The organism is Paenibacillus sp. 2KB_20 (assembly GCF_052115765.1).
Classification (GTDB): Bacteria; Bacillota; Bacilli; order Paenibacillales; family Paenibacillaceae; genus Paenibacillus_AQ.
Map to the genome: position 1 here is coordinate 1 of NZ_JBFRHH010000014.1, position 57,671 is coordinate 57,671.

Sequence of the window (57,671 nt, forward strand, 5' to 3'; positions counted from 1 at the left end):
GCGGAAGGGTTCCACGCGTTCCCATACCGAACACGACCGTTAAGCCTTCCAGCGCCGATGGTACTTGGACCGAAGGGTCCCGGGAGAGTAGGACGTCGCCAAGCGAACAACCATAAAGACCGTTATCGAGTAATCGATAGCGGTCTTTTTTGTTATCCCCCGCACGAACTCGTGAAAAGAATCATGAAGCATCAGAAAGAAGGGCACCTGCTATTGGGCGCCCTTCTTTTCTTTACCTTAATATCTTTTTTTATCTTAAATATCTTTATCTTAGTATCTTTCCAATATCAGCTGTGTCTTCAAGCCATCCATAGGAAGAAGCCAACCGTTAGACTCCAGGGTGTCCATTAGCTCTGATCGGAGTTGGGAAGCAACCGAGACATCGGACGTTTTAAAAGAGATTTCGATCAGATTCTCGGTTCCTGTGCCGTCTGCATTGCGGATCGGCCAAACTTCGAGGCTCATTTTCTGGCCTTTCCATGATCCTTCATAGCGGTAGAACGTCAGCGGTCCATGAATACGGGACTGTGAGAGCTTTTGTTGACCCCAATTCGGAGAGGACCATTTTTTGAGCTTACCTGGGAGTTTGTCCAGCAGCAAAGCCAAAGCGTCTTGTTCGGATGGGAGCGCTGTGCCGGTTGTATTCGTACTTACCTTCTTGGTGTTGGAGAAACTAAGTGTTTGTTTGCCATAGCCCCAATCAATCTCGGCCTCGTAATTGTCATCCGAAGCATCAAAGCCTTCCTGGTTTGCCAAGCTGAGCGCCGCGTTAATATCTCCATTCACAATGGGATACCGTTTCTTATAGGTAAGCTCGTAGTTATCTTTATCCTCTTTTTTGCGAAAACGGACATTCCAGCCTTCGGCATCCAGTTCCAGGTTGTTTGTATCATAATAAGCAACACCGATCGCTTGGGGAACAGAGGCTATTCCGAATGCTTGAATGACTTCGCTCCGCAGGCTCCCACTGGATTCCAGCACGGTTTCGGGTTTGGCAAGGAACTTCACTTCATACGAAGGCACGGCATTGGCGGCGGCCGAAACCTCCGACTGGAGACCGGTTAGTCCACTTCCTAGAGTCGCGAAACCTACCATGAAAGACAACGTCAGCTGTTTCCATTTTCTCAACACAATCACTCCCATAAGCTGGATTTAGGTACACAGCTTACTTTAAACGCTGAATAATTGTGAGTTGTTAACGGGGGAGGGCGATTGTATCAAATGTTTATAGAATTATTGAATAGCAGCATACATTTTTTGTTAATCCATCCACATAGCTTACAGAATATACTCACCTAGATCACAGGACCTGCTCCAATTGTTTGCCCACTTCACGCAAAACCTCTTGAAAACGCTGAATTTGGACGGAAGGAAGACGGTCCTTATTATGGACGCTGAATATGTGCCGGGATGCTCGATGGCCGGGAATCCGCATAATGTGCAGTAAACCTTGCTGCTGCTCCCGTTGTACCGCCATCCGTGACATAAAGGAAACATGGTCCCCCAGCAACACAAGTTGCTTGATCGCTTCCAGCGAGTCGAGCTCTACCGGACTCCTCATATGCAAACCATGCTGCTCCAGCCACAGGTCCGTCAGCTGCCTTGTGCTGGATTCGGTTCCATGCAAGGCGAAGGGAGTCCGAATGATCTGCTCGGGCTGCAGCGAATCCGTTTTGGCTAGCGGATGGTCAGGCGAACATATTAGGGCCAGATCATCTTTGCACAAGGACTTGGCCTGCAGACTGGACCCCGTAAAGGGTTCGGATGAAATAATGCCCAGATCAATCTGGTGCCGCGCTAGCATCTCACGGATAACCGGAGAAGGCTTGACGGATAAGGAGATCCGTATGCCGGGAAACTCACGGGCAAAGGTATTCAATATCGCGGGCAGCAGATAGGTGGCAGGGACATAACTGGCTCCAATGTGCAGCGTTCCCCGATATAAGCTGTCGTATTCGCGGACGACCCGCTCCGACTCCTTGGCAAGCGCGTTTATTTTTACCGCATAATGCAGGAGAGCTTGTCCAGCCTCGGTGAGAAATGTTTTTCCGCTTCTGGACTCAAACAGCCGGACTTGCAGTTCTTCTTCTAGTGACTTCATATGAAAAGTAACTGTTGGCTGCTTAATGCCAAGTATTTCTGCCACGCTGGTCATATGATGATGGCGGTCGATCAGCTCCACAATTTGCAGCTTCATCAGATTCATTCGTATATCTCTCCCTTGATGATTTCTTATTTATGCTCTCTATATAGATTTAATCTATGAGTATCAACAGAATTCAAACAAAAAGTTAATTCTGAGTTTACATTAGTCTAATACAACGCTTAAACGTAACCCTTACACTGGAAATAGCTTAAGAAGACAGGTTGGGATCGAAAGTGGATATTGAAATCAGGGGCATTCAAAAATCGTTTCAAGGTACACCCGCGTTACTTCCTACCGATTTAAAACTGCGTCATGGTCAATTCACCACATTGCTCGGGCCGTCAGGCTGCGGCAAAACGACACTGCTGCGGATGATCGCCGGGCTGGAACAGCCGGACGGAGGAGAAATCTATGCGGAAGACCGGTGTATCTACTCCGTGCACAAGAAGATTGACGTTCCGGCGCACAAACGCAACTTCGGGATGGTATTTCAGGATTTTGCCCTCTGGCCGCATATGACGGTATACGAGAACGTTGCTTTCGGATTAAAAGCGGCCAAGCTTAAGACGGATCTCAGGCAAAAAGTAACCGAAGCGTTGGCTATGGTCCGTTTAGAAGGAATGGAAGACCGTTATCCGCATCAGCTGTCCGGTGGACAACAGCAGCGGGTTGCATTTGCCAGAGCAGTAGTGATCCGTCCGGCTCTAGTACTGTTCGATGAGCCTCTGAGTGCGCTGGATGCGGTGCTTAGGGAGGAAATGCGGATCGAAATGATGTCGCTTGTGAAGGATATGGGGTTGACTGCCCTTTATGTCACACACGATCAGGTGGAAGCCATGTCGATGTCGGATGAAATTGTGGTCATGCGTAAAGGGGAAGTCCTGCAGCGTGGAACCCCGGAGATGATATATGAAACACCCAGTCATCCCTTTGTGGCTTCGTTTATCGGCAAGTCCAATTGGTTGACGGTCGATCACTCCATGGTGAGGCCGGAGCATGTGAGCTGGAGCAGGACAAGCACGGAGGATGTATGCTATCAGGCAACCGTGCTAAGCGTGAGCTATGTAGGAGAGGGATACGAAATTCGCTTACAGGTGGATGGTTTGGACAAGTGGACCGCTTACCTGGACAAGAGAATTCCGGTCGGAGAACGCGTGAATCTGTACGTGTCTCCGCATACGATCTGCCAGATGGGTGAAGGAGCAAGTCATGATAAGAACGTGAGCATGCAACAGAATATAGCAAAACGCACACCTGCTGCTGCAGGCTAAGATGAAGGGGAGTTGGGGAGAAATGAGTCAATTGAAGTTCCGGAAAAAAAGCGCGGTACTGTTGTTGGCATCGGTTATGAGCCTAAGTCTGTTTGGATGCGGCAGTACGCCGAATGGGGATTCAGCTACTAAGCCGGCACAGGATACAGGCAAGCAAACTGCATCGGGGAGTGCGCAAGCCGGAGGTAAGCTCGTCCTTTACAGCGCTGGCCCTCAAAAGCTTGCTGACAATATCGTGAGCGGTTTTGAAGCTAAGACCGGAGTGAAGGTAGAGATGTTCCAAGGGACAACGGGCAAAATTTTGGCACGGATGGAAGCGGAAAAATCGAATCCGGTCGCGGATGTTGTCATTCTGGCCTCCCTCCCATCCGCACAGGCGCTCAAGGCGGATGGTCTGACATTGCCTTATCCTGAAGCTGCCAATGCGGACAAGCTGAATAAGGATTGGTCCGACGCGGAAGGAAATTATTTCAGCACAAGCGCATCGGCGCTCGGGATTGTATACAACACCAATCTGGTCTCTGCGCCGCCTCAAAGCTGGGCGGACTTAGGCTTGCCAGAGTGGAAGGATGCGGTCAATATTCCGGATCCGACGCTGTCGGGATCGGCGCTGGATTTTATCACGGGCTATTTGAGTGTGAAGGGCGACGCAGGCTGGAAACTGTTCGAGGATTATAAAGCCAATGGGACTGCTATGGCAGGAGCGAACCAGGAAGCGCTGGACCCTGTGATCACCGGTGCCAAGAGTTTGGTTGCTGCAGGCGTGGATTATATGGCTTATTCGGCTAAAGCCAAAGGCGAGCCGCTTGACATTGTATACCCGGAGGAAGGAACTGTCGTGAGTCCGAGACCGGCTGCGATTTTGAAATCCAGTCCGAACGTAGATAATGCCAAGGCTTTCATCGACTACTTGCTGTCTGACGAAGCGCAGAAACTGGTGGCGGATGCCTATCTGATTCCGGGTCGTGAGGATGTGGAGGCCGAAGGCCGGACCAATCTGAAAGATATTCCGGTGTTTAAAGTGGATTGGGCTTGGATGAATGACCATGGGGACGAGACGGCAGCACGTTTTTCCGAAGTATTCAAGTAAGTGCATAAGAGTGCGTGTTCAAAAAGGTCGGTTTTCAGCACCGAAGCTTATGCTTCCGATGTGCGTTTTTACAAAACGCCTTAGTTGGATGAAGCTAGGGAGTGAGGAGCGGAGCGTACGTAGTTTGTACGTGAGCACCGGAAGGCCCGGATGAATTCAAGATTCGATGCCGAGTTGCTTCTTGATTCACTTCGTGTTAGATATAGAATTTATTAGTTATCAGCGGAGGCTGATGAAATTCTATATCGCAAGAAAACCTACCTATCACCGCGGTCGCTCATCCTTGAAGTGGCATCGATTAGGTTTTCTTATCAAAATCGGACTTTTTGAACAACCTCTAGGAGCGAACCACAGGAAGGCAATGTGAGGTGAACCGCAGTGAGACCTGTCATCATGGACAGTCAGCGATTTTTACGGAAAATGGGCGTTATTCTCGCCCTTTTTCTTCTTATTATAAGCATCGGTGTGCCATTGCTGCTTATTTTTTGGCAAAGTGTATACCCGGATCAGCACTTCGATTGGCTGGCACCGATACGAACGATAGCCGGTCATGAGCTGTCCGGTATTTTGCTGCAAACCATCTGGCTAGGGGTATGCGTGGTGGCAGGATCGACACTGTTTGCGCTGCCGCTTGCCTGGATGATGGCCAAAACCCGGTTGGGACAGCATCGGTGGGTGGACGTGATTTTGATGATTCCGTTCATGACCCCGCCGTATATCGGTTCGATGGGCTGGATTCTATTTATGCAAAAGGGCGGATATTTACAGCAGTGGCTGCCGGGAGCAGCGAGGTGGAGCGATTCCTTCTTCAGCTTCGGAGGCATGGTGCTGATCATGAGTCTGCACTTGTTCCCGTTTCTCTACCTGCTGCTGCGGGACGCTCTGATCCGCATCGGCGGTAATCTTGAGGAGGCCGGAGCGGTTCATGGCGCAAGCGCAGGATACCGGTTTAGAAGAATCATAATGCCGCTGCTGTTATCCTCTTACGGCATGGGTGCGATGCTGGTGTTCGTAAAAACCATTGCGGAATTCGGCACGCCGGCAACGTTTGGTCGCCGCATCGGCTATTATGTGATGACCTCGGAAATCCACAAATATATTTCTAGCTGGCCCATCGATTTCGGTAAAGCGACCTCGCTGGCATCAGTCCTGCTGTCGGTTTGTCTGGTGATGTGGTACATGCAGTCTACGATCAGCCGGAGGTTTACCTACCGTCTTGTCGGCGGCAAAGGTCAGCGCTCCAAAAGATATTCGCTGGGCGGCAGCAAAGGCGCCGTCTGCGCTTTATACATCGGTTTGCTGCTGATATTGTCCGTCGGCATTCCTTATTTTTCAATCATTGCGGCATCCCTGATGAAGCTCCGCGGAGCCGGATTGTCCTTAGATAATCTGACGCTTGATCATTACAAGGAATTGCTGTCCTGGGGATCGGTCAGCCAGAAAGCGATTAGTAACAGTCTGGGTCTGTCGCTTGCAGCATCTACGGTTGCTGTTCTACTCGGTACCGGTTTTGCCCTAACGATCGGTAAGTCCCAGGCACGGATGCAGCGGGTCATCGATCTGTTAAGTCTTTTGCCGAATACGGTCCCCGGCATTGTGATGGTGGTCGGTTTGATCCTGCTCTGGAATGCGCCATGGATGCCGGTTACGCTCTACAATACCTATGGGATGGTGGTGCTGACGTACGTCGTGCTGTTCCTCCCATACACGGTGCAATATGTGAAGGCCAGCTTTACGCAGATTGACGGTACCCTGTTTCAGGCGGGGCAGGTATTTGGAGGCGGTCCTCTGCTTATATTGCGGCGGATTCTGCTGCCGCTGATTATGCCCGGCATGCTGGCAGGATGGATCATGACCTTCACGATTGCGTCACGGGAGCTGGTCGGGTCACTGCTCATTTTGCCTCCATCGATGCAGACATCAGCTACATATATCTTTGCGCAGTTTGAGCAGGGACAGGTGTCTCTCGGGATGGCGATGGCCGTCGTCTCCGTCGGTATGACGGTGCTGCTGTTACTGCTGGTCGAAGCTATGAATTCTAAAAGAAAGTGGAATGCATCATGATGAAACTGACGGTGTGGGGCGGTGCAGGCGAGCATGGCCGTTCCGCCTATTTACTAAGTGGCAGCCAGGTTCATTTACTCCTGGATTGTGGCGTCAAGAAGGAAGGATCGGGAGACTATCCCATGATCCAGCAAGAACAGGTGCCGAAGCTGGATGCCGTGTTTCTGTCGCATGCCCATGAGGATCACTCGGTGGCGATTCCGCTCCTGTACCGGCTTGGCTATCAAGGAGAGGTGTGGACCACCCGTGAGACGGCAGCGCAGTTAACGACCTACTTTGCCTCTTGGAGAGAGTACACGGCAAGGGCAGGCGTAGAGCTTCCTTATATGGAGGAGGATCAGCTGGCGATCCGCTACCGGTACCTGGAGGAAGAGGCTGAGAAGTTGACATGGTTTGAAGCGCATCCCGGCGTAGAGGTCATGTGGGGGCGAAGCGGACATATGGTGGGGGCTGTCTGGTTTTTGGTACAGGCTGAAGGAAAACGGATCTTTTATTCAGGAGACTATACATCCGAATCGCTGCTGCTTGAGGATGACAGCCCTGCGCTGGTAGACAAGCCTTCTTCCATGCTGCTGGATCTGGCTATAGTGGATGCGGCTTACGGGACCGACGCTAATTCACAGGCCGATAAACTGAAGCAATTGGAACAAAAGATTGAGAGCACGCTGCAAACCGGCGGGAAGGTATTATTACCGGTGCCGGCTGCCGGCCGAGGGCAGGAAATGATCCTATGGGCATACAGGAACTGGGGAAACGTGCCGATCGTGATCGAAGCGCCGCTGATCGAGGGGATGAAGCGACTGCTCGAGCGTTCGGAGTGGCTTCGCAGCCAGGAATCGGATCAAGGAATGAGAGATCAGCTGGAGTTATTACTGAATCGGAACGATTGGATCATACCGGCTAGCAAGGTGGAACGCGAGTCCTTGCTCCAGAAGCACGGGGCATCGCTATGGTTCGTAACCGATGGGATGATGCAGTCGAATCTTGCGCAGTGGTATTATAGCCAGATGTCCAGCGATACCCGGAATCTGGTCCTGCTCACGGGTCATGTTTCCCAGGGGACTTTTGGACATCGTCTCCTTCAACATCCGGCGTCATACGGTGCCTGCTCAGTCACAAAAATCAGGTATAAGGTACACCAGGGCCTGACGGACGTGCGCCAGATGATAACCGGCGTTCCAGCACTGCATACCGTACTCGTCCATGCAGACAAACGAGAAACGGACCGATTACGAGCCCGTCTGACAGAGGAAGCACCGAACCTTCACATTTATTCCATGTCGGTCGGTGAGGAAGTCTATTTCTAGTCGTGCTTAGAGAACCTTTATCGCTTTCGCGATAAAGGTTTTTTTGTGGAATGGCTGTTATGTGTTTAGATGTAGGTGATGTTGGTGAAGGCTGTAATGAACATATATAAAAATAAATTAGTACCAAGTACTAGTACTTGGTGATATAATAGCTATAAACTTGGAGGTGTGAATGATGAGCCAATCAAAGTCAAGAATTACGGCAATCGGGACCTATGTTCCTGAACGGATATTAACCAATACGGATTTAGAGAAGATGGTTGAAACGAGTGATGAGTGGATTGTCCAGCGAACAGGCATGCGGGAACGCCGGATTGCCGCCCCGCACGAGTACGTGTCGGATCTTGCCATTAAAGCTGTGGAGGATATGGTTGATCGGTACGGCGTTACCGTGCAGGATGCGGATATGATTCTTGTGGCTACAAGCACTCCGGAGTATTCTTTTCCAAGTACAGCCTCCCGGGTGCAATCGAAGCTGGGCATTGCGAGCACGGGTGCGCTGGATCTGAATGCCGCCTGTGCGGGATTTGTATATGCGCTCCAGATGGCTGACGGATTAATATCCGGGGGAGCCTACCGTAAGATCCTGGTTATCGGGGCGGAAACCTTATCGAAGATTACGGATTACACCGACCGGACGACATGCGTATTGTTTGGGGACGGCGCCGGTGCCGTATTGCTGGAGAAAGATGAGGATTCGCCAAGTGTCATAGCGTCTGTATCGGGAACCTTTGGCGAAGGCGGCATTCATCTGTATAAAACAGCGCTCTCCGAGCAAATGGACGGCACGGAATTAAAGAGCGGCTGCCTTGTTCAAAATGGCCGGGAAATTTATAAGTGGGCCATTCGGAACATTCCGGACGGCGTTCGCGCTCTTTTGGCTAAAGGGGGCATGACCCCAGCCGAAGTGGATTGGTTTGTCCCGCATAGCGCCAATCTTCGCATGATCGAAGCGATTAACGAGCGGGGGCCATTTACAATGGACCGCACCTTAACCAGCGTCGAGTACCGCGGGAATACGTCGGCAGCCTCCATTCCGCTTGCACTTCAGCTGGCGGTGGATGAAGGACGGCTAAAAGCGGGAGACCACGTCTTACTCTACGGGTTTGGCGGGGGAATGACCTATGCCGGCTCCATCGTAAAATGGACGATATAAATTCGTTACATGAAAACGATGGAACATCATGAAATCTATAAGACCGCTATCGACATTCGATATGCGGTTTTTTTGTGCTGCGATTTTTGGATAAACGAACCTGAATCGTAATAAATTCAACTCAAATTCGAAAGTTTACCACCTCAAAATTTGGCGCCGCTTTCATTAGACTAAAGAAGAAAAATACGTTTCATGGAAGAGGGGTAGAACGATGAAAAGGTTTAAGTCATGGAGCATGCTGCTCCTGAGTATCATCATGGTGTTCACGCTTGCCGCATGTGGAGGTGGAGGCGGAAACGGAAGCAGTACGGCTGAATCTCCGGGGGGAGGCAGCAGCAACGAAGAGACGGACAATATCAAAGAAGGAACCGAGTCCACAGAGAAAATCGAGCTCTCCTTCTGGTCGCTGGGAACGACCAACTATGAGGAACTGGCGAAGGAATATACGAAAGAGCATCCGAACATTACGTTCAAATTCCAGAATACGTCGGACCAAACCGCACATCACAACAATCTGACGACAGCGTTGTCCGCAGGTTCGGGTGCGCCTGACATTTTCCAATTAGAAATCGCCTTTATGGAGCGTTTTATCAACAACCAGGATAAATTCTACAATCTGTACGATCTTGGCGTCAAAGACTTAGAAGGCAACTACCTGGAGTGGAAATGGAAGCAGGCCACATCGGTTGACGGCTCCTTCCAACTCGGTCTGCCTACAGACATCGGTCCTACGGTTGTATATTACCGTACGGATCTGGCTGAGCAAGCCGGATTGCCAACGGATCCGGACGGGTTTAGCGCAGCGATTGATTCATGGGATAAATTCGCCAGCGTAGCCAAGGACTTCACAAGCAAAACAGGAAAACCGTTCGCGGACTTGACGGACCTGGTATATAACGGGGTGCGCGACCAGTCTCCGGATCAAATCTACTTCAACAAAGAGGACGGCTCCTTTATCGGAGATACGAATCCGCAAGTGAGAAAAGCTTACGACTTTACGGTAAAAGGAATTCAGGAAGGCTGGATCGGCAACTGGATTCTGTGGTCTCCTGAATGGCAAAAAGCGATCAATGATGGAGACTTTGGCGTCATGCTCGGCCCGGCTTGGATTGCCGGCACGATCCGCAATGCCAAGGATACCGCCGGCAAATGGCAGATTGCCCAGCTTCCTGAAGGAGCAGGCAACTGGGGCGGTTCGTTCCTGACCTTGCCGAAGGAAGGCAAGCATTCTAAGGAAGCCTACGAATTTATCTCGTGGGTGCTCAACAAGGAGAATCAGCTAAAATCGTTCAAGGACAGCGGCTTGTTCCCATCTATCCCGGCGGTTTACAGCGAGCCTTCATTCACGGAGGAGAAGGATGAATTCTTCGGCGGCCAGGTCATTTCCGAAGCATATGCCAAATCGGCGGAACGCATCAAGCCGGTTTACTACGGACCGCTTCACGACCAGACCGACACGATTATCAAGAACGCGCTCAAAAACGTGCTGGAGAAAAAGGCCGACCCGCAAAAAGAATGGGAAAGCGCAATGAAACAAATCAAGACGCTGGTTGATCGCAGTTAGGAAAAGGATCATTCCTCGCTAGCCCGTTCAGCCCGTAATCCGTCCGAATCCGAGTAGGGAGGAAGCTCTCTTCGCTCGGATTCGGATTTATCCTTACCTACCTGGAGGTGCATTCATGGCAGACACAGCTACAGCAGAGTCACCGCAACCGGTGCCCCCGAGGCGGCGTTTGTTGACGGAGACCGTGCGAAGCCGGTTTACGGCGTATACGTTCATATCGCCTTTCTTCATCTTGTTCGCAATTTTTGGACTGTATCCGATTCTTTTTACCATCTATTTGTCCTTCTTCAAATGGGACGCGCTCGGACCGATGAAATACGTCGGCTTCAAGAACTACGAGTTGATTACAAGCGACCCGACCTTCTGGATCGCGTTTAGCAACACACTCATTATGGCTTTGATGGGTACCGTGCCGCAGCTGATTGTGGCATTATTTGTTGCGGTTATGCTGAACTCGGCCTTGAACAAATTCAAGAACACATTCCGCATTCTGTATTTCATGCCGAACATCACCTCCATCGTTGCCGTGACGCTGGTGTTCAGTACGATGTTTGGGAACAACGGGATGGTTAACTGGATGCTGAACACCTTCGGCGCGGAAAGTGTACCGTTCAACTCCGGCTGGTGGGGTGTTAAAATCGCGATTTCGACCATGGTGATGTGGCGGTGGATGGGCTATAACGCCATTATTTTTCTGTCCGGTCTGCAGAGCATTCCGACCGATATTTATGAAGCGGCCAAAATCGACGGTGCCACCCGAGGTCAGCAGCTGCTCTATATCACGCTGCCGCTTCTTCGGCCATTCATTCTGTTTGTGACCTTGGTATCGACGATCGGCGCGCTCCAATTGTTTACGGAGCCATATGTATTCCTCGGTCAGTCCGGCACGGGCTCTACGCGTCAGGAAGGGGTAACGATGGTCACTTATCTGTATAATGAAGCATTTAAGAACGGATTTTTCGGTACGGCTGCGGCAACGGCGGTACTCTTGTTTATCGCCACCATTCTGTTCTCGGTATTGAATATGATGGTGGGCCGCGAAGGTAAAGATACGGGAGGTAAAAAAGCATGAGCACAGTCGCCATAAGCCGAAAAAAACCGGATGAACCCGGTGTTGTCGCCAAATTCTTCTTCTACCTCTTCATGATCCTTGGCGCGCTGGTCTCGATCTTCCCGTTCTACTGGATGTTTGTCGTAGCTACGAATGACAAGGATGCGGCATTTCATATCCCGCCGCTGCTTACACCCGGAACGGAGTTTCTGGATAACTTCTCGCGCGTGCTGGAGCGAACGGATTTTTTCAGGGCGTTGATGAACTCGGTCGTTGTGTCTTCAGCCGTTACATTGTCCGTTGTGTTCCTCTGTACGCTGGCGGGTTATGCCTTTGCCAAGTATGAGTTCCCTTTGAAGAAGACGCTGTTTGTTTTTGTCATTGCCACGATGCTTGTGCCTGCACAGCTGGGCGTGCTTCCACAGTACGTCATCATGGCCAAGTTGCACTGGATCGACAGCTACAAAGCGCTGATCGTGCCCGCCATGGTCAATGCCTTCGGCATCTTCTGGATGCGGCAGTACATTGCTTCTGCCGTTCATACCGAGCTGATCGAAGCGGGGCGGATTGATGGCGGCGGACATTTCCGGATTTTCTGGAACATAGCCATTCCTGTCGTAACACCGGCGATGGCTACACTGGGGATTCTGAATTTCATGAATGTGTGGAATGATTTCTTCTGGCCGCTCGTCGTATTGAAAAACAGAGAGAATTACACCATTCAAATTGCGCTGCAGCAATTGTTCACCAATAAAGACGGCCTTGATTTCGGAATGATCATGTCGGCCACCTTCACGGCGACGCTGCCGCTTCTCATTGTGTTTCTATTGTTCAGCCGCTATGTCATCGCGGGTCTGACATCAGGCGCGATAAAAAGTTAACATGCGGGGTGATGTCTTACAAGGAATGCGGACTGTCATGAAGAATAATAGACATAGTAGAGTGGAGGGAGGAAGGATCCATGAAACTCCGCCGAAAGATATTGCTCGCTATTATTCTTCTGGTCTTCATTCCGGTCATCGCGCTGGGCGGGGTATCCTATTACAGCTTTTCAGAAGCGATGGAGAAGAAGTCGAATGATTTCTACTGGATTTCGCTTCTGGAAACGGATCGGAAGCTGAAGTTCGCCTTGAATGAAATCACGACGATATCGAACTCGGCGATCACCCAGCAGTCGGTTCAGCAGATGTTGAAACAGCCGGAATACGCGGTTACCTACGAGCAGCGTCAGGAGATCAACAATTTGATCAATCATCCGATGATTGCGTCGTTTGCCTTTTATTCCAACGACCAATTGCTTTATCATACGAATGGCGGAATGGAGCTTCAGGAGCTGAGACAACAGGAATGGTATGAAGCGGTGGAGGAGGCGGAAGGGCGCCCTGTATGGGTCGGTCCCGGCGAGAACGGCTCTGCGGCATCCGGTTCTCCCGTTTTGATCCAATCCAGAGTCATTAAGGATTATTACTCGCTGGAGGATATTGGGACTGTCGTGATTTATGTGAAGCCGGATCTGCTCGATCAGGTATTCTGGGAGGCGGCAACGCTGAAGCAGGGAGATATTTTGCTGGTCAATAAGCAGGGTCGGATCGTATTCAGCAAGTCGGGCGGACATATCGGGGAGCGGACGGCGTTCCCGTTTCTGTCGGATGGCTATACGAATGGAAAAGGCTATTATATCGATCAATATGCCGATGAAAAATCGCTGATCACGTATTCTCCTTCGCATAATAAAGAATGGTTTCTGGTCGCTATCACGCCAAGCAAACTTATCTCGGCCGAATCGGTCTCGATTCGTAATCTGGCCTTGATTCTGGGATTGATCTCGCTCGTGTCGGCGTTTCTGTTCGACCGTTTTTTTGTGCGCAGAATGGTGCGCAGCATCATCAGTGCGGTTAACGGAATGAAGCGCGTCAAGCAGGGGATCTTCGTCCCGATCCCATCGCATAAAGTGGCGGAGGACGAGACGGATCTGTTAATTGACGGCTTTAACCGCATGAGCACGCAGATCCAGGAGCTGATCGGACAGGTCGAGACGGAACAAGCCCGGAAAAAGGAAGCGGAGCTGCAGGCGCTGGTCGCTCAGATCAATCCGCATTTTATATACAATTCACTGGAATCGATTAATTCGATGGCCGTGCTACAAGGAAACAAGGATATCAGCAAGATGGTGGTCTCTCTTGGAAAGCTGCTTCGCATCAGCATCAGCGAGCATCATGAGCTTATACCGCTGAGTATGGAGCTGGAGCATGTCCAGCATTATATGCGGATACAGAAATTCCGGTTTGAAGAAAAGTTTGATTACGGCATAGAGCTTCCGAATGCGCTTAAGCACTACGTTACGCAAAAGCTGATTGTTCAGCCGATTGTTGAGAACGCTTTATATCACGGGATTGAGCCGATGGAGGAAAGCGGATTGATCTCGATCAGGGTGTCCGAAGACGGCGAGGATATCGTGATTGATGTGGAGGACAACGGTCCGGGTTTTGATCCGGAGACGCTGATCAAACTGTGGAATACGGACCAGGGACAACTGAAGAAGTATCGCGAGAATGGAGTCGGTCTGAAGAATGTGCATGAAAGGCTGCGGATCCGGTTTGGCAGTCGTTACGGATTGATGATCTGTTCCTCGCCCGGTTACGGCTCCTTGATACGAATCCGAATACCGAAAATACTGACATGACAGGGGGTGCTGCAGCGTGAGATGGTTTTGGACTTGGGGCTGGATTGTCGGATATGCCACGCTGCTAACGCTGTCTGTCGCGTGGGTTACGGTGCAGAGTCAAGGACCAGCCCAGGAGGAACAGCCGGAGAAAATTACGCTGACGTTCCGGCATTTCTGGAACAAGGAGCATGACAAACCGGTGCTGGCTATATTCGAGAGTATTGTCCGCACGTATGAGAAAGCGCATCCCAATGTAAAGGTGAACTTTGAGAGCATCGATCAGACGATTCATCGGGAACAAAAGCTGAAAAGCGAGATGGTCACGGGTACGCCGCCGGATATGTTTGTCCTGTTCGGCGGAGCCGAGATTATGCCGTATGCCAGATCCAACCGGCTGATGGATTTAACGGATTTTTTGCAGGATACCGGTCTGAAGGAGCAATTCAAGGATCTCCACCATTGGACCTTCGACAATCGGATCTACGGCCTGCCCTTTGAGGGGCACGCGGAGCCGATCTATTATAACCGGGCTTTATTCCGGAAGCTGAATCTGGAGCCTCCGAAGACGCTGGCAGAGCTGAATGAGGTGATTCGTAAGCTTCGCGAGAACGATATCATTCCCTTTGCGCTTGGGAATGAAGACCGCTGGCCGGCAGGGATTTTTGCGCATTATTTCATGGATCGATACGCGGGGCCGGAGCTGATTGACCGGCTGGTTGAAGGAGAGGATCAGGTCAGCTTTGTGCATGAGTCATATTTGGAGGCGTTTGAGCAGCTGGAGTCGTGGATCAACGAAGGGGCGTTCAGTCCGAACGCGAATGATATTTCCACTGAAGAAGCGATAGCCCAGTTCACTGAAGGGAAAGCAGCGATGTATTTGAACGGCAGCTGGGATATTACGCTGTTCCGGAATGAGGATCATCCGGATTTTCAGAACGAGGTAGGCGTCATTCCCTTTCCGTCCCTTCTTCCCGGTGAAGAACGATCCTTGGCAGGCGGATACACCATTGGCATCGGGCTGTCATCGGATATGGATGAGTCGAAGAAGCAAGCGGCTTTGGAGCTGCTGGGCATGTTCTATACCCCAGAGGTGCAGACGCGGCTGGTGTATGAAGGGCTCCGCGTCCCTTCGATGAAGGTTGCCTATGATTCGAAGAAAACCGGGCCGGTGTTTGCTCAGGTCACGGAATTGATGGAGGAATCCACGAGTACCTTTCTGCCATATGACAACAAGCTGTCACCTGAGGTGAACCGTTTATTCCTCAAAGTGATCGAGGATATGATTGGAGGACGGACGCAAGCGGCCGGCGCACTGGAACAGATACAGAAGTCCTCGGTGCGCTATTGGCAGCTAAGGCGAAACACGGTGCCGGAGTAACCAAAAGAGACAAGGGGGAACGTCATGGGCGGATCGGATGGAAAATTCAGAGTCATTCTGGTTGATGATGAGCCGATCATTCTGCGCAGTCTAAGGGCAGCCATTCCCTGGGATGAGCTGGATCTGGAAGTCATAGGGGAGGCCAAGACAGGGGACAGCGCTCTCAAGCTGGCGCGTGAAGTGTCGCCGCATATGATCATCAGCGATATTCGGATGCCGGGAATGGATGGCATTACGCTCATGAAGGAGCTGAAGGCAGATCAGGCACGGCGGATCATTATTTTCATTAGCGGGTACGGAGAGTTCGAATACGCAAGAGAAGCGCTGCGCGAAGGGGCTTTCGATTACTTGCTGAAGCCGATCGATCACGATGAGCTGACGGAAACGCTAGCCAAGGCGGCCAGAACCCTGGAGAAGCAGATTGCGGATGACCACATGATGCACTCGATCAAGGTTTTATCGCTGCTGGCCCGGGAGAGGATGCTGACGGAATTTATCGAGGGAAATCGAAGCCCCTTGCAGCATATGCAGTGGCTGGAAGAGAGCGAGCTGGAGCATGGATACACGATGGCCGTCATTCAATTGGATCATTACTTGCGGCTTAACGAGTTGTGGAGCATGGATGAGAAGCGCCTGTGGCTCTTTGCGGTACGGAACGTCCTCGAGGAATGGTCTTTGCAGCATGGCGGACTGACGGTATTCCCTTTCCGCAGCGGTGAATGGGTGCTGCTGTTTCCGAACCTGACGAAAGAGCGGCAGGAGGATATCGGCAGGGATCTGGTGCAATTGATCAAGCGGAATACGAAGCTGTCCTGCTCGGTCGGCTTCAGCCCCAGCATGACCGGGATTGACCGCTTGGGAACGGCTTACGAGACGGCCGTCCGCGCCTTATACCAGCGGTTCTATTCCGGGGAAGAGGGGGTGTTCCTCGGGACTCCCAATTCCATTATGGAAACGGCCAGCGAAGCAAAGTATCCGAAGCATCTCGAGTCGCTCATGGTGGAAAGCATCCGCACGCTTCACAAGGAACGGCTGCTGGAACTTTTTGATGAGACCAAGGCTTACATCGAGGAGCGTGCCTTTAGCCGGGAGATGACCGAGCGGGTGCTGCTGGAGATGAGCGTTGTGCTGTATCGGCAGTTTGAGCATATGAAGGTGCTGTTTGAGTGGTCGCTGGAGGAACTGCTGCAGGAGCTTCATGCTTCCGGCACCCTTCAGCAGCTGATGGATGTCATCAAGAGCCATTTCAGCAAGTGGATTGCCGAGAGCCGGTCCGGGCAGGCCAAGGACAATGTCCAGGCCGTTATGGGTAAGGCCAAGGATTATATCGCGGAAAATTATCAGAAGGATCTCAGCATTGAAGAGGTTTCGGAGCTGGCGGATTTGAGCATCAGCCATTTCTGCACCCTGTTTAAGGCAACAACGGGATATACGTTTCTGGAGTACTTGACGGAATGCCGGATCGAGAAGGCCAAAAGCATTTTGCTGAATACGGATGTTAAGGTATACCAGGTAGCGCCGCTGGTAGGGTATCAGGACCCTCGATATTTCACGCAAGTATTCAAGAAAATAACAGGGAAAACACCCTCCGAGTATCGCGAAGAGGCGATATCCAAGACATAAAGAGGCGATGATTCGTTCGTGGTGTTACTGGGCCAATCATGTGAGGATAGCCTTCAGCATAGCAGGGAATGAATAACAGATCTATTTTTTCCGGGTTTGATCAGGGAAAAAGGAGTTCTGTTATTTTTATTTTAAATATCTTAATATTAAGACTTGACGATTCCTGAGTTAAATACTAAACTGAAATTAAGCGCCAGATGCACACGATAAGTTGAAGAAGCAAGGGTGAAGGTGCTTTTTGATTAAGGTGCTTTTTGAATAAGGCGTTTATCCAACAGGACAGGTGCCTGAGATAGTGTTTTGTTAATGAAGAATAAATCAAATATAGATGGAGGTTGAAGTCATGAAGTTTAAAGGAATTCATCACGTATCTGCGTTAACGGCTGCGGCTTCGCGGAACTTCGAATTTTATACGAAGGTTCTTGGCATGCGGCTGGTCAAGAAAACGGTGAACCAGGACGATGTATCGGTATACCATCTGTTTTATGGCGATGAAAAAGGAAACCCTGGGACGGAGCTGACCTTCTTCGAAATTCCGATGGCAGGCCGGACCCGCGAGGGAAACAACAGCATCTCGGCAACATCCCTCCGCGTACCTAGTGACCGCGCTTTGGAATATTGGACCCAGCGGCTGGATGAACATGGGGTAGAACGCGAGGAGATCAAGGAACGTGCCGGCCGATTGACGCTTCTCTTCAGAGATTTCGAGGGCCAGCGCATCATTCTGGTCTCGGATGAACATAATGAGGGAGTTCCTGGGGGCATCCCTTGGGAAAAGGGACCGGTTCCTGCGGAATACGCTATCATCGGATTAGGTCCGGTGCAGCTGACTGTACCTAATCCAGTGCAGACCGTCAAGGTATTGACGGAGCTGATGGGCTTCCGTTACAAAGGTCAGTATGCCTCGCCAGTAGACGGGCAGGCGGACATCCTTGTTTTTGAAACAGGAGAAGGCGGCACGGGAGCGGAAGTGCACGTTGAAGAAAGAACGGACCTTCCGCAGGAGCGGCTTGGTCGGGGCGGCGTTCATCACGTTGCATTCCGCGTAGAGGACGAGGAGGAGCTCCGAGCATGGATCAACCGGATTGGCGATGTAGGATTTTCGAATTCGGGGTTTGTTGATCGTTTCTATTTCCGTTCCTTGTATTTCAGAGAGCCTAACGGTATTTTGTTCGAGGTAGCTACTGATGGCCCGGGTTTTGACACGGATGAGCATATCGATCATCTCGGCGAATCCCTTGCGCTGCCACCGTTCCTTGAGAAGAAGCGGGTACAGATTGAAGCCAACCTAAAGCCTCTCCATACCATTCAATAATGAGGAACATATATGCGCAGCAAAAAGCACCGGGCAAGCCTCCCTTTTGAGGCATTTGCCTGGTGCTTTTTTTAGATAGCAGAAAGAAAGTATGTCGTTAGTCGTTTTTCTTATGATCTATTCATATAGCCGTGAAATGGCTTTTGCGGCTGTGCTGACATGCTCACGCAGCTCCTGCGGGGCCATCACCTCGATTTCCGCTCCGCAGCTTAGAAGAAATGCTGAGGCCGATTCTAAGGTGTTGAATTCCAAATCGGCTGCTATCCATCCGTCGTGCTGGCTTTCCATGTCGCATCGGATTATTTTTACGTATCGCTCGCGCTCAAAGCGCTTGATCAGAGAGACGGTCATTCGAACCTGTGCCGGATACTGAGGAAGATTCTGCATGAACCGTGCCAGCGACTCCTCCCAATACTCGGATAGATTAAAATCAGCCGGGCGCTCGAAGGTATCCTCGGACATGACGGCATCCACGATTCTCGATACACGGTAGGTTCGCATATCGCCTTCGGATTCCGCTACCACATACCAGGTGCTGCGTTTGGCAACTAGGCCGAGCGGATGAATGATTCTTTCGACCCGCTCCTCTCCCTTCATATATTGAATACGGGTGATACGATCCAGCCATAGTGCCTCCTGAAGCACTGTAAGATACGGATGCGATTCACGGTAGGAGTGCCAGCCTGCGCCATCAATATGGATTTTCTCCCGAATGATTTCGGCGTCCTGCCGAATGGAGCGGGGGGAAGAGGCCAATAATTTCTGATAAGCCGCATCAAACTGTTTGCGGATTCCCAAATCTCCGATGAGCGGACTATGACTGGAGACCAGCAGGGAGATAAGCTCGTCAGGCGTCATTCCGGTCAGGTTCGTTCGATAGCTCTCCTCCAGCACCCAACCGCCGAAGGAGCCCCTTTCCGCATAGACGGGAATACCGGCCGAGCTTAGACTTTCCATATCTCGTATGATGGTTCGTTCCGATACCTCGAGCTGCTCCGCTAAATAACGGGTGTTCTTCTTACCTCCGTTCTGGAGCATCAGCATAATGGACAATAGACGATCCGCCCTCAAGTCATGTCACCTCTTTAATATCTGTAGAAGATAATTGTATTGTAGCACGGATATAAGACAAGGGATGTCATATATGACTGATACGATAAGGATGTTGAGAAAATTCAGTATACAGGTAGGAGGTTACGCTATGAATAAGAATGAGCACAAGCCATTACAAGGTAAAGTAGCCGTCGTTGCTGGAGCGACCCGAGGGGCTGGCCGCGCCATTGCGGTGATGCTGGGTGCCTCTGGGGCAACGGTGTATTGCACAGGACGGAGCGTACGGGGGCAGCTATCGGATATCAAGCGTACCGAGACCATTGATGACACGGCGGATATGGTCACGGCGCGAGGCGGGATCGGCATAGCTGTGCAATGTGACCATACCGTGGAAGAGCAAGTAAAAGCATTGTTTGAACGGATTCGCGAGGACCAGCAAGGACGACTGGACATCCTCGTCAATGATATATGGGGAGGCGAGAACCTCACGCACTGGAACATCCCGTTCTGGGAGCAGTTTCTATCCGATGGATTGCTAATGCAGGAGCGAGCTGTCACCACACACATGATCACAAGTTATTACGGTGTTCCGCTGATGGTGGAGAACGGTAGGGGGCTGGTTATTGAAGTTACGGATGGATCTACGTATCGGTATCGCGGGAACTTGTATTACAGCCTGGCAAAAATTTCGGCGATTCACCTTGCTGCAGCCATGGCGGAAGAGTTACGTCCATATCAGGTAACCGCGCTGTCCGTTACACCAGGATTTCTGCGTTCCGAACAAATGCTGGATCACTTTGGTGTTACGGAAGAGAATTGGCAGGATGCCACAGCGCAAGAGCCGCATTTCATAGAGTCGGAGACCCCGTATTTCCTGGGACAGGGCATTGCGGCGCTTGCGGCCGATCCCAATGTTGCCGACAAGAGCGGCAAAGCGCTAACAAGCTGGGATTTATCGGATGAATACGGGTTTAGCGACATCGATGGACGCAGGCCGCATTGGGGCAATTATGCGAAGAAGCAAGGACTTCCTCTTTCTTAAAAAGAAAGGGGAGCATGAAAACAGGGTGACCTACCGCCATGATAGCGAATAGGTCACCCTGTTTTGTTGTGGATTCTCATTCGTTCATTCGCGAATACCGCTGCGTAATCTGGATCGTGCAGTTGCCGGTGAGTCACACCATGAAATCCAAAAATCCATTTCAATCAAGTTAGGTTCAATCAAGTTAGGAACGGCCGCGTCTCATCGAACCCATGATCAGGCTGACGATAAAGACAAGCACGACGGCACCGATCAGAGCAGGCAGGATGTAGAATCCTCCCATTTCCGGTCCCCAAGACCCGAGCAGAAGTCCACCCAGCCAAGCACCGACAAAACCGGCAATGATGTTACCGATGATACCGCCGGGGATGTCTCTGCCCATAATCAAGCCTGCAATCCAACCAATGATACCACCAACGATTAATGACCAAAGAAAACTCATTGTTTATCACCTCGTATAAGTTATAGTTGTTTGTGCCTTACTATTAACCAAAGACGTGATTTTTAAACCGGATGATGACAAAATCACTTTTTTCCAGCAGACGAAATACCGTGTCATGCTTTGATAAACGCCGGGTATTTGATTATGCTTGAAATAGGGTTAGTCTGAAAATAATAAAGGAGCTGGCATGGGACTTATGGTTGAACAATGGACAGAAGAATATACGATTCAATCGGTTGATGCAGATTTTAAAGGGGATTGCCGTTGGTCTTCGCTGCTCAGTATTTTGCAAAGAGCGGCTGACCGGCATATTGAGGCGCTCGGGATCAGTCGCGAGGAGATGATCGAGCGGGGCATGGGCTGGATGCTGATTACACTGGAGCTTGATATGCGGCGCATGCCAAGGGATATGGAAACCGTATATGTGGACACCTGGAGCCGCGGGGCCAAAGGGGCGCTGTGGCATCGGGATTATCGGATAAAGAACGGCGATGGAGAATTGCTGGGCGAGGGCCGCTCGGTATGGGCGCTGGTGGATATTCATAAACGGAGAATTTTGCGTCCGTCCATGTTTCCATACGAGGTGCCGATCGGTCAGGAAACGGTTGGAGAACTGCCAAGCAAAGCCGTTTTGCCGGAAGGGGTACAGCTGGATGAGGCGTATACCTATACGGTCCGGTACAGCGGAATCGATACGAATGGTCATTTGAATAATGCCCGTTATGCAGATCTGTGCTTTGACGTGTTAGATGAGCAGGAGCTTCGGGAAGGGCAAGTGATCGGCTTCAAGATTACATATCTTCACGAGGCCAGACTGAAGGATACGATGCTGATCAAGCGTTCGGTCGAAGAGAACAATCGGGTGTATGTGCAGGGCGCATCGCCGGACGGAATCAACTTTTTTGAAGCGGCTATCGTTAGGGAGTCATAACCATCAGGCGAACTCTTTCGGAAGGGGAAAGAGCGGCCTGACGCTTCATGGAGGGTGAACGGATGTACAAAATCATGATTGTTGAGGATGACCCGAAGCTGGCGGGGATGCTGCAATCGCATATCGAACGGTACGGAAATGATGGGAAAATCATCGAGGATTTCGATCATGTGCTGGAACAATTCCACGAGATAAAGCCGCATATCGTTCTGCTCGATGTGAATCTGCCAAGCTTTGACGGATATTATTGGTGTCGCCAGATCAGGTCGGTATCCACCTGTCCGATTATTTTCATATCCGCTCGGAACGGGACGCCCGATCAGTTAAGGGCACTGGAGAACGGAGCGGATGATTATATCACCAAGCCGTTTGCTTACGATATCGTCATCGCCAAAATCCACAGCCAGCTGCGTCGCGTATATGGCGATTATGCAGCAGCATCCGCCGAGCGTACGGTTGAGAAGGACGGGCTGGTCCTGTATCCCGAACGGATGGAGCTGATTCTCGAGAATCGGACATCCTTACTCACGAAAAAAGAAACAATCCTCCTGGAGACGCTGCTGAGCCGGAGCCCCCGGCTGGTCACACGCGAGACGATTCTGGAGAAGCTGTGGGATGATACGTTCGTTGACGATAATACGCTGAGCGTGAATATTAACCGGGTACGAAAACGGCTTGCGGAGTTAGGGATTGAGAATGCGCTGGAAACGATCCGTGGCTCCGGGTATCGGCTGCACACGGTTTGGAAGAGGTAAGGGAAAGCTATGAAAAAGCTGTTTTGGCGTGAGCAACTGCCCCTGATTCTATTTACGGTCGCCGAGTTGTTCGTCGTGCTGCTCGTATTCTGGTATGACGGTTATGATCATCCGGTGACAGCGGCTTATGCCGTTTTCCTCGGTCTGACCATTCTGGGCGGATACTTGGCATTCCGGTACTTCACGCACCGGGATTTCTACGAGCGGCTGTCACAGCCCATCAGGTCGCTGGAGGAATCGATCAAGCATAATGAATCGGCCCCGCTGCCTACGGCCCTTAGCGAGCTGATGGAAGAGCAATACCGTCAATACCGAACGGTCATGGAAGAATGGGAGCGCCGGCGGAAAGAGCATATGATCTTCATGAATCAATGGGTGCATCAGATGAAAACGCCGCTGTCCGTCATTGAGATGATCATGCAAGAGGATGATAACGACTCCTTCAAGAGTATATCCGAAGAGTCCGACCGGATTCGGCGCGGGCTGGAGATGGTGCTCTACATGTCCAGGCTCGAAACCTTTGAGCAGGATTTCAGTGTGGAGCCTGTGAAGCTGCAACAGGCGGCAGTCGATGCAGTTCACGAGAATAAGCGTTATTTTATTCACAGTTATGTGTATCCGGAAGTCCGGATTGATTCGGATCTCACCGTCCAGACGGATGCCAAGTGGCTTCGGTTCATCCTGCTGCAGCTGCTATCCAACGCCATCAAATATTCCGCCGGTACCGGACTTAAGGTGACGATCCAAGCCCACCGGAGCGAGGATCACCGCCATGTCGTGCTGGAGATCACGGACCGGGGGATGGGCATACCCAAATCCGATATGAAGCGGGTGTTCGACCCGTTTTATACCGGGGAAAACGGACGCAAACTTAAGGAATCCACCGGCATGGGCTTGTATCTCGTTAAGGAGGTCGTTCATAAAATGAACCACCAAATCGAGCTGGAATCCGAGCCGGGGAGAGGAACGACCGTGAGGTTGATATTCTCGGGGTGAGACTCGGGACAAGTAGTCCTGTTAGCGTCTGACTGGTGATGGCTTATGATGTTAAGTAAGGTTGTTGGCTGTTTAAAATTAAAATAACAGTATGGATTTAGGCGCCGAGTAGGGTCAATCAGACAATATTTAAGTCATTCTTAGATTATGGAGCGGTACAGTAATCCACATAAATACTTTATGATAGCACCTTATCTCGGATAAACGATGGTTATTGAAATCATCATGAAGCCCTGAGATAAGGTTCTTTCTTTTGTTTTAAATAATGAGTAGGTATCGGCACGCACCAGCGAAAGAGGACGAAACGATTCCGAAGAAGCGAAGCGGTCGCCTTTGCACCCGAATTTTCACCACAGTGTAATCGTTCAGAAAATTTGGGGGCAACAGCGATCGTAGGAACGTTACGTAATCGGAGCGGTCTTGAGAAGCGCATAAGTGACGTTTTTGGTGCTCTTTTACTTTTAGTAAATATGAATCTTACACCGATGTAAGATTGGTGAAAGAGTGATCGATAGGAGAAGCTCCGGGAATGCTATACACTAACCTTACAAGATATGAGATAACGAAGGTGAGGTTTACAAGATGGAAATACTAAACGTGCGCAATCTGGGCAAAGTCTACAAGGCCGCGGTGTCCCACGAGGCGCTTTCCAATATCAATTTGAGCATCAACGAAGGGGAATTCGTTGGCATTATGGGACCATCCGGCAGCGGAAAAACAACGCTGCTCAACATGATCTCCACCATCGACCGTCCCACATCCGGGGAGATCCACATTGGCGGGGAAGATCCGTTCCGTTTATCCCAGGATAAACTCGCGATGTTTCGCCGCCGTGAGCTCGGGTTTGTCTTCCAGTCCTTCAACCTGCTGAATACGCTGACGGTGAAGGAGAACATCCTGCTGCCATTGGCACTGGATGGCGTGGATTTGGATGAGATGAACCGCAGGGTGGGCATATTGGCCGAGAAACTAGGCATTACATCGATACTGAATAAGCGGACTTATGAAATCTCGGGGGGACAGGCGCAGCGGACGGCCGTAGCACGGGCGATGATCCATGTACCGAAGCTGGTCCTGGCCGATGAACCGACGGGGAACCTGGACTCCAAATCGGCGCGCGACGTCATGGAGATGATGGACCGGAGAAACAAAGAAGACAAAGTGACGATGCTGCTGGTCACCCATGATCCGGTTGCCGCAAGCTACTGCAATCGGGTGGTGTTTATCAAGGACGGTCAATTGTACAACGAAATCACGTACGGTGAGAGCCAGTCGGCCTTTTATCAAAAAATCATCAATGTGTTATCGCTGCTGGGAGGTTCGGGACATGAATTTTCGCCAGTTCGCCATTAACAATGTCCTGCGCAGCAAGCGGACATATATCGCCCATTTTCTGAGCAGTGCCTTCTCGGTCATGATTTTCTTTACCTACGGGTTGCTCTCGTTTCACCCGCAGCTGAAGGACGGCCTGGTCTCCTCCAGCGATACCATGTCCTTGTTGGGTACGATGGGCATGACAGTATCCCAGTACATTGTGTTTGCCTTTTCGTTCTTTTTCCTTCTGTATTCGGTGGGAGCGTTTATCAAAGTCCGAAAGAAGGAATTCGGTATTCTCCTGATTCTCGGGATGTCTCGCAAGCAGCTGAACCGGATGCTGTTTATCGAAAATATACTGATTGGCGTTGCGGCAATCGTAGCCGGGATCGGGACAGGTGTGCTGTTCTCGAAGCTGATTCTGTTAATCAGCGCGAAACTGCTGGCCGTGGAGAACGGACTTCCGTTTTATGTTCCGCTCAAAGCGCTGATCATCACGGCAGCGGCTTATGCCGTCCTATTCCTGCTGATTGCCCTGTGCTCGTCGTTCATGCTGCGGAAGGGCACACTGCTTGCGCTCGTGAAAGCGGAGGAAAGTCCCAAACCGCAGCCGAAGGCATCACCTTGGTTGGCCGTGCTGGCTGTTCTGTTGATTGGTGCCGGATACGGCATGGTTATGGCTTTTGCGATTCTCCAAATCTTTAATTTTATTCTACTGTTTGGAGGGGTTGTACTCGTTATCATGGGTACGTATTTTCTCTTCACCCAATTCAGTGTTTATTTTATGCGGTATTTGCAGAAGAAGGAGCGATTTTTCTTCCGTGGAACCAATCTGCTGACGGTATCGGAGCTGCTGTACAGAATCAAGGACAATGCGGTGATGTTCTTCCTCGTTTCGGTCATTTCGGCGTCTGCCTTTACAGGGATTGGGACTACGCTCGCGATCGGGGATCCGGGACTGTCGGCCATGGAGAACCCTTATGCCTATACGTATTCGATGTATGAAGAGGATGCGGACAAAGGGAATCGACATCTGGATATCATCAAGGAGGAGCTTAAAAAGGGCGGATTCGATTACAAGGAAGCGGAGGTTACCCCGATTTTCTCGGATAACGGGGTGATGTTGATTAAGCTTAGCGAATATAACAGCCTCATTCAGTCGCAGGGTTACCCGGCAGAAACATTGGGTGACCTTGAAGGGATCTTGACTCCGGGAACGGTCTCGGAGAAGAACAGCTACCGAATCGACGGTCCCTTGAATGATCAGTTCGAGATATTAAACGGCAAGAAATCGGAAACCGTAAAGGTGCTCAAAGCCGAAACGTTCATTGCTGTACCTGCAGCCTACGGCGAGACACTAGTCGTATCCGACCGCTTGTACGAGGATGCGTTCCAGGCACAACAGGATCAGGATTACGGTTATGCGGCATACCATACATTTTACGTAAAGGATTGGAAGAATACAGGGGATGTGTCTAGAGCGATTTCTGATCGTCTCAACGAGAATGAAGACTACAGCTATTATCTAAAATCATTGTACTTGGAGTGGAAAAGCGCCCAGCAGCAGAACGGCATTCTGCTTATGGTTAGCGGCCTGGTCGGCATTGTCTTCTTCACCTTCGCGGCAAGCTTTGTTTATTTCCGACTGTATGCGGATCTTGCTCGGGACGAACAGCAGTATCGCATGATTGCTAAGGTCGGCCTTAGTAAAAAAGAGCTTGGCACCATCATTACCAAGCAGCTTGTCATTATGTTTTTCCTGCCGATGCTGATCGCACTCATTCATAGCGGCGTTGCCTTCGTAGCCTTGCAGCAGCTGGTAGACTTCTCGATTGTAGGGCACAGTTTGAAGATCTTTATCTTCTTCCTGAGCATCCAGGTCATTTATTTCTTTATCACTCGCTGGCGTTATCTGGATCGTCTTAACAAAATCATTCAGTAAAAAATCGCCATTTCTTCGTTGAAAAGTGCCAAAACGGGTATGTTATTACAAGAAGCACTTACAACGAGAAGTAGGGGCGATTCCATAATGAATGATCACAGCATGTTAAAGACGGGTGCCGTAGAGACTGAAGAGATTACGCCGGATATTCTATCTTTGCGTACTGTAATGGTGAACGTCCAGATGATCGGTACGCCTGGAACGGGAGATTGGGTACTGATTGATACGGGACTCGGAAATTTTGAAGGCTCCATTGTAGAAGAAGCGGAGAAAAGATTCGGAAAGCCGCCGGTTTGCATCGTGCTTACGCACGGCCATTTTGACCATGTCGGGAATGTGAAGGCATTGGCGGACCGCTGGAGCGTACCTGTCTACGCTCATCCGAGCGAACTGGCGTTTCTTACGGGAAAAGAAGACTATCCACCAGGAGATCCAAGCGTAGGCGGCGGATTGATGGCCCGCGTTGCTCCGATGTATCCGAACAAAGCCATCGATCTGAGCTCCAGGATACAACCTTTGCCGGAGGACGGCAGCGTGCCGGGTCTTCCTGAATTCAAATGGCTGCCGACACCAGGCCATAGCCCCGGCCACATCTCTCTGTTCCGCGAACGGGACCGAGTCCTCGTAGCGGGAGACGCGGTGATTACGGTGAAGCAAGAGTCGGCGCTAGCCGTCATCGAGCAGGAGAAGGAGCTGCATGGTCCGCCGATGTATTTTACGCCGGATTGGGATCTCGCGCGGGAATCGGTTCGCCGCCTGGCAAGCCTGAATCCCGAGGTTCTGATCACGGGACACGGGGTCTCGATGCGGGGTGAGGAGCTTACGGCTTCACTTGCACGGCTGGCCCGGGACTTTGATCGTTTGGCCGTTCCCGAGCAAGGCCGATATGTGGATAAGGAATGAATTGAATGAGAACGGATCTAATTATCCGTTTCATGATATGAACGATTTATAAGCTAAACGAGACACCTTGAGGGCGATGACCTTGCGGTGTTTTTTAATATGAGGCAGATTGTAATATGAAGTGTCTATATTAACTTGATACACACTTGGTGATGAACAGGCCGAAAAGTTCTATATAAATAAGAATGCGCTTAAAAGTTCGCGGAAATCGCGTATTTTTTATTTTATGGATATAATTCTTATACTAGGCATGCGACAAGATCTTATATTCATAGTGGAGGATTAATGATGGCAAAAATATTGGTAGTTGAAGATGAAAAACCGATTAGCGACTTGATTACAATGAATTTAAAGCTTGTGGGGCATCAGTTTTTTAAAGCTTTCAATGGGATGGAGATGCAGACAATTCTGGAACAGGAGAAGGTTGATCTCATTTTGCTCGACGTTATGCTGCCCGGTTTGGACGGTTTTGAGCTCATGAGACGCAATCGGCATTTAAATGTTCCGGTTATTTTTATTACCGCTAAAGATTCATTATATGACCGCATTACAGGGTTTGAACTCGGCGCGGATGATTATATTATTAAGCCTTTTGAAATTTTAGAGCTGCTTGCACGCATAAATGTGGTTTTACGTCGAAACGCACAGGAACATGACGGATTTATTGCGGAAGGGGTTGATGTCCGTTTAGCGGCACGGAAAATTTACAAGAACGGACAACTTATCGAATTGACTGCAAGAGAATTTGAACTGTTGGAGGTTTTGATTCAGAACAGAAATATCGCGTTGTCCAGGGAAAAGCTGTTGGAGCTTGCCTGGGGATATGAATTTGAAGGCGATACACGCACCGTGGACGTACATATCAGGCAGCTTCGCAAAAAATTAGGGTGGGAAGAACGCATAAAAACGATTTATAAGCTTGGTTACCGTCTTGAATCGGAGGGATGAGGCATGCGATTTTGGCAGAAAACACTACTAGTCGTGCTTATCTTGTTCATTCTGACCCTTGATGTAAGCGTAATTATGATTATGAAAAAAAGTTGGAATCTTAACATGGAAAGAGAGATTCAAAGGGCTTCTAGTGAGCAGGCATTAATTGCCAACAACATCTATGAAAATTTGAATTCAATCAAATCCCGGGGGATGTCCATTAATGATACCGTATTATTTGATGTTGCACGCTCTTATGCAGATTATTATCGGCAGCAGGGAATCGCTTTACAATTATGGGATCAGGGGCAGTTAGTGTATAGTGACGAGTCTGCTACGAAGGACATGCCCGTAATGCCAAATGAACAAGCAGATGAAGAAACGGTACACGAAGTTATCATATCCAAAGAGCTGCCATCTCCTTACAATCACCTCTTGCTGACATACCGGCGGGATATCGAGGAGTTGTATGCCAAACAAGCCGAATTAAATCGTTATTTTGTTTTTATCAATTTTATCGCCAGTCCAATTCTTATTATTTTGCTGTATATCCTGATCCGACAATTAACGAAACCTTTGCGGTTATTATCCAATACGACCAAAAATATCGCAGAAGGAAATTATGGTGAACGGGTGACTTTAAAGAACAACGATGAATTTGGTGAATTGGCGCAAAATTTTAACCAAATGGCCGAAGCTGTTGAACGTCATGTAACCGAGCTTTCTGCTATGGCTGAGGCAAAGCAAAGAATTGTCGATAACCTGGCTCACGAATTGAGAACCCCTCTGACAAGTATGCAGGGTTTCGCCCAATATTTGAATTCCGCAAACATTGGCGAAGAAGAACGAATGACGGCTAGCGGTTATATCTGGAGCGAAACATTGCGCTTGAAAAATCTGGTCTTTAAGCTGCTGGATCTCTCCATCCTAAGTCACCAGCCGATAGAACGTACACCTGTGTCAGTTGTTGATCTGTTTGAATCCGTCCGGCGAACGGAACACAATAATTTGGAGATGGCTGGTATTGAACTTGTCCTGCAGGTTGAACTCGACAGCGTATGGGGGGATCGTGATCTGTTAGCGTCTTTTCTGATCAATTGCATTGAAAATTCAATTCACGCTTCATCCGAGGGTTCCGAAATCAGACTTCTTGCTTATGAACAGAATTCCACAGCTGTACTGGAGGTGCGCGACTTTGGGAGAGGTATGAGCGCCAAGCAGGTGGAACATGCGTTTGAGCCATTCTATCGAGTAGACAACGCCCGGTCGAGAGTACATGGGGGAGCTGGGCTTGGTTTATCTTTATGCCGTCAAATTGCGGAGGCGCATCAGGCGATGTTGTTTCTCGAATCCGAGGAATATATCGGCACAACCATCCGAATTAATTTACAACTTCATAACAACAACCTTCTAACTCCATAACATATTTAAATTAAGGTATGCATAGGCGGACAAGCCTACTTAAAAAGTGGAGGTTTTAACTGTGAACAAAAAGAATGTCCTGGCGGCCCTCGCTATAATCGCCATTTCTGGGGGATTGCTTGCAGCTAGCACGTTTGCTGTCCTGCATTTTGTTCCCACACCTGTACCTGAACTGTATGGGGAATCTAAGCGGCAAGGAATACCCCCAATGACTTTAGCAAACAGCAAGATACCGATTTTAAAGGTAGAAGCGTCAATGCCGGCAACGACAGTTAAAGAATATCTGGAACAAACGATGACGGACGAGGATATTCAACAAATCTATCATTATTTTGACAACATCAAGGTTGAAGTGGAAGCAAGTAACCGTAAAATAACTGATCCGGAGGCTAAAAGGTTGGAGGTACTGAAGGAACAATATATTTATGAAGGCGTCCGTCCGCAAAAGCCTTTGCCCCTTAAAGAGGGAAATTATAGTTTCTATTTAGACTTGAGTAAAGCAACTTATGTATATCCCGAGCGGCTTCTGACAGATGAGGAATTATTGCAGTATATTGATTGGCACTCCCGAGTGAATTTTGCTCTGAGCAAACGGATTGTCAAACCCCAGCCCGATTCGAAAGATATAAGTGAAGCAGATGCGTTGGCAAAGGCTCATGACAGTGTAACTCGTCTGTTTGATGTCGATGTCTCCAAACTGAAAGTAACCATATTGTATAATAAATTTGGCCCTGGGCAAATTGGAGAATGGTTTGTTCATTTTCAGCCTTACAAGGTGGAGACACTGCAAGCTAGCGGTGAAACTTTTTTTATGTATGATGTATACATAGATTCTTTGACTGGGAATGTGATTGATACGACTCTTTTCAATTCTAGCTATAAGAGAACACCAATCACAGCGGCTATGAAAGAGCAGATCAAACAGGATCACAGCTGGATCGATGCAGCTAAAACCATAGTAAGAGAGAAACAGGGGGATACTCGTGCAATCACAAATGCGTCAATCATTGAGGATGTCAAATATGATCAACGCGGTATTGTAGCCATAACCATCAACTTGGAAGACGGTAACAAATATATAACAGAATTGCGATATCCCGAAAAAACGTTACGATGTCTTTTATATGAACCAGTTCCAAAGAAGATATAGTCATAGGATATGTTTTATATAAAACAGAAAAATGTTGCATGTGATAACATAGAACTCTTTCAGAATTGGTTTGTCTAATTAAATCATCTACAATGTATCATCAGACAAAAATCCCATTTCTATATTGAAGTGGGATTTTTGCGTCCATATAGCCAGCACTATGCTTAACTAATCTAACCTTATCGAAGATAAACAAGTTAACTTTTTAAGAATATATTAAAAATATTTGCTAAAAGAAATCATAGTAGGGGTGCATGATGAAAAAAACTATTCTCTTAATGATTTTATTCCTATTCTTTCTTATCAATTTACCAGATCAGAGTAATGCAGCAGTTGGCCAATCTAAGATCATATTAGACGGTCAGGAAGTGATTTTGCCTTCTGATGTCCAGGTCACAGTGATTAATAAGCACGTGATGGTCCCGATTCGTGTTGTTGCTGAGAATCTAAAGTTTGGTGTGGATTGGGATCAAAAATCGCATTCTGTAACAATCCAACAAAACTCGAAGATAATCTCTTTACACGTTGACCAAAGAGAAGCGAAGGTAGCAGGGAAGCCCGTATTACTGGATATTGCTCCTCAAATTCTGAATAATAGTGTAGTCGTTCCGATACGCTTCGTAAGTGAACAGATGGGACTGTCTGTGAGTTGGGACAACAAAGATAAAATTGTACATCTGACAAGCAGCACCAATAATTCCGCTCAAACTGAAGATTCCACTCCCAATTCAGAAAACAATGAAAAAGTATCGTTAAAACATATCAACGAAATTAATTTTTTGAATAACCAACTCGTTGTAAGCATGGATGGAAAAGTTACCCCAATCATTTCACATTTAAAAGACCCTAATCGAATTGTTTTTGATTTACCTAATACAACGTTTGGTGATTTATCTCAACCATTAGATTCGGGATCTATGGGGAAATTGGATGTTAGTGGTCAACCCCATGTATCGGAAGTGAGATATTCGTTATTTAGTCGTGATCCAGATCAAGTCAGAATCGTGATTGAATTAAAACACGCTAATACAATTCAAGTAAATCATGAATTTATCGGTGAGCAACTGGTTATTGATTTAAACGATACCAGCGATTTCGAATCTCCTATTCAAGCGCCATCGGCAGGTAATCAGGGCAGAAAGATTGTAGTGATCGATCCGGGACATGGAGGAAGTGATCCGGGGACGACAAGTATCTCTAATAAACATGAGAAGGATTTTAACCTTGCTTTATCTCTAAAAGTACAAGAACTCCTTTTGAAGGAGCCTGAAATCGAAGTATGGATGACCCGCGATAGTGACGTGTACCCTACCCGAACGGAACGTGTGCAGCTCGCCAATAAAATAAATGCCGACGTATTTGTATCTATACATGGAAACAGTGTTCTCGAATCACCTCAAGCCAATGGTACAGAGACTCACTATTATCAGCGAAGCAGCAGTAAAGAGCTGGCTGATGCTATTCACAAGCGTTTAATTAAAGCGATAGGTCTGAAAGACCGCGGTGTAAAAGATAACAGTTTTCAAGTTATTAGAGAAACGAAGATGCCTGCTGTTCTATTGGAAGTTGGGTTCCTGAGCAATATCTCCGATGAAAAAGCGATGCTATCCAATACTGTACAATACAAAGCTGCTCAAGCTATTGTCGATGGAATAAAAGAATATCTGAGCATCAGGTAAGTAAAACAGGGAAAATGCAAACTGGCTATGTTTATTAAATTGTTGATATGTGGAGATTGTTTTCGGAAAACGAAGGAGGACTAGAACTTTAATCGATTATAGGAACCGCATTTTATCACTCAACGCTCGTTGAAAAGAATACATAGAATTTTTCCATTAAAATTCTTTAGTAACCCCTAGCCCCTAGTACTTTACCTTGAATATTTATTTTTTAAAGGAACGGGGCCAAAATGACGACTGTCCACACTTCTTTCCCAATTATCACCTAAGACAAATATACGTTCTTTAGGAATTTTAATTTTAACCATATTCTGTTTAAAAAAATCATTTTCTTCCTGAGTTAATTTAAAATTAGAGTCACTTTCTTTTTGTTTATCAATGTATTCCTGCTCAGTTAGACCGTATTTTGCTGCCACACCGTAAAAACCATCAAGTTTTTTGTCATTGACATAAACCACTCCTTTTTTTATTTCCACATTATCCCCCTCACTTGCGATAAGTCTAGAAATATAATGATCAGCTAATTTAAAATCTGGGTTATCTTTAAATCCCTCGAACTCTGGAGGTATAAAATAAACAATATCGCCCGGCTTCATGATCATATGGTCAATTTCCGACATTAGAAAAATCAAAATAATACCAAGAATCCACTTTCTTCTCATCTCAGCACCTCCTGCTGTAGTACTTCCGGTCAAATCATAATATGCACTCTATTAAATTAAATGAGTCCATATTATATGAACTATTTTATTCAACCACGGATACATGTCTTCCACTCCATCTTTAATGTATTCTGAGATGTTTACTGAGTTTTGCTCAGTTAGTAATCTCCCATTCATAATATCTGCCTTTATTCTCTCTGAAATTGTTGTGGTAACATTCACATCAGGATTAAACGTTTGCCATGTGTATCCCGTGTTTCTATTATTGCGGTAAGTGTTATTTTCATGAACGATGTTAGCTCCGCTCCCATACACTCTAAAGTTTTCCGTCGTTTGCCTGACGCTACCCCTTAAAGAAAAACATTCTTGACAGCTTTCATTATTTACAGTTATTATAGACCTATAATATCCATTATATAATCGTACTCATTTCACTAAGAGATCGTTATAAGGAGGAAAGAACATGATGAATCGCAATACTTCAGAAGACCATGATGATATCTTCGATGTGGCGGTGGTAGGGGCAGGAGCTGCAGGGCTAAGTGCAGCACTGTTTCTCACTCGAGCTCGTCGCCGAACAGTCATTTATGACGGAGGACCCGTTCGTAATTCAATGATCTCTAAGATTCATGAATACCTTGGGTATGAAGGAAGTACACCGGCCGAATTCCTGGAACGTGGGCGTTCCGAGGTGGTAAGCTACGGCGGAGAAATTCGCAGTGAGACCGTATTGAAGATCGAAGCAAGGCGCGATGGGCTCTTTGATGTCTGGGGCAGCAAGATGAAGATCACGGCTCGGGCCGTAGTACTGGCCACAGGGCTAGTCGATGTGCTCCCCATGGTGCCTGGCTTAAAAGAGGGGTTGGGCAAGTACGTTCATCTGTGCCCATGCTTCAGCGGATATGAAGTTCGGGACAAACCTTTCGTAGCCTTTGGACTACCGGAGCGCCTTGCCCAGCTTGGAAAGTTCCTGACCGCGTGGTCTTCAGACGTAACGGTCGTAAGCCCACACGAGTTCGACTCCGAAACGCTGACAAGGCTTGATGGATTCGGAGTCAAAACCGTTCAAGACGAGGTGACCGGTCTGGTAACGGAAGGGGACCAACTCGTCTCCATCGCCACAGCGAGCGGCACGGAAGTGCCATGTGAAGCAGTTTTTGTGGCGGCCCCTTTCAAAGCTGCGTCTGAACTGGCTGCCTCTCTCTGTGAAGTAGACGAAGCCGGTTTCGCAGTTACCGATACGTACGGAAGAACGAGCCGACCAGGAGTATGGGCGATCGGGAATGCTACGGATCAGCTTGCCCATCTCGTTCATTCAGCCGCCTCCGGTGCGAATATTGGACCTTGGGTCGTTGACTATTTGCTTGAAACATCCCTGAATCCGAAGAAGAAAGAATAGGCACGGATGACCGAAATTTCTTTTTCGCGCGCCCAGGCGCTGACGGTGAATCGGCTGATGGCTGCGTATTTTGGAGACATGGACCACGCATCAATGGTGAAATTAATCGAGTCTCTAACTATGTGAATACAGTGCTGCGACACAAACAAATAAAAAGATAAAAGCATCGCTTAAGCCTCTGTAAAAGCTTAAACGATGCTTTTTCTATATTAGGGTATTGCTAAATCAAATCTATTTCCGATTTTTCCTTTTAAAACCGTTTTCTATTACCGGAACTCATCCTTGTGTCCGCCAAACTGGAAACCGAATTGACCACTATAACCGCCTAAATGGCCCCCGGCATCGAAGCCAAAACCATGTCCCCCACCAAGATGTACACCGGTATAACCACCGACACCATATTTTCCACCAAGATATCCACCTGCATGAACTCCCATCCCATGACCACCACCGAGTTGGCCGCCAGCATGAACTCCTACTCCATAGTCACCGCCGAGATGGCTCCCAGCATGAGCTCCTATTCCATGGCCACTCCCGAGATGACCACCGACAAACATACCTGCTCCATAATCACCCCCAAGCTGTCCACCAGCATGAACACCAATGCCATGTTCGTAATGATTGCTATTAGAAGGATAAACGCCATAATATGGTGCAGGATACGGATAATAAGATGGTTGAGGGGATTGACGATATGAGCATAAATATGGGTTAATTATCATTAATAAGCCTCCAATCTGATCGATGATTGTAGCTTATTCAGAACTAATAAAACATGATACTTGACCATTCCAATATAGGAAAAATACAGAATACAGGGTCTGCAAGGGCTTCATATTGTCGAGAATCCCTGTCCTTTTTCACCTCAGCCCAGTAGAATATCGAACGTAGGCTGTGGCCTAGAGGATTTTTTTAGATGTCTACTTGACGGGGGGAACTTCATTCAGCGGTAGCCTCTTGTTTATGGTTGTTGAGCTCTTAATCCTGGGCTGGATCCTCATCCATGCCGACCCCTGAATCAAATGCACTGTCCTGCGGAACTTTCGTGAGATCTAGCTTTAGCTTCACTTGGTCATTGATATTCCCATACCAGGCCTCAAAGGAGTCATCCAACTGCTCCTCTCGATCACGATCCTCGTTCACATCTGAATCAACTTCGATTATATTACCTAATACCTCGTAGTCGTCTTTGGGGTGGATCATACTTTACTTCAACTCCTTCGTATACGAATTGAATTAAAATTCCCTATACAACTAATTTTATACATGGTTTTCTTTTATAGCTTAGGTGAACAAGCTGATAAAACAAAAAGAGGGTGTCCATCGTCATTTTTATGCTAATTACAATTCGACAGCTATTCCATTAATCTAACGGGCTGCAAGGATAATTCAGTAAGGAGTGAGACGCATTAAGGAGTTTAATTCTTTACAGTATAAGAAGTTTGGAAATCCTCTTGAGGTGTTGGAATTAGAACAACGAGTAGACGATATACAACTTCAGCACGACGAAATAGTGGTTCGAATGATTCTTAGTCCAATCAATCCTTCTGACCTAATTCCGATTCGAGGTGCCTATAAACATCGAATTCAGCTGCCAGCAGTACCAGGATATGAAGGGGTTGGTGTTGTTGAAGCTGTTGGTTCATCCGTAACAACATCCCTTTTAGGTAAACGGGTACTGCCTCTACGTGGTGAGGGAACTTGGCAACAGTACGTGAAAACAAAAGCCAATTTTGCAATTCGAGTTCCCGTTGAAATTAATAACGAAACAGCAAGCCAAATGTACATTAACCCTATGACAGCGTGGCTTATTTGTACAGAAGAATTGCGGTTAAAGTCTGATGATGTGTTAATTGTAAATGCTTGCGGTTCTGCAATAGGACGTATTTTTGCACAGTTTTCAAAGGTGTTTGGATACAGATTGATTGCGGCGGTAAGAAATGATAGACATACCCAGGAACTGCATTCGCTTGGTGCTTGGGCGGTAATTGACACGTCTAAAGAATGGCTTGTCCATCGAGTTTTGGAATTGACCTGTGGGATGGGGGCAACGGCCGGTATTGATAGCATTGGCGGGCAAGATGGACACGACTTGATTGAGTGTATCCGTCCAGGTGGCACAGTCTTAAGTATTGGTCTTATGTCAGGAACCCAAATGAATTGGGCTCAGATACACCAAAAACATTCTAATATCAGAGTGAAGCCATATTGGCTTAAAAGATGGATTGAAGGTATCTCCGATGTTCGGTGGCATGAAACTTTTGGTGATGTATTCAAATTGGTGATAGATGGGGAATTGACTATTCAAGCACCAAGAACGCGTTTTAGTCTACGGGAATATGAGAAAGCAATTATAGAAACCCAACAAAGTGGTCACACAGGGAAGGTGATTTTGGAACCATTTTTATTCAACTAACGCGCTAATGGTCTTCGTTCGCATTAAGAGTTATAACCGGCCTCGTAAATGTACTAGGCTGGAAGTCCGATCACGAAGCCTTCATGGAAGAATTGTCGTACTTTGATTGATAATGCGTCATGACAGATATTCAATATGGAAATGATGAACGGATTTGTGCGAAAATGAAGGTGATGGTAATCCGGCTTTTTAAAAAAATGATGAGCTGACGTGAACCTGAACACGTTCTGATGCATCTAACATATGTAAGGCCAAGAAAGTGTTGCAGAGGAGGTCTCCCAATGTGAATAAGAAATCAAATATAGAGCACGATGTTCAGCTTGCCAAGCATGGGGATCGGGAAGCCTTTAGCAGGCTGATCCACGCTTGCGAGCGTAATTTGTACGGCTTAGCCCGTTTGTACCTGAAGCGGGAAGAGGATTGTGCGGATGCTGTACAGGAAGCGATTTATAAATCCTTCGCAGCTATGCCTACCTTAAAGGAGCCTGCTTATTTCAAAACATGGTTGTCCCGTATTCTCATTCATGAATGCCTGCAACTGCTGCGTTCCCAGCAGCGGCTGCGCACGGTTGAACTTGCCAATGGCGGTGCCGATTCACTGCCGTATGAAGCGATCGAACTCAACGAAGCCGTGACTCACCTGGATGATGATTTACGCAAGGTCATTCAGCTTCACTATTACCGGGATATGCCGGTTAGCCGTATCGCCAAGATCGTAGGAATACCGCAAGGAACGGTAAAATCCCGGTTGTACCGAGCCCGCGCCATTTTGGCGGAAAGATTGGATCCCTCCACGGAAAGGAGCGTGAGCCATGACCCGATAGTAGGTAAGGAGTCGAGTCGGGATGACTTTGCTCCTATCCTACAGCCTGGTAGTGTTGTACTTCTGCCAGCCAAATCGATCTGGACGGCTAGGCTTGCCGGGGATTACGATATCATTCACAGATCATGGGGTGCGGCGGTTTAACGGAAAAGGATCTTCCGGCGGAAGATTTTTATCGAAAACATGGTTTTGAAGTGAAGAAGGATATTATTTTTATGGCCAACAGATTTTAGTCGGCGGAATTTATATTGAAAAAATAGGGAGCTGTCTTGATGTCGGTGTGTGTTCTTAACTAACCAAATTTTATAGGACTCTGGCTTGTGCATTTCGAAAAAACCCACTTTATGTGAGTTTTATTTGTCATGCGCGATGGTTCTGAGTCCACCTGGTTAAGAACACAACAGCCATCCCTTATATATTGACTGTACAGCCGTGCTCTGGGCACGGCTTCCCGCTTGGGGGACAGAAGATGGACGATGGTTCATGGACTTCTGTCCCTTTTTTTTCATTTCTGCAGCACGTATGGGGGTCACGTGTGTTCTTTTCCAGGGGTAATAACAATCTCATATTCAGGAAAAGAGCGTGATTTCACATGATCCATTATATAGAAGAAGTGAAAACCAAGGTTCGTCTGCAGGAAGGCGTCCAGGTGATCGAACAGCTGCTGGTAGCGAGTTATATGCGGCCCGGTATATCAACCAAAGAGCTGGCACGTCATACGTATCTGCCGGTTCCGGTTGTTTCGGCGATCAAGAAGGAGCTTATCAAGGCAGGGGCTCTCATTCAAGACCGGGGGGTGCGCTGCACCGATTCCGGGAAGTCCTATATTGAACATGAGCTGGGGTATGGAGGCATCGATATAGATCTGTATCAGAAGCTTCTGGCCGGCGAAGTCGATTGGCAGGAGGAGCTTTCTGATGTACTAGCGAGGCTCACGGAAATTCTGGAGATGCGTCCGCAAGTCGATGTACAGATTGACCAATCCCAATGCACGGTAGAGACGAGTCTGCGGAGGGCGATTCTGTGTCTGAGGGAGCACTGTCTGATCGGGAAGAACATTCTGTGTGTTGGCGATGACGACCTGGTGAGCATCTCGCTTGGTCTGCTGCTTAAACGGCTGTTCCCGAACGCGAAGGACCAAAGAGCCGCCATTACGGTTATGGATATCGATGAGCGATTCCTGCGATTTATCCAGGGCGCGGCTGCAAAAGAAGGCTTATCGGTTACATGCAGGCAAATCGATCTCAGGCAGCCTTTGCCTGAGGGCTTGAACGGGCAATATGATTGCTTCTTCACGGATCCGCCATACACGCTACAAGGGCTGACTCTGTTCTTATCCAGAGGCATTAGCGCGTTGAAACGCCAGAAGGGATGCCCCATCTTTCTCTCCTTCGCCCATAAATCTCCCGATTTTACATGGTCCATGCAGCGTGAATTCGTCCGTATGGGTTTATCGGTAAAGCAGGCCCTGCTTCATTTCAATCAATATATTGGAGCGCAGATGATCGGTAATAGCGGTCAGATGATCGTGTTAACAACGACGGAATTTACGGCGCCGCGTGTTACAGATTCTTTCGAGGATGAGCTCTACACAGGCGAGGTTAGGCGAACCGTTCGAACCTACAGATGCACCCAATGTCAGGGTGAGCTGCAGGTGGGCGTGCAGGGTGATTTTTCCACGATCGAGGATTTGAAGAAGCAGGGCTGTCCGGTATGCGTCAATCATACGTTCACATGGCTGGCTAAGAAAACGATCTGACTTATCTTTGTCGAAACAATCGAGGGGAGGTTATAATAGGGGAATAGAGGAAGGGGAGGGCTATGAAAGTATTAGTATTGGCTGAGAAGCCGTCCGTTGCGAAGGAAATTGCGAGAGTAATGGGCAGCCGCGAGAAGCAGAAGAATTATTTTGAAGGACCAAAATATATTGTGACCTGGGCGCTTGGACATTTGGTAGGACTTGCCGAACCCGAGGACTATGATAAGAAGTACCAGACCTGGGTTCTGGAGGATTTGCCCATCCTGCCGGATAACACAAGGCTTAAGGTGCTGAAGGAAACAAGTCACCAGTTCAAGACGGTCCAGCATCTGATGAAGCGCCCGGATGTCGGCGAGATGATTATTGCCACTGATGCTGCCCGTGAAGGAGAACTGCTTGCGCGCTGGATCCTCAAAATGGCGAAGTGGAACAAGCCGTTCAAACGGCTGTGGATTTCTTCCCAGACGGATAAGGCGATCAAGGAAGGTTTTGCATCACTCAAGCCGGGGCAGCAGTTCGACAGGCTGTATGAGTCCGCACGCTGCCGGGCGGAAGCGGATTGGATGGTTGGGCTGAATGTGACGCGTGCGCTGACGACCAAATTCAATGCACAGCTGTCGGCAGGCCGGGTTCAGACGCCAACGCTCGGAATGATCATGGACCGGGAGAAGGAGATTGTGAATTTCCGCTCTCAGGAATATGAGACGCTGCAGGCGGATCTGGGGAGCTTTGAGGTATCGTGGCGTCCGGCCGGCGGAGACGGCCGTCTATTCGAGAAGGATAAGGCGGCCAAGCTGAAGCAGAAGCTGGAGGGCAGCACCGGAAAAATCGTCAGCGTGAAAAAGAGTGAAAAAACCGAACCGCATCCGCTGGCATACGATTTGACCGAACTGCAGCGGGATGCCAACCGCCGATTCGGGTTCTCGGCCAAGCAGACCTCGAATGTGCTGCAGCGCCTGTATGAGCAGCATAAGCTGGTCACCTATCCGCGTACGGACAGCCGTTACCTGACATCCGATATGGTCGGAACGTTGAAGGAAAGGCTGTCCAGCATTGCCATCGGGCCTTATGCGTCCATTGCTCGTCCGTTGCTGCGTAAGAACTTATCGCCAGGCAAACGGGTCGTGGATGACAGCAAGGTTACGGATCACCATGCCATCATTCCAACCGAACAAACCGTGCTGCTGAATCAGTTATCTGTCGATGAACGCAAGCTGTACGATCTTATCGTACGCCGGTTCATCAGCTTGTTCTATCCTCCTGCCCGTTACGATAACGTATCGGTTACGGTTCAGATTGAGGGGGAGCAGCTTTACGCGAAAGGGACTACGATCAAGGATAGCGGCTGGCGTGAGGTATACGGCGGCGATTATGATGATGACGCTGACGACGAGCAGGATGATGCTCCGGGTCAGTCTTCAGGCAAGCTCCTGCCGGAGCTGCGAGAAGGAGAGTCGGTGAAGGTGGTCCGCGCCGTGCTGAAACCGGGACGTACCCAGCCGCCGAAACGTTATAACGAAGCGGCGCTGCTCTCCCAGATGGAGAAGCACGGACTTGGAACCCCCGCGACCCGGGCTGATATCATCGAGAAGTTGGTTAGCTCGGATACGATCGAACGGCAGGGGCAATCCCTCCATCCGACAGGCAAAGGTAAGCAGTTGATTGAGCTTGTCGCTCCAGAGCTAAGAACACCGGAGCTCACGGCGCGCTGGGAGGCCGAGCTCGAACGGATTGCGAAAGGGCAAGGCAAGCCGGAACCATTCTTGCGCGGAATACGGGACATGACCAAGAAGCTGGTCACGGATGTGAAGGGAAGCGAAGCGGAGTATAAACCGCATAATGTCTCGAACAGCCACTGTCCCGATTGCGGGACAAGACTGCTGGAGAAGAAGACCAAGCGGGGCAAGCTGCTAGTCTGCCCGAGTGACGACTGTGGATATAAGCGTTCAGGCGAGAAGCGTCTGTCCAACCGCCGCTGCCCGCAGTGCCACAAGAAGATGGAGATGAAAGAAGGCAAGGCGGGGCTGTTCGTGCAGTGCCTGGGCTGCGGCATTACAGAAACGCTGAAGAAGGACGCCAAGCATGTGAACAAACGCGAGGAGCGGAAGCTCGTGCAGCAATACAGCAAGCCGGAGTCGATTGGTTCGAACCTGGGCGACCTGTTAAAGGCGGCCCTTGAGCAGAAGGGGAAGGAATAATCTGCAATGGTGAGTCTGCCGAGGGGGCTGCTCAGTGCCACGATGGGCATCTCCCAAGGCTTGAAATGCGTTTTTCTTGCCGGTGTTAGCATAACCTCGGGTGCAATGGCTCATTCTACGGACAGGGGGTGATTTGCATGCCGAATCATAAAGCAAGAAAAACCGAAAACCAGCAGAACAAATCAAGCATTCTTGAGGAGAGTAAGACCCTCAAACCGAAAAAGGCTGCAGACAATGTTCCGAGCCTGAACGAAATATCCAAGAATGAATCATAAGTTTTCGTAGTGGTTGAGTATGGTCTGGTTGTCATTATGCCGGACACGGTCCGCTCCGATTTATGACGTCGGCCGTGTCCTAATAATGGCATTCATAGATGGCTTGGCCATGGCTAAGATTGTTTAGCCGGCATTGTCTTCATTAGCCTGCAGTTCTATAATAACAGTAGAACGCAAAGCAAATGGCTGATTGGGCAAGATCGATCAGTTGGAATGGGGGTGCGTGAACCAACGTGAGACCTGCACTGATCGTTTGGTTTATTTTTATCAATGCGGTAGCCTATCTGGTCATGTCCGAGGATAAGCGGCGTGCCCGAATGGGACGGGATCGGGTTCCGGAGCGAACACTATTTCTGCTGGCTGCCATCGGAGGGGCCTTGGGTGTATGGATTGCCATGTACCGCAAACGTCATAAAACGAGGCATTTATCTTTTAAACTGGGCGTGCCGCTGTTGTTAGTCGTGAATGTTGCGCTGTACACGTACTTCTGGGGATAAGTCGGATTCATCTGAATTACATAGGAACATCACAGCAAGTCAGCAAGCTCGTTTCATATCGGTATGAAGTTGTTTAATAATAAGTAGTAGGTCTTTTAACTATAGAAAGAGGTGGCCTGTATGCTTTTTACTAAAATTCTTCTAGCTTACGACGGCTCCAAAGCAGCGAATAAAGCGCTCGGACGTGCGGTTGAACTTGCTAAGGTAACACCGGGAGCTACGCTGGATGTCATTCATGCTTACGATTTTCCGCGTTTCTTCGTTGGGGAAGGGCTTGCCCCGATTCCAGCTTCACTTAATAAAGATGTCTACGATCTTGCCGTGCAGACGACAGAGGAAATCCGCGAGCGGATTGAGAACTCAGGCGTCACCGGTCAAGTGGAGATGATCCAGGGTCCTCCGGCTGAAGTTATTCTGGAGTACGCGAATCAGAACGGCAGTGATCTTATTGTCATCGGCAGCCGCGGTCTTGGCGGAATTCGCGAGTTTGTACTCGGCAGTGTCAGCCATAACGTAGTGCAGCATGCAAAGATCCCGGTACTGGTAGTAAAATAATGTTGTTGGGGACGCTGAGGCGTCCCTTTTCTCTGAGAAAGTATGTCGATGACGTTTTTCTTGGGTTCAAACGTTCTTGCGGTTTTGCATCCGCAGGTACCGTTTCATTCTTATTGTACTCGATAGGGTCCGCGTCTTCGCTCTACCAGCGGTCCGTTAGGAAGATAGGTGCTTTTTTATCAAGGGAGGTTCATATGGAAATTATTCTACTTATAGTCTTGGTTGTTTTGGTCTGTTTTATGGTTTCCAGTCGAATGTCGGCAATGGAGAAGCGAATGAAACTGCAGCAGAACACGTTAAAACAAATTGCAAACCAATTAGGCATACCCGAGCCGCCGGTACATGAGGAAGCCAAAAGGCTGCTGGAGGAAGGGCAGGAGATTAAAGCGATTAAAATCGTACGAGAAGAATTAGGTTTGTCTTTGGTGGAAGCCAAACAATATGTAGATGCCATGAAGCATGGTGAGCAGTAGAACGGGCGTGAGATGAAACGCAGTTTTTTTCAGTTATAGATGAGGTGTTGCATTCTCCAGGGTAAGCTCCCAACGTCCGTCGCGGTATTCGATCTTGTGCAGCCCGGTGTTCGCCGCGGCAAAGAACGGATTCTTATTGGTCCATGCCATATCCTTGATTAGATGATAAATGATATTGATAACTCCACCGTGAGTGACAACCAATACGTTCTCATGATTATTCGCCGATACCTGATCTTGGCATAGTCTGGTGAAGGTTTCCTTAATCCGCACAAAATTCTCCTGGGGGCTCTCACCGCCAGGGTATTTTTCGTCCATCCGTAAACTGGAGAAATACAAACCTGGATACCTCTCCTCTGCTATAGGGTTGGGCATTCCGGCGAGCAGACCATTATTCATCTCCCGCCAATCCTCGAAAGCTTGAAAGGGAATGCCAAGCTTATCGGCAATGATGGCCGCAGTCTGATAAGCCCTCTGCAGATCGCTACACACGATCCGGTGGATATTATAAACATGCTTGTGTTCATTCAAGTATTGCCCCAGCTTCTCCGCTTGCCCGATCCCTTCGTTTATGAGCCCGCGCTGGCTCCACCCTCCGCGGTACCCTTCTTCATCTTGACCATGCCTAACGAGATAAATAGCCATCGGTTCCTCCTAAGAAATAAATTCTGTTTGGGCATTTAAAAATAATGTCGGATTAGATGTTTTGTCGTATTTCATATTCATGTCGGATGATAAGATTTCGACACTCGCCCCCATCTTCCTTGCAAGTAGCTACAATTAAAGAGCAGAATACGGTCTTATTTAATTCTGCGATAACACTTTTCCCTTACCCTCTATGCAGCAGCAAAAAATTTTTTATTGAAGAAACTCCAGCGGAGCGGACGAATCGTGGATGGAGAAGCGCCAGCGTTCGCCTTTAAACACGGGAAACATCCCTATTTAGTTCAATCCAGTTTCCCGTGTTTAACAGCGATCGGAATCACGATGCGTCAGCGCAGCGGCTGCCAATGCTCCACATGTACTGCTCACGGCTTTTCCAGTCCGACATTGCCCACGCCTTTTATTTAGCCCGCAATCTCCAAGAAGTTTTTGCTCCTGCATTGCTTACTCCCTAGATACGAACATTATATTTTCTATAAATCCGATTGTTCGTGTTTAGGTTGACATGAGGTGTCAGAAATTGATAAACTGAGGATGTTGAGGTTCAAAATAACTTATGAAGCGTGATTGATGAAATTTAATATTTCTCGTATAAAGCCGGGGATATGGCCCGGAAGTCTCTACCCGGAAACCGTAAATTTTCGGACTACGAGGGAATACAAACGGTGCGGCTACGACGGGGCTTGATTTCGTGTTTGCCTCTTAGGCGAGCGGATGCGCAAGATTCTTCTGCTTGACGCAGGCAGCAGCGTTCGTAATCCTTGTATGTCCGAGACCTGCACAGACTTTGTGTTTACGGGATCGGACTTTTTTTTCAGCAGTTAACCATGATATTGTCGAATTTCGAAGAAAGCGGGGGTAACTCATGACAGCACAAGTAGGAGTCATTATGGGAAGCCAATCAGATTGGGATACGATGTCCCATGCATGTCAGGTGCTAGAAGAGCTTGAAATTCCTTATGAGAAAAAAGTCGTATCCGCTCACCGGACGCCGGACTTGATGTTCCGGTATGCCGAGGAAGCGGAAGGCCGGGGGCTTCGCGTCATAATCGCCGGAGCCGGCGGAGCCGCTCACTTGCCCGGGATGGTCGCTTCGAAGACGGTATTGCCGGTCATTGGCGTTCCGGTGAAATCGAAAGCGCTGAAGGGGCTGGATTCATTGCTGTCGATCGTGCAGATGCCAGGGGGCATTCCGGTAGCGACTGTAGCGATCGGCAAAGCGGGAGCCACGAACGCCGGATTGCTCGCAGCCCAGATTTTAGGCACTTCGGATGCAGGGATTCGCGAAAGAGTGCAAGCGCGCCGAGACCGCATCCGTGATGAAGTGCTGGAAAGCAGCGATAACCTATGATGGGGAACGGAGCACAGCAGACGCGAGTATCCGGCAAAAAGCTACTGCCTGGTTCCGTCATTGGCGTACTTGGTGGGGGACAGCTCGGACGGATGATCGCGCTAGACGGGATCCGGATGGGATATTCGTTCGTCACCCTCGATCCGACGCCGAACTCCCCGCTGGGGCAAATGGCCGAGCAGGTTACGGCCCGTTATGACGATGTGGAGGCTGCCCGGAAGCTTGCCGTCAAAGCGGACGTCATTACGTACGAATTCGAAAATGTCGATGCGGGCGTGGCCCAGCTTCTGGAGGAGCAGTCTTATGTTCCGCAAGGAAGCAAGCTGTTGTACACCACGCAGCACCGGCTGCGCGAGAAGGCCGCGATTGAAGCGGCCGGCGTACCGGTTGCACCGTATCGTGAAATAACAAGCTTGGAAGATTTACGATCCGCCGCCTCTGAACTTGGACTTCCCTGCGTGCTTAAGACCGCCATGGGAGGTTATGATGGTAAAGGGCAAGCGGTTCTCCGCAGCGAAGATGAGCTGGAATCATCCTACAGGGAGCTGACTGCCAGCGGGACTGAGCTCGTGTTGGAGAAGTTTGTGAAGTTTGCGTGCGAGATCTCTGTGATCGCGGCGCGCACCCCCAGCGGCATCGTGAAGAGCTTCCCTCCGGCAGAGAACGTGCATGTCAACAATATCTTGCACTTGTCGATCGTGCCTGCTCGCGTGACGAGTGAAGTAAAGCGTAAAGCATGCCAGCTCGCTGAACGCGTGGCAGAAGGAATGGGGGCTGTTGGCCTGCTGGCTGTCGAGATGTTTGTGACCGAGGATGGGGAACTGTACGTGAATGAGCTTGCACCTCGTCCGCATAACTCGGGTCACTATACGATGGAGGCATGCTCAACCTCCCAATTCGAGCAGCATGTGAGAGCGATCTGCGATTTGCCGCTCGGGGACACAACGCTGCTGAGCCCGGTCGTCATGGTGAACCTCCTGGGGCAGCATCTGGAGGAAGCGGTACGGCGTTTTGGAGAGCACGACGCGCTTGCAGAGTCTCTCGGCGTTGTGCCTAAGCTTCATCTATACGGCAAGAGCGAGTCGAAGTTTAACCGCAAGATGGGACATATCAATCTCTTGTGCGGGGATGTCGATGCAGCGCTTGAATGGGTAGAGAAAACTAATATTTGGAGGCAGGATTAAACGATGATTGAACGTTACAGCAGACCGGAAATGCGGGCGATTTGGACCGAGGAGAACAAATTCAGAGCATGGCTCGAAGTAGAATTGTGCGCATGCGAGGCATGGGCCGATCTTGGTGTCATTCCGAAGGAAGATACCGTTAAGCTTCGCCAGAATGCGACCTTTAATATGGACCGGATTTATGAAATCGAGCAGGAAACCCGCCATGATGTCATCGCTTTTACCCGCGCGGTATCAGAAAGCCTTGGCGAGGAGCGCAAATGGGTCCACTACGGATTGACTTCGACGGATGTGGTGGATACCGCGATGGGATATCTGCTCAAACAAGCCAACGATATTTTGGAGCAGGACATCCTGCGTTTTATCGGTATTTTGAAAGAGAAGGCACTGGCCTACAAGCATACCCCGATGATGGGCAGAACGCATGGCGTGCACGCAGAGCCGACAACCTTCGGTTTGAAAATGGCGCTGTGGCATGAGGAGATGATCCGCAACCTGGAGCGTTTCCGCCATGCGGCTGACGGCGTGCAGTACGGCAAAATTTCCGGCGCAGTTGGAACGTATGCCAACATCGATCCTTCGGTTGAAGAATTCGTCTGCCGCAAGCTCGGTACGAAGCCGGCGCCGATCTCGACCCAGACGCTGCAGCGTGACCGTCATGCGGAATACATGGCAACACTTGCGCTGATCGGTACTTCGCTTGAGAAGTTCGCTACTGAAGTACGCGCGCTCCAGAAGAGTGAGGTTCGCGAGGTCGAAGAGGCATTCGCCAAAGGACAAAAAGGCTCCTCCGCGATGCCGCATAAACGGAATCCGATCGGTTCGGAGAACATCTCGGGTCTGGCGCGCGTCATTCGCGGCCACATGGTTTCCGCTTACGAGAACGTGTCGCTCTGGCATGAGCGGGATATTTCCCACTCCTCGGTAGAGCGTATCATCCTGCCGGACGCTACGATGCTGCTGAACTACATGCTGAACCGCTTCGGCAACATCGTGAAGAACCTGACGGTCTTCCCGGAGAACATGAAGCGCAACATGGCTCGCACATACGGCGTTCCTTTCTCCGGTCGGATCATGACGAAGCTGATCGACAAGGGCTTCAGCCGCGAGCAAGCTTACGACACCGTTCAACCTCGAGCCATGCAGGCATGGGAAGAGCAGCGTCAATTCCGCGAAATCGTGGAATCCACGACTGAGATCACCGAGGTGCTCAGCGCCGAAGAGATCGAAGATGCCTTCAATCCAAGCTGGCATCTGAAGCATGTGGATACCATTTTTGCCAAGCTGGGGTTGGAGTAGGGTTAAAAACGGATTAATCCGCATTCATAAAAGATCTAGAGAAGATCATTTTCTGCAACGGAGAAGGCGGAATTGTTTTGTAGAAGCGCCAGCGGTCTCCTTTGTCCCCGGATTTCAACCATATAATCGTATGTAATAGAAATCTGGGGACAACAGAGATCGGAAAAATAATCCGCATTCGTAGTGATGATATGCAGACAAACTCTAGTCCAAGGGGAGGAACACATGACATTACCGGCATTATCGACCGCCACTCATCTGGTCAACGTACCGCTGCTGTATAAGGGCAAGGTTCGTGAATTGTACGACCTGGGCGAGCATGTACTCATTGTAGTAACCGACCGTATTTCCGCTTTTGACTATGTGCTGGAGCCTCCTGTACCGGCCAAAGGAACCGTGTTGAACAAACTGAGCGCCTTCTGGTTTGAACAAACGGAACAGCTCATCAGCAACCATGTCGTGCACACGGACGTGAACCTCCTGGGGGATGCAGTCAAGGACAAGGATCTGCTGGATGGACGAATCATGGTGTGCCGCAGGGCCGAGCGTATCGATATCGAATGCGTGGTGCGCGGATACATCACCGGCGGAGGCTGGAGGCAGTATCAATCCTCGGGAGAGGTCAACGGCATTAAACTGCCGGAGGGCCTGCGTAAGAATGAGGCTTTTCCGGAGCCGATCTTCACGCCTGCGGCCAAGAACGATGTCGGTCATGACGAGGACATCCCGCTATCCCGCATGAAGGAGCTTGTCGGCGAAGAGCTAGCATTGCAGCTGCAGGACAAAAGCCTGATGCTGTACAAGTTTGCCCGCGATTACTGCCGCAAGCACGGCATTATTTTGGCCGATTGCAAGTTTGAGTTCGGTTTGATCGACGGAGAGATCATTCTGATCGATGAGATCTTCACGCCGGATTCCTCCCGTTTCTGGGATGAGAAGAATTATGCGCTCGACATTGAGATTGACAGTATGGATAAGGAGCCTGTACGCACGTATCTCGCTTCGTCCGATTGGGATAAGAACAGTGAGCCGGATCCCCTGCCGCAGGCCGTGGTGGAGGAGACGACGCGCCGCTACACCGACATTTACAGCCGAATCACGGGCGCAAGTCTGTAAAGCTTTTATAAACCATTTCATTCATATATACCGAGGAGGAACAGGATACAATGTTGAAAGCAAAGGTCTACGTCACGATTAAGCAGAGCGTATTGGACCCTCAAGGGGTAGCGGTGCAAGGTGCACTTCATTCGATTGGGTACAAGGAAGTGGAGAGTCTGCGGATCGGTAAATATATGGAACTTGAGCTGGGTACGGACAACCGTGAGGAAGCCGAACAGCGAGTGAAAGAAATGTGTGAAAAGCTTCTGGCTAATACGGTGGTTGAGAACTACCGTTATGAATTGGAGGGCTAAACCAATGAGATTTGCAGTGCTGGTCTTTCCTGGCTCCAATTGTGATATTGACTGTTATAAGGCGATAGAGGAGGCAATCTCGCAGCCGGTGGATTATGTGTGGCATACGGCTACGGATCTTTCCCCATACGATTGCATTTTGGTACCCGGCGGATTCTCCTATGGAGATTATCTCCGGTGTGGTGCGATTTCCCGATTCGCCCCGGTTATGAGCGAAGTGGCGAAGGCGGCAGAAGAGGGCAAGTATATTCTTGGCATCTGCAACGGATTTCAGATTTTGACGGAAGCCGGACTCCTTCCGGGAGCACTGCGCCGTAATGATTCAATGAAATTTCGCTGCCATGACACGGTGCTCAAAGTGAACAATAATACAACGCCGTTTACGCGCGATTACGCGGAGGGGCAAGAGATTGTCATTCCCATTGCGCATGGCGAGGGCAACTATTACTGTGATGAAGAAACACTTCAAAAGCTCCGGGACAACCGGCAAATCGTATTTACGTATCAAAACAATCCGAACGGCTCGATTGAGGATATCGCAGGCATCTGCAACGAGCGCGGCAATGTGATCGGCATGATGCCGCATCCGGAGCGCGCGGTCAGCAGCTTGCTCGGCTCGGATGACGGTAAAGCAATGTTTACATCCATATTACAGGCATGGAGGGATACTCATGGCGCAGCAAACGTCCGTTAAGGAACCGACAGCAGAACAGATCGCAGAGCATCAGATTTACAAGCAAATGGGAGTTTCGGACAGCGAGTATGAGCTGATCTGTTCCTTCATGGGACGCAAGCCGAATTACACGGAAATCGGCGTATTCAGTGTTATGTGGTCCGAGCATTGCGCCTACAAAAATTCCAAGCCGCTGCTTCGTCGTTTCCCGACAAGCGGCCCGCGCGTCCTGATGGGACCGGGCGAGGGCGCTGGGATCGTCGATATCGGCGACAACCAGGCGGTTGTATTCAAAATCGAAAGTCATAACCATCCGTCCGCTGTAGAGCCTTATCAAGGTGCAGCCACGGGCGTTGGCGGCATTATCCGCGATATTTTCTCCATGGGGGCAAGACCGGTAGCGATTCTCAACTCGCTTCGGTTCGGCAAGCTGGAGAGCGATCGCGTTAAATATTTGTTTGAACACGTGGTATCCGGTATTGCCGGTTACGGCAACTGCATCGGGATCCCGACGGTAGGCGGCGAGGTTGTATTCGACGAAAGTTATGAAGGCAATCCGCTGGTCAATGCGATGTGCGTCGGCGTTATCGACCATGATAAGATTCAGCGCGGCGTTGCAAAAGGGGTAGGCAATCCGGTCTTCTATGTTGGCCCTCCAACTGGCCGCGATGGCATCCACGGGGCGACCTTCGCTTCCGTAGAGCTGACGGAGGAATCCGAAGCGAACCGTACGGCCGTTCAGGTTGGCGATCCCTTCATGGAGAAACTCGTGATGGAATCCTGCCTTGAGCTGATTGATTCCGGCATCGTGCTGGGCATTCAGGATATGGGCGCGGCTGGATTGACTTGCTCCAGTGCGGAAATGGCAAGTAAAGCAGGCAACGGTCTTGAGTTGTACCTGGACCAAGTGCCTCAGCGCGAAGAGGGCATGACGCCTTATGAAATGATGCTATCGGAATCCCAGGAACGGATGCTGTTCGTGGTTGAGCCGAAGCATGAAGCGCAAGCACGAGAAATCTTCGAACGCTGGGGCGTTATCTGCGCTAAAGTCGGCAAAGTGACGGACGATGGCCGCCTGAAGCTGATCCACCACGGTGAGGTGGTAGGCGACATGCCGGTTAAAGCGCTCGTAGACGAATGCCCGATCTATAACAAACCATCCCAGGAACCGGCTTATTACAAAGAGCAGGCTGCGGTGGATACGCTTCGTTATGAAGAAGTGAAGGATTTGGGCGGTGCCCTTAAGAAGGTGCTCGGTTCGCCAAGCCTTGCAAGCAAAGCATGGGTATACAACCAATACGATTATATGGTTCGCACCAGCACGGCCGTTCGTCCGGGTTCGGATGCTGCTGTCGTAACGGTGCATGGAACGCGCAAAGCCCTGGCGATGACAACGGACTGTAACGGACGTTACGTCTACCTCGACCCTGAGCTTGGCGGCAGAATCGCCGTTAGCGAAGCAGCGCGCAATATCGTGTGCTCCGGTGCCGAGCCGCTGGCGATTACGGATAACCTGAACTTCGGAAGCCCGGAGAAACCAGAAATTTTCTGGCAGATGGAAAAAGCCGTGGACGGCATGGCGGAAGCTTGTCGTGAGCTTGAAACGCCGGTCATCGGCGGTAATGTCAGCCTCTACAACGAGAATGCCAAAGGCGCGATTTATCCGACGCCGGTTGTCGGCATGGTCGGCCTGATCCATGATACGGATCATATTACAACACAAGGCTTCAAGGCGGGAGGCGATGCCATCTATGTGCTGGGTGATACCCGTGCGGAACTTGGCGGCAGCGAGTTCCAAGCGATCATTCACGGGGTGTCGGAAGGCAGACCGCCTGAACTGAACCTGGATACTGAGAAGAAATTGCTCGGCGGCGTACTGAAGGCCATCCAATCCGGTCTGGTACAATCCGCGCATGATGTGTCGGAGGGGGGACTTGCAGCCGCGCTGGCGGAGAGCTGTATCAGCGGCAACGTTGGGGCGAGCGTACAATGGTCAACCGATCTGCGTAACGACGTAGCGCTCTTTAGCGAGAGCCAATCCCGGATCGTGTTGTCGGTGTCCCCAGATCATAAGAATGCGCTGGAGAAGCTCCTGCAAGAAGCGGGTGTTCCATTTACCGCGCTTGGCGTAGTCGGCGGGAATAAGCTTAGTATTAACATTAACGGTGCTTCTGCGCTGGAAGAATCCGTGGAGGCTTTGAAATCCGTCTGGGAGGATGCCATTCCATGTCTCATGAACTGATACCCGAAGGACTGTGGACAGGGGATTACTACAATGAGGGAACAGGTCAGAGCGATATTTTCGATACATTAAAAGAAGAGTGCGGCGTATTCGGGGTGTTTGGGCATCCCGATGCCGCCTCCCTTTCCTATTACGGGCTTCACGCCCTCCAGCACCGCGGCGAGGAAAGCGCAGGAATCTGCGTGGCCGATGGCGAGAACTTCAATTATCATCGCGGTATGGGGCTGGTAAAAGAAGTGTTTGATAAAGACAAGCTGGAATCGCTGAAGGGCAGCATGTCGATCGGGCATGTTCGTTATTCAACCAGCGGGGACAGCGGGCTGACGAATGCGCAGCCGCTCGTCTTTAAATACCGCGAAGGCAATCTGGCGATCGCAACGAACGGCAACATCGTCAATGAGCCGAAGCTTCGGCGCGAGCTGGAGATGGAGGGTTCCATATTCCAGACGACCAGCGATACGGAGGTCATTGCGCATCTGATTGCACGGTCGCCGAAGGACTTTGTCGAGGCTGCCAAGGATGCCTTGCGGCGTCTGGTGGGCGGGTTTGCCTTTCTGCTCATGACCAATGACAAGCTGCTCGTCGCCTCGGATCCGAACGGACTCCGTCCGCTAACGATGGGTCGTCTGGGCGATGCGTATATCTTAACCTCCGAGACCTGTGCACTTGAAGTCATTGGGGCGGAAGCGATCCGCGATGTCGCTCCCGGGGAGCTGCTGATTCTCGATCGGAACGGGCTTCGGGAAGAGCGGTATACGGAAGCGGGACGCAAAGCGCTGTGTGCGATGGAATATATTTATTTCTCCCGTCCAGACAGCGATCTGAACGGCTCCAACCTGCATTCGGCCCGCAAACGGATGGGCAGCAAGATGGCCCTGGAATCGTTCGTGGATGCGGATGTGGTTACGGGCGTACCGGATTCCAGCATCTCGGCCGCTATCGGTTATGCCGAGCAAACGGGCATTCCTTATGAGCTGGGATTGATCAAGAATAAATACACGGGCCGGACGTTCATTCAACCGAGCCAGGAACTGCGCGAGCAGGGCGTGAAGATGAAGCTGAGCGCGGTACGGCGTGTGGTCGAAGGCAAACGGGTGGTCATGATTGATGACTCCATTGTACGGGGAACCACGTCCCGTCGGATCGTCAATCTGCTTCGCGAAGCGGGCGCGACCGAAGTGCATGTACGGATTACGTCGCCGCCGTTCAAGAATCCCTGCTTCTACGGCATCGATACGCCGGACCGCAGGGAGCTGATCGCCTCCGAGAAAAGCATCGAGGAAATCTGCCGGGAGATCAACGCGGATTCCTTATCGTTCCTGAGCCCGGAAGGACTCATATCCGCCATTGGCGGTTATGATGAGCACAGCCCTAAAGGCGGCTTGTGCATGGCCTGCTTTGACAATGATTACCCGACGCAGATTGATTTTAACGGGGAAGAGAAGATGGGCTGCAGCTGCTGATTCTGCAGTGGACAACCATTTTTTCTAGGTTTTATCCTTTAAGTGAATGTTCAAAAAGGTCGGTTTTCAGCACCGAGAAGGTTGGATGAAGCAGGGACGTCAGGAGCGGAGCGTACGTTTGGTACGTGAGCACCTGAAGGCCCGGTTGAATTCAAGATTCGATGCGGAGTGGCTTCCTGATTCACTTCGTGTTAGATATAGAATTTATTCGTTATCAGCAGAGCTGATGAAATTCTATATCGCAAGAAAACCTACCTTTGAATCGCGGTCGCTCATCCTTGATTGCCTCGATTGGTTTTCTTATCAAAAGAGAGCTTTTTGAACAACCTCTTTAAGCTGATTATTGATTAAGCCCATAAATGATATGTGAACGGATACTTTCGTCATAACGAAAAAGGAGTGTTGAGCGCGTGTCGGATACTTACAAACAAGCAGGCGTGGATATCGCTGCAGGCAACGAAGCGGTAGAGCGGATGAAAAAGCATGTCAAAACGACTTTCAGACCGGAAGTCATGACCGACCTCGGGGGTTTTGGCGCACTGTTCAAGCTGAATAAAGACCAATATGAAGAGCCGGTACTCGTCTCAGGCACGGATGGCGTCGGCACAAAGCTGAAGCTCGCATTCGCGATGGACCAACATGATACCATCGGCATTGATGCGGTAGCGATGTGCGTGAACGATATTGTGGTGCAAGGCGCAGAACCGCTCTTTTTTCTCGATTATTTAGCATGTGATAAGGTCATTCCGGCCAAAATCGAGTCCATTGTCAAAGGGATCGCTGACGGATGCAATCAAGCAGGCTGTTCCTTGATCGGCGGAGAGACGGCGGAAATGCCAGGCATGTACAGCGAAGGCGAGTATGACATCGCGGGCTTTACCGTAGGCATTGTCGACAAAAGCAAAATGATCAACGGGTCGAATATCGCGGCAGGCGACACGGTGATTGGTCTAGCATCCAGCGGTGTGCACAGCAATGGCTTCTCGCTTGTCCGCAAGCTGCTTCTGGAGGACGCCGGCTACTCCCTGCAGCAAGAGCTTCCGGAACTGGGCGGACGTCTTGGGGACGTGCTGCTCGCACCGACAAAAATTTATGTCAAGCCGCTGCTTGGACTGTTGAAAGAGATCGAAGTAAAGGGCATGGCGCATATTACGGGCGGCGGATTCATCGAGAATATTCCGCGCATGCTGCCGGATGGCGTCAATGTCGACATCGAATACGGCTCTTGGCCGATTCTGCCGATCTTTAAGCTGATGCAGGAAAAAGGCAACATTTCGAACAAGGATATGTTTACGACATTTAATATGGGAATCGGGATGGTGCTTGTCGTTAAGGAACAGGATGCAGACGGGGTGCTTCAATACCTCCGCTCCGCAGGCGAAGAGGCTTATGTGATCGGCCGCGTAACCGAAGGCGAGCGTCTCGTAACCTTCACGGGAGCTGAGGTGTAATGAGACCGTTTCGGATTGCGGTTTTCGCTTCCGGCAGAGGCAGCAACTTTCAGGCTTTGGCAGACGCGCAGCACAGGGGGGCTTTGGGCGGCGTAATCAGCATTCTGGTATGCGATAAGCCGCAGGCTCCCGTCGTGGAGCTGGCTCAAGCGGCGAATGTGGATGTATTCGCGTTTCAGCCGAAGGAATATGCCACGAAGGAAGATTACGAACGTGAAATTGCGGTAGAGCTTCAGCAGCGCGGTGTCGAATTAATTGTCCTTGCAGGATATATGCGGTTGTTGAGTCCGTCCTTTGTCGAGTTCTATAGCGGCCGGATTATTAACATTCATCCTTCGCTGCTGCCTGCTTTTCCTGGTAAAGACGCGATTGGCCAAGCGCTGGATTATGGCGTGAAGATGACCGGTGTCACGGTTCATTTCGTTGATGGCGGCATGGATACCGGACCGGTTATTGCTCAGAAAGCTGTAGAGATCAAGGAAGGCGATACGGCGGAATTGTTGGCACAGCGTATTCACGCGGTGGAGCAGAAGCTATACTCCGAAGTCGTTTCCTGGTTTGCCCAGGGGCGGATTTCGCTGAACGGGCGGAATGTGACGATTACCGAATAGGCTTTTGTAATAAAAGCGGACAAGGTCTTTCTGTTAATCGACATGTTCGATATTTCTCGGGAAATAATTTGCAATTATGGATCTTCGACAGCATATACGGAATCAAGACAGGTCTACTTAGTTGATTTTCATTCAAAATAGGGGGTATGAACGTGGGTATCAAAAGAGCTTTGGTCAGCGTTTCGGATAAAACCGGCATCGTGGAATTTTGCCGCGAGTTGTCTTCATTGGGTGTAGAGATCATTTCGACAGGGGGAACCAAGAACCTTCTCGCCAAGGAAGGAGTTCCTGTCATCGGCATTTCCGATGTGACCGGATTCCCGGAGATTCTGGACGGACGCGTCAAAACCCTTCATCCAGCCGTGCACAGCGGTCTGCTTGCCATTCGTGACAGCGAAGAGCATCAGCGTCAGATGCAGGAGCTTGGCCTCGATTATATCGATATGGTAGTGGTTAACCTGTACCCATTCCAGGAAACGATTGCGAAGCCGGATGTCGAGTATGAAGATGCAATCGAAAATATCGACATTGGCGGTCCAACGATGCTGCGTTCGGCTGCGAAAAACCATGCTTTTGTGAGCGTGGTTGTCGATGCGGCGGATTATGGCAGCGTAATTGAGGAAATCCGCGGCGGCGGCGACACTTCCTTGGAAACCCGTAAACGCCTTGCAGCCAAGGTGTTCCGTCATACGGCAGCCTACGATACGTTGATTTCCGACTATTTGTCGAATGTAACGGGCGATCCGCTTCCTGAGCGCTTTAGCGTGACCTACGAGAAGATTCAGGACCTTCGTTACGGCGAGAATCCACATCAAAAAGCGGCCTTTTACCGTAAACCGCTGGCACCTGCGGGTACCTTGACGACAGCGGAGCAGCTGCATGGCAAAGAGCTCTCCTACAACAATATCAATGATGCGAACGCAGCCCTGCAGATCGTGAAGGAGTTCGACGAGCCGACCGTGGTGGCCGTGAAGCATATGAACCCTTGCGGCGTTGGCATCGGGACGAATGTGCTGGAAGCTTATCAAAAGGCTTATAACGCCGACCCGACATCCATCTTCGGCGGCATCGTGGCA

Annotated in this window: 51 protein-coding genes, 1 rRNA gene and 1 riboswitch (1 of these 53 running past the window's edge); of the genes, 44 read left to right on the top strand and 8 right to left on the bottom strand. The window is 49.7% G+C overall.

The window, feature by feature from the left end:
- A 5S ribosomal RNA gene (gene rrf / locus AB4124_RS27860) occupies nt 1–104 on the top strand; the annotation flags it as partial.
- Between the two features lie 166 nt (nt 105–270).
- On the opposite strand, the gene AB4124_RS27865 is transcribed toward rrf, so the two are convergent.
- Both AB4124_RS27865 and AB4124_RS27870 read right to left on the bottom strand, forming a co-directional pair.
- Entirely contained in the window at nt 271–1,143 is an 873-nt protein-coding gene (locus tag AB4124_RS27865; RefSeq protein ID WP_441974858.1) for a hypothetical protein, read from the bottom strand.
- Between the two features lie 157 nt (nt 1,144–1,300).
- A complete protein-coding gene (locus AB4124_RS27870; protein WP_441974859.1) occupies nt 1,301–2,206 on the bottom strand; it encodes a LysR family transcriptional regulator in 906 nt (301 codons plus the stop codon).
- A 173-nt stretch (nt 2,207–2,379) separates the two neighbouring features.
- Here AB4124_RS27870 and AB4124_RS27875 point away from each other — a divergent pair, with 173 nt between their 5' ends.
- From AB4124_RS27875 to AB4124_RS27930, 12 genes are all read left to right on the top strand, one after another.
- Nucleotides 2,380–3,417 carry an ABC transporter ATP-binding protein gene (locus tag AB4124_RS27875; protein ID WP_441974860.1) on the top strand — a complete coding sequence of 346 codons (1,038 nt, stop codon included), beginning with the start codon at nt 2,380–2,382 and terminating at the stop codon, nt 3,415–3,417.
- Between the two features lie 22 nt (nt 3,418–3,439).
- On the top strand, nt 3,440–4,507 hold the full coding sequence (locus tag AB4124_RS27880; protein ID WP_076325645.1) for an ABC transporter substrate-binding protein: 1,068 nt from the start codon (nt 3,440–3,442) through the stop codon (nt 4,505–4,507).
- Between the two features lie 420 nt (nt 4,508–4,927).
- On the top strand, nt 4,928–6,571 hold the full coding sequence (locus tag AB4124_RS27885) for an ABC transporter permease (protein ID WP_441974948.1): 1,644 nt from the start codon (nt 4,928–4,930) through the stop codon (nt 6,569–6,571).
- Entirely contained in the window at nt 6,568–7,878 is a 1,311-nt protein-coding gene (locus AB4124_RS27890) for an MBL fold metallo-hydrolase (RefSeq protein WP_441974861.1), read from the top strand. Before AB4124_RS27885 ends, AB4124_RS27890 begins: the two co-directional genes overlap by 4 nt.
- A gap of 175 nt (nt 7,879–8,053) precedes the next feature.
- Nucleotides 8,054–9,034: a ketoacyl-ACP synthase III gene (locus tag AB4124_RS27895; protein WP_179090724.1), complete on the top strand. Its 981-nt coding sequence runs from the start codon at nt 8,054–8,056 to the stop codon at nt 9,032–9,034.
- Between the two features lie 211 nt (nt 9,035–9,245).
- Nucleotides 9,246–10,598 (top strand): ABC transporter substrate-binding protein, encoded by a 1,353-nt coding sequence (locus tag AB4124_RS27900; protein WP_441974862.1) that lies wholly within the window; start codon nt 9,246–9,248, stop codon nt 10,596–10,598.
- 115 nt (nt 10,599–10,713) lie between these two features.
- On the top strand, nt 10,714–11,670 hold the full coding sequence (locus tag AB4124_RS27905) for a carbohydrate ABC transporter permease (protein ID WP_430185964.1): 957 nt from the start codon (nt 10,714–10,716) through the stop codon (nt 11,668–11,670).
- Nucleotides 11,667–12,530, top strand: a complete 864-nt coding sequence (locus AB4124_RS27910; protein ID WP_430108602.1) for a carbohydrate ABC transporter permease — start codon at nt 11,667–11,669, stop codon at nt 12,528–12,530. The genes AB4124_RS27905 and AB4124_RS27910 overlap by 4 nt, the downstream gene beginning before the upstream one ends.
- Nucleotides 12,531–12,610: 80 nt before the next feature.
- Nucleotides 12,611–14,332: a cache domain-containing sensor histidine kinase gene (locus AB4124_RS27915; RefSeq protein WP_430108599.1), complete on the top strand. Its 1,722-nt coding sequence runs from the start codon at nt 12,611–12,613 to the stop codon at nt 14,330–14,332.
- A 16-nt stretch (nt 14,333–14,348) separates the two neighbouring features.
- A complete protein-coding gene (locus tag AB4124_RS27920; protein ID WP_441974863.1) occupies nt 14,349–15,692 on the top strand; it encodes an ABC transporter substrate-binding protein in 1,344 nt (447 codons plus the stop codon).
- A gap of 24 nt (nt 15,693–15,716) precedes the next feature.
- Nucleotides 15,717–17,315 carry a response regulator gene (locus tag AB4124_RS27925; RefSeq protein ID WP_441974864.1) on the top strand — a complete coding sequence of 533 codons (1,599 nt, stop codon included), beginning with the start codon at nt 15,717–15,719 and terminating at the stop codon, nt 17,313–17,315.
- A gap of 343 nt (nt 17,316–17,658) precedes the next feature.
- A complete protein-coding gene (locus tag AB4124_RS27930) occupies nt 17,659–18,630 on the top strand; it encodes a ring-cleaving dioxygenase (protein WP_441974865.1) in 972 nt (323 codons plus the stop codon).
- Between the two features lie 117 nt (nt 18,631–18,747).
- Here the strand turns inward: AB4124_RS27930 and AB4124_RS27935 are convergent, their stop codons facing one another.
- Nucleotides 18,748–19,701: a helix-turn-helix transcriptional regulator gene (locus AB4124_RS27935; RefSeq protein ID WP_339270444.1), complete on the bottom strand. Its 954-nt coding sequence runs from the start codon at nt 19,699–19,701 to the stop codon at nt 18,748–18,750.
- A gap of 130 nt (nt 19,702–19,831) precedes the next feature.
- On the opposite strand from AB4124_RS27935, the gene AB4124_RS27940 reads away from it, so the two are divergent.
- Nucleotides 19,832–20,725, top strand: coding sequence for an SDR family oxidoreductase (locus tag AB4124_RS27940; RefSeq protein WP_441974866.1), 894 nt, complete (start codon nt 19,832–19,834; stop codon nt 20,723–20,725).
- A 184-nt stretch (nt 20,726–20,909) separates the two neighbouring features.
- On the opposite strand, the gene AB4124_RS27945 is transcribed toward AB4124_RS27940, so the two are convergent.
- Nucleotides 20,910–21,167 carry a GlsB/YeaQ/YmgE family stress response membrane protein gene (locus tag AB4124_RS27945; protein ID WP_076325633.1) on the bottom strand — a complete coding sequence of 86 codons (258 nt, stop codon included), beginning with the start codon at nt 21,165–21,167 and terminating at the stop codon, nt 20,910–20,912.
- A 196-nt stretch (nt 21,168–21,363) separates the two neighbouring features.
- Here AB4124_RS27945 and AB4124_RS27950 point away from each other — a divergent pair, with 196 nt between their 5' ends.
- The 10 genes from AB4124_RS27950 to AB4124_RS27995 all read left to right on the top strand — a co-directional run bounded on the left by AB4124_RS27950 (nt 21,364) and on the right by AB4124_RS27995 (nt 33,189).
- Entirely contained in the window at nt 21,364–22,098 is a 735-nt protein-coding gene (locus AB4124_RS27950; RefSeq protein ID WP_441974949.1) for an acyl-[acyl-carrier-protein] thioesterase, read from the top strand.
- Between the two features lie 62 nt (nt 22,099–22,160).
- The gene (locus tag AB4124_RS27955; protein ID WP_441974867.1) at nt 22,161–22,853 is read left to right on the top strand and encodes a response regulator transcription factor; all 693 of its coding nucleotides are present in this window, start codon (nt 22,161–22,163) and stop codon (nt 22,851–22,853) included.
- A 9-nt stretch (nt 22,854–22,862) separates the two neighbouring features.
- Nucleotides 22,863–23,849 (top strand): sensor histidine kinase, encoded by a 987-nt coding sequence (locus AB4124_RS27960; RefSeq protein WP_430108584.1) that lies wholly within the window; start codon nt 22,863–22,865, stop codon nt 23,847–23,849.
- Between the two features lie 582 nt (nt 23,850–24,431).
- Entirely contained in the window at nt 24,432–25,202 is a 771-nt protein-coding gene (locus tag AB4124_RS27965; protein ID WP_053489936.1) for an ABC transporter ATP-binding protein, read from the top strand.
- Nucleotides 25,177–27,105, top strand: a complete 1,929-nt coding sequence (locus AB4124_RS27970; protein ID WP_441974868.1) for an ABC transporter permease — start codon at nt 25,177–25,179, stop codon at nt 27,103–27,105. The genes AB4124_RS27965 and AB4124_RS27970 overlap by 26 nt, the downstream gene beginning before the upstream one ends.
- Nucleotides 27,106–27,192: 87 nt before the next feature.
- Nucleotides 27,193–28,008 carry an MBL fold metallo-hydrolase gene (locus AB4124_RS27975; protein ID WP_441974869.1) on the top strand — a complete coding sequence of 272 codons (816 nt, stop codon included), beginning with the start codon at nt 27,193–27,195 and terminating at the stop codon, nt 28,006–28,008.
- A gap of 288 nt (nt 28,009–28,296) precedes the next feature.
- Nucleotides 28,297–28,956 (top strand): response regulator transcription factor, encoded by a 660-nt coding sequence (locus AB4124_RS27980; protein ID WP_441974870.1) that lies wholly within the window; start codon nt 28,297–28,299, stop codon nt 28,954–28,956.
- A 3-nt stretch (nt 28,957–28,959) separates the two neighbouring features.
- Complete coding sequence (locus AB4124_RS27985) at nt 28,960–30,360, top strand: sensor histidine kinase (RefSeq protein WP_441974871.1); 1,401 nt, start codon at nt 28,960–28,962, stop codon at nt 30,358–30,360.
- A 61-nt stretch (nt 30,361–30,421) separates the two neighbouring features.
- Nucleotides 30,422–31,510, top strand: coding sequence for a hypothetical protein (locus AB4124_RS27990; protein WP_441974872.1), 1,089 nt, complete (start codon nt 30,422–30,424; stop codon nt 31,508–31,510).
- Nucleotides 31,511–31,764: 254 nt separating this feature from the next.
- Complete coding sequence (locus AB4124_RS27995; protein ID WP_441974873.1) at nt 31,765–33,189, top strand: N-acetylmuramoyl-L-alanine amidase; 1,425 nt, start codon at nt 31,765–31,767, stop codon at nt 33,187–33,189.
- Nucleotides 33,190–33,380: 191 nt separating this feature from the next.
- Here AB4124_RS27995 and lepB read toward each other — a convergent pair whose 3' ends face one another.
- On the bottom strand, nt 33,381–33,851 hold the full coding sequence (lepB, locus tag AB4124_RS28000; RefSeq protein WP_441974874.1) for a signal peptidase I: 471 nt from the start codon (nt 33,849–33,851) through the stop codon (nt 33,381–33,383).
- A gap of 463 nt (nt 33,852–34,314) precedes the next feature.
- Between lepB and AB4124_RS28005 the strand changes: the two genes are divergently transcribed.
- Nucleotides 34,315–35,250 (top strand): NAD(P)/FAD-dependent oxidoreductase, encoded by a 936-nt coding sequence (locus tag AB4124_RS28005; protein ID WP_441974875.1) that lies wholly within the window; start codon nt 34,315–34,317, stop codon nt 35,248–35,250.
- A gap of 266 nt (nt 35,251–35,516) precedes the next feature.
- On the opposite strand, the gene AB4124_RS28010 is transcribed toward AB4124_RS28005, so the two are convergent.
- The gene (locus AB4124_RS28010) at nt 35,517–35,972 is read right to left on the bottom strand and encodes a hypothetical protein (protein WP_441974876.1); all 456 of its coding nucleotides are present in this window, start codon (nt 35,970–35,972) and stop codon (nt 35,517–35,519) included.
- Between the two features lie 256 nt (nt 35,973–36,228).
- On the bottom strand, nt 36,229–36,453 hold the full coding sequence (locus AB4124_RS28015; protein ID WP_441974877.1) for a hypothetical protein: 225 nt from the start codon (nt 36,451–36,453) through the stop codon (nt 36,229–36,231).
- Between the two features lie 196 nt (nt 36,454–36,649).
- Here AB4124_RS28015 and AB4124_RS28020 point away from each other — a divergent pair, with 196 nt between their 5' ends.
- The 8 genes from AB4124_RS28020 to AB4124_RS28055 all read left to right on the top strand — a co-directional run bounded on the left by AB4124_RS28020 (nt 36,650) and on the right by AB4124_RS28055 (nt 44,246).
- Nucleotides 36,650–37,666 carry a zinc-dependent alcohol dehydrogenase family protein gene (locus tag AB4124_RS28020; protein ID WP_441974878.1) on the top strand — a complete coding sequence of 339 codons (1,017 nt, stop codon included), beginning with the start codon at nt 36,650–36,652 and terminating at the stop codon, nt 37,664–37,666.
- Nucleotides 37,667–37,949: 283 nt separating this feature from the next.
- Nucleotides 37,950–38,633, top strand: coding sequence for a sigma-70 family RNA polymerase sigma factor (locus AB4124_RS28025; RefSeq protein ID WP_441974879.1), 684 nt, complete (start codon nt 37,950–37,952; stop codon nt 38,631–38,633).
- A gap of 448 nt (nt 38,634–39,081) precedes the next feature.
- Nucleotides 39,082–40,248: a bis-aminopropyl spermidine synthase family protein gene (locus AB4124_RS28030; protein WP_441974880.1), complete on the top strand. Its 1,167-nt coding sequence runs from the start codon at nt 39,082–39,084 to the stop codon at nt 40,246–40,248.
- A 62-nt stretch (nt 40,249–40,310) separates the two neighbouring features.
- Nucleotides 40,311–42,446, top strand: a complete 2,136-nt coding sequence (locus tag AB4124_RS28035) for a DNA topoisomerase III (RefSeq protein ID WP_441974881.1) — start codon at nt 40,311–40,313, stop codon at nt 42,444–42,446.
- A gap of 137 nt (nt 42,447–42,583) precedes the next feature.
- Nucleotides 42,584–42,721 carry a hypothetical protein gene (locus AB4124_RS28040; RefSeq protein WP_430108546.1) on the top strand — a complete coding sequence of 46 codons (138 nt, stop codon included), beginning with the start codon at nt 42,584–42,586 and terminating at the stop codon, nt 42,719–42,721.
- A gap of 233 nt (nt 42,722–42,954) precedes the next feature.
- Nucleotides 42,955–43,218 (top strand): DUF1294 domain-containing protein, encoded by a 264-nt coding sequence (locus AB4124_RS28045; protein WP_076325616.1) that lies wholly within the window; start codon nt 42,955–42,957, stop codon nt 43,216–43,218.
- Nucleotides 43,219–43,338: 120 nt separating this feature from the next.
- On the top strand, nt 43,339–43,773 hold the full coding sequence (locus AB4124_RS28050) for a universal stress protein (RefSeq protein WP_076325615.1): 435 nt from the start codon (nt 43,339–43,341) through the stop codon (nt 43,771–43,773).
- Nucleotides 43,774–43,967: 194 nt separating this feature from the next.
- Nucleotides 43,968–44,246 (top strand): hypothetical protein, encoded by a 279-nt coding sequence (locus AB4124_RS28055; protein ID WP_339270468.1) that lies wholly within the window; start codon nt 43,968–43,970, stop codon nt 44,244–44,246.
- Nucleotides 44,247–44,279: 33 nt separating this feature from the next.
- On the opposite strand, the gene AB4124_RS28060 is transcribed toward AB4124_RS28055, so the two are convergent.
- On the bottom strand, nt 44,280–44,891 hold the full coding sequence (locus AB4124_RS28060) for a histidine phosphatase family protein (RefSeq protein ID WP_441974882.1): 612 nt from the start codon (nt 44,889–44,891) through the stop codon (nt 44,280–44,282).
- 585 nt (nt 44,892–45,476) lie between these two features.
- Nucleotides 45,477–45,578, top strand: a riboswitch (purine riboswitch).
- Nucleotides 45,579–45,774: 196 nt separating this feature from the next.
- Here AB4124_RS28060 and purE point away from each other — a divergent pair.
- From purE to purH, 11 genes are all read left to right on the top strand, one after another.
- Nucleotides 45,775–46,260, top strand: a complete 486-nt coding sequence (gene purE, locus AB4124_RS28065; protein WP_430135964.1) for a 5-(carboxyamino)imidazole ribonucleotide mutase — start codon at nt 45,775–45,777, stop codon at nt 46,258–46,260.
- Entirely contained in the window at nt 46,257–47,444 is a 1,188-nt protein-coding gene (gene purK / locus AB4124_RS28070; RefSeq protein WP_441974883.1) for a 5-(carboxyamino)imidazole ribonucleotide synthase, read from the top strand. Before purE ends, purK begins: the two co-directional genes overlap by 4 nt.
- 3 nt (nt 47,445–47,447) lie before the next feature.
- Nucleotides 47,448–48,743 carry an adenylosuccinate lyase gene (gene purB, locus AB4124_RS28075; RefSeq protein WP_076325611.1) on the top strand — a complete coding sequence of 432 codons (1,296 nt, stop codon included), beginning with the start codon at nt 47,448–47,450 and terminating at the stop codon, nt 48,741–48,743.
- Nucleotides 48,744–48,968: 225 nt separating this feature from the next.
- Complete coding sequence (locus AB4124_RS28080) at nt 48,969–49,859, top strand: phosphoribosylaminoimidazolesuccinocarboxamide synthase (protein WP_441974884.1); 891 nt, start codon at nt 48,969–48,971, stop codon at nt 49,857–49,859.
- 50 nt (nt 49,860–49,909) lie between these two features.
- Nucleotides 49,910–50,155, top strand: a complete 246-nt coding sequence (gene purS, locus AB4124_RS28085) for a phosphoribosylformylglycinamidine synthase subunit PurS (protein ID WP_006208285.1) — start codon at nt 49,910–49,912, stop codon at nt 50,153–50,155.
- 4 nt (nt 50,156–50,159) lie between these two features.
- Nucleotides 50,160–50,849 (top strand): phosphoribosylformylglycinamidine synthase subunit PurQ, encoded by a 690-nt coding sequence (purQ, locus tag AB4124_RS28090; protein WP_441974885.1) that lies wholly within the window; start codon nt 50,160–50,162, stop codon nt 50,847–50,849.
- The gene (gene purL / locus AB4124_RS28095; RefSeq protein ID WP_441974886.1) at nt 50,827–53,070 is read left to right on the top strand and encodes a phosphoribosylformylglycinamidine synthase subunit PurL; all 2,244 of its coding nucleotides are present in this window, start codon (nt 50,827–50,829) and stop codon (nt 53,068–53,070) included. Before purQ ends, purL begins: the two co-directional genes overlap by 23 nt.
- Nucleotides 53,055–54,533, top strand: coding sequence for an amidophosphoribosyltransferase (purF, locus tag AB4124_RS28100; RefSeq protein ID WP_076325607.1), 1,479 nt, complete (start codon nt 53,055–53,057; stop codon nt 54,531–54,533). Before purL ends, purF begins: the two co-directional genes overlap by 16 nt.
- A gap of 410 nt (nt 54,534–54,943) precedes the next feature.
- On the top strand, nt 54,944–55,984 hold the full coding sequence (purM, locus tag AB4124_RS28105; protein WP_076325606.1) for a phosphoribosylformylglycinamidine cyclo-ligase: 1,041 nt from the start codon (nt 54,944–54,946) through the stop codon (nt 55,982–55,984).
- Nucleotides 55,984–56,595 (top strand): phosphoribosylglycinamide formyltransferase, encoded by a 612-nt coding sequence (gene purN, locus AB4124_RS28110; RefSeq protein WP_339270486.1) that lies wholly within the window; start codon nt 55,984–55,986, stop codon nt 56,593–56,595. Before purM ends, purN begins: the two co-directional genes overlap by 1 nt.
- A 152-nt stretch (nt 56,596–56,747) precedes the next feature.
- Nucleotides 56,748–57,671 carry the 5' portion of a bifunctional phosphoribosylaminoimidazolecarboxamide formyltransferase/IMP cyclohydrolase gene (purH, locus tag AB4124_RS28115; protein ID WP_441974887.1) on the top strand. The gene runs 624 nt beyond the window's last position, so 924 of the gene's 1,548 nt are visible here — the first part of the coding sequence; it begins with the start codon at nt 56,748–56,750; the stop codon falls past the right edge of the window.

Excerpts from the sequence above, each read along its gene's own strand:
- AB4124_RS28005 (WP_441974875.1), top strand. The coding sequence starts at position 34,315 with ATGATGAATCGCAATACTTCAGAAGACCATGATGATATCTTCGATGTG.
- AB4124_RS27985 (WP_441974871.1), top strand. The coding sequence starts at position 28,960 with ATGCGATTTTGGCAGAAAACACTACTAGTCGTGCTTATCTTGTTCATT.
- AB4124_RS27910 (WP_430108602.1), top strand. The coding sequence starts at position 11,667 with ATGAGCACAGTCGCCATAAGCCGAAAAAAACCGGATGAACCCGGTGTT.
- AB4124_RS27905 (WP_430185964.1), top strand. The coding sequence starts at position 10,714 with ATGGCAGACACAGCTACAGCAGAGTCACCGCAACCGGTGCCCCCGAGG.
- purK (WP_441974883.1), top strand. The coding sequence starts at position 46,257 with ATGATGGGGAACGGAGCACAGCAGACGCGAGTATCCGGCAAAAAGCTA.
- AB4124_RS27995 (WP_441974873.1), top strand. The coding sequence starts at position 31,765 with ATGATGAAAAAAACTATTCTCTTAATGATTTTATTCCTATTCTTTCTT.
- AB4124_RS28055 (WP_339270468.1), top strand. The coding sequence starts at position 43,968 with ATGGAAATTATTCTACTTATAGTCTTGGTTGTTTTGGTCTGTTTTATG.
- purF (WP_076325607.1), top strand. The coding sequence starts at position 53,055 with ATGTCTCATGAACTGATACCCGAAGGACTGTGGACAGGGGATTACTAC.
- purN (WP_339270486.1), top strand. The coding sequence starts at position 55,984 with ATGAGACCGTTTCGGATTGCGGTTTTCGCTTCCGGCAGAGGCAGCAAC.
- AB4124_RS28010 (WP_441974876.1), bottom strand. The coding sequence starts at position 35,972 with ATGATAATTAACCCATATTTATGCTCATATCGTCAATCCCCTCAACCA.
- lepB (WP_441974874.1), bottom strand. The coding sequence starts at position 33,851 with ATGAGAAGAAAGTGGATTCTTGGTATTATTTTGATTTTTCTAATGTCG.
- AB4124_RS27925 (WP_441974864.1), top strand. The coding sequence starts at position 15,717 with ATGGGCGGATCGGATGGAAAATTCAGAGTCATTCTGGTTGATGATGAG.
- AB4124_RS28060 (WP_441974882.1), bottom strand. The coding sequence starts at position 44,891 with ATGGCTATTTATCTCGTTAGGCATGGTCAAGATGAAGAAGGGTACCGC.
- purQ (WP_441974885.1), top strand. The coding sequence starts at position 50,160 with ATGAGATTTGCAGTGCTGGTCTTTCCTGGCTCCAATTGTGATATTGAC.
- AB4124_RS27940 (WP_441974866.1), top strand. The coding sequence starts at position 19,832 with ATGAATAAGAATGAGCACAAGCCATTACAAGGTAAAGTAGCCGTCGTT.
- AB4124_RS27950 (WP_441974949.1), top strand. The coding sequence starts at position 21,364 with ATGGTTGAACAATGGACAGAAGAATATACGATTCAATCGGTTGATGCA.
- AB4124_RS27880 (WP_076325645.1), top strand. The coding sequence starts at position 3,440 with ATGAGTCAATTGAAGTTCCGGAAAAAAAGCGCGGTACTGTTGTTGGCA.
- purS (WP_006208285.1), top strand. The coding sequence starts at position 49,910 with ATGTTGAAAGCAAAGGTCTACGTCACGATTAAGCAGAGCGTATTGGAC.
- AB4124_RS27960 (WP_430108584.1), top strand. The coding sequence starts at position 22,863 with ATGAAAAAGCTGTTTTGGCGTGAGCAACTGCCCCTGATTCTATTTACG.
- AB4124_RS27970 (WP_441974868.1), top strand. The coding sequence starts at position 25,177 with ATGAATTTTCGCCAGTTCGCCATTAACAATGTCCTGCGCAGCAAGCGG.
- AB4124_RS27915 (WP_430108599.1), top strand. The coding sequence starts at position 12,611 with ATGAAACTCCGCCGAAAGATATTGCTCGCTATTATTCTTCTGGTCTTC.
- AB4124_RS28040 (WP_430108546.1), top strand. The coding sequence starts at position 42,584 with ATGCCGAATCATAAAGCAAGAAAAACCGAAAACCAGCAGAACAAATCA.
- AB4124_RS28050 (WP_076325615.1), top strand. The coding sequence starts at position 43,339 with ATGCTTTTTACTAAAATTCTTCTAGCTTACGACGGCTCCAAAGCAGCG.
- AB4124_RS27975 (WP_441974869.1), top strand. The coding sequence starts at position 27,193 with ATGAATGATCACAGCATGTTAAAGACGGGTGCCGTAGAGACTGAAGAG.
- AB4124_RS27890 (WP_441974861.1), top strand. The coding sequence starts at position 6,568 with ATGATGAAACTGACGGTGTGGGGCGGTGCAGGCGAGCATGGCCGTTCC.
- AB4124_RS28080 (WP_441974884.1), top strand. The coding sequence starts at position 48,969 with ATGACATTACCGGCATTATCGACCGCCACTCATCTGGTCAACGTACCG.
- AB4124_RS27965 (WP_053489936.1), top strand. The coding sequence starts at position 24,432 with ATGGAAATACTAAACGTGCGCAATCTGGGCAAAGTCTACAAGGCCGCG.
- AB4124_RS27980 (WP_441974870.1), top strand. The coding sequence starts at position 28,297 with ATGGCAAAAATATTGGTAGTTGAAGATGAAAAACCGATTAGCGACTTG.
- purB (WP_076325611.1), top strand. The coding sequence starts at position 47,448 with ATGATTGAACGTTACAGCAGACCGGAAATGCGGGCGATTTGGACCGAG.
- AB4124_RS27865 (WP_441974858.1), bottom strand. The coding sequence starts at position 1,143 with ATGGGAGTGATTGTGTTGAGAAAATGGAAACAGCTGACGTTGTCTTTC.
- AB4124_RS28035 (WP_441974881.1), top strand. The coding sequence starts at position 40,311 with ATGAAAGTATTAGTATTGGCTGAGAAGCCGTCCGTTGCGAAGGAAATT.
- AB4124_RS28015 (WP_441974877.1), bottom strand. The coding sequence starts at position 36,453 with ATGATCCACCCCAAAGACGACTACGAGGTATTAGGTAATATAATCGAA.
- purE (WP_430135964.1), top strand. The coding sequence starts at position 45,775 with ATGACAGCACAAGTAGGAGTCATTATGGGAAGCCAATCAGATTGGGAT.
- AB4124_RS27885 (WP_441974948.1), top strand. The coding sequence starts at position 4,928 with ATGGGCGTTATTCTCGCCCTTTTTCTTCTTATTATAAGCATCGGTGTG.
- AB4124_RS27930 (WP_441974865.1), top strand. The coding sequence starts at position 17,659 with ATGAAGTTTAAAGGAATTCATCACGTATCTGCGTTAACGGCTGCGGCT.
- purL (WP_441974886.1), top strand. The coding sequence starts at position 50,827 with ATGGCGCAGCAAACGTCCGTTAAGGAACCGACAGCAGAACAGATCGCA.
- AB4124_RS27900 (WP_441974862.1), top strand. The coding sequence starts at position 9,246 with ATGAAAAGGTTTAAGTCATGGAGCATGCTGCTCCTGAGTATCATCATG.
- AB4124_RS27870 (WP_441974859.1), bottom strand. The coding sequence starts at position 2,206 with ATGAATCTGATGAAGCTGCAAATTGTGGAGCTGATCGACCGCCATCAT.
- AB4124_RS27895 (WP_179090724.1), top strand. The coding sequence starts at position 8,054 with ATGAGCCAATCAAAGTCAAGAATTACGGCAATCGGGACCTATGTTCCT.
- AB4124_RS28030 (WP_441974880.1), top strand. The coding sequence starts at position 39,082 with ATGATCCATTATATAGAAGAAGTGAAAACCAAGGTTCGTCTGCAGGAA.
- AB4124_RS27945 (WP_076325633.1), bottom strand. The coding sequence starts at position 21,167 with ATGAGTTTTCTTTGGTCATTAATCGTTGGTGGTATCATTGGTTGGATT.
- AB4124_RS27955 (WP_441974867.1), top strand. The coding sequence starts at position 22,161 with ATGTACAAAATCATGATTGTTGAGGATGACCCGAAGCTGGCGGGGATG.